The organism is Streptomyces lydicamycinicus (assembly GCF_000829715.2).
Taxonomy (GTDB): Bacteria; Actinomycetota; Actinomycetes; order Streptomycetales; family Streptomycetaceae; genus Streptomyces; species Streptomyces lydicamycinicus.
Genome location: NZ_BBNO01000010.1, coordinates 399,334 through 455,981, shown reverse-complemented (window position 1 = coordinate 455,981; position 56,648 = coordinate 399,334). Strand labels below are relative to the sequence as shown.

Below are 56,648 nucleotides of genomic sequence, written 5' to 3'. Positions count from 1 at the left end.
ATTCCCCCGTCAACTGTGGTGCTCACGGTGATCAGAGGCGGCGCCTTCCTGGCCGGAGGATGCAATGTCTACCCAGTGGCCCCGGCCAGCCGTCTGCAACGCGGCTTGCACAATCCGGTCGCGAACCGAAGGAATCGGCAACGGCCTCTGCTCTGCAGTGCCGGGTTTCGGGTTGGGTGGGCCGCTGGCGAGGTGCCCATGGGCGGGTCCCTTCCAACGGCCTCCCACCGAACCGGACGTGATCGATTTCCGATCATCCAGCTCCCCAGTGATTAGCCTTTGAGTTTGCGACAGGTCGTCCCGCGTGGATGCCGCCATGACAGCTACGGCATGTGATGAGCGACTTGCGCTTCCGCTTCGCCATGATTTGAATCCACCGGGTTTTTCCCTACGTCCCGACTGTTTGAGGTCAGCGAGCCTACGGATGTGGTGAACCTCCAGACTCTCGGTTCTTCCTCCCGTATGTCGCCCTGCAGCAACTCGCCGAGAGTGCCGCGGCGCTGGACCTGCTTCCGCGCCGCCTGCGGGTGCTGATCGCCTCCGGCGAGTAGCTCCGGGTGACCGAGGAGATACGCCGGCTCTGTGCCGCGCTGCCCGGATGTCTGCTGGAGAACCAGTACGGCCCCACGGAGACCCACGTGGTGACCAGCTTCCCGATGACCGGGGACCCGGCCGGATAGGCCCGCATCAGTCACTACACACGACGCGGACACAGCCCATAGAACTGCTCACCCATCAGCACAAACACCGTTGCAGTATTAGCGCAAAACCAGTGACTCATGGGTCGTGCCTCTGTGGGGTCTTGGCCGGTGGCTTGATGGGGGTGGTTCGCCAGTGCGGTGCGACGGACACGGCGTTGGCCGGTCTCGGGTCTGCTGGCGCGTCTCGGCCAGGCGGACGGGCACAGGACCGGTGGCTGTGCGAAGCCTGCCTATGGACCCGCCGCCATAGCCGAACTGTCTGCCCTGCTATGACCGCACCTCATCTTCGCCGCCGGACCGAACCTGCGCCTCCGGTTCGGCGATGAAGGTCCGGATTGCAGTGACCTGTACAGGTGTTCCTGATGGCAAATATGCGTCAGTTGACGGATCTATTCCGATTGCCTCCGGCCTACCCTATGCCTACACGGAGGAGTTGAGCCGCCACAGATGCACTGCGGAGTGCAGTGAGGACAAGGAACGGATGAGCACGTCAGAGAGGCCATGCCGCGGGAGGGTCTCCGTGGTTGCGGCATTGCCGATTGCACTGTCGGCACGAGGTTCTCGTGGCTGACGCCTACGCCTGGTCCAAAGCCCTAACGTCTGCCGAACGCAGTGTCAGGTGCGCTACAAAAGTTGGGCCAGGATATCGCAAACGGCCACACCAGCACTCCTATGAGGACACTTTGATGGACCGATCGATCCTGGTTATCTACCGGCCGAGGGAAGGCCGCCTTGCCGCGCAACTCCGCGGCGTGGTCGAGGCCGCGACCGACCTTGGCGTAAGCCCCGTGGTGCTCTTGCCCAAGGGGTGGGAGGCGCCCGAGGTCGCAGAACTTGCCCAGTACTGTGCCGATCTGGGGGACACGGCATCCGTGCGCGCTGCAGTGGCTCGCATCTGCGCGGAGCATCGAATAGAGCGGATCTTCCCACTTTTCGAGTCCGATGTACTGCCGGCCAGTCGCTGCCGCCGGGACCAGGGGATCCCGGGTTTGATGCCGGAGGAAGCGCTCAACTTCCGCGACAAGAACGTCATGCACCGCAGGGCCGAGGAACTCGGGATCCGGGTGGCCCGCTCGGAGCGCCCCGACACGATCGGCACGGTGGCCCGGTTCGCCGAGCTGGTCGGCTATCCCGTCGTGATCAAGCCGTACGCGGGCTCGGCTTGCATAGACACGTACAGAGTTGACAGCCGAGAGGACCTGGAGCGGGTCTGGCTGGAGATGGGCGACGACCGGAGCGAGTACCGGGTCGAGGAGTTCATCCGCGGCACCGAGTTCCATGTGGACTCACTTCTGCAGAACGGCGAAGTGGTCTTCGAGCAGCTCTCCCAGTACAGCTTCTCGGTCCTTGAGTACCTAGACGAGCCGGGTGGGACGATCTCCCGCAAGTACGGCCTCTCGGACGGCGAGCAGCGGGTCTTGGACCTGAACGCTGAGGTGCTGCGCGGCTTCGGATTGTGTACTGGTGTCTCGCACGCGGAGTTCTTCCTCCTTGACGACGGGGAGGTGGTCTTCGGCGAGGCCGGGGCTCGGGTCGGCGGCGGTCCGATCGCCCCGGCGATCGAGGCGGGCCGCGGCATCAATCTGGCGGGCGAGTGGTGCCGCCTGGAACTCGACCCGACCCATCGCCCCGCCGCACGGCTCGGCCCTGAGGTGGGCGGTCAATACCTGAGCTCCACCGCGTACGGCCGGATCACCGCCATCAGCACGCCCGAGGAACTCATGGCGCTCGACTCGGTGGTGGACGCCGAGGTGTGGAAGAGCGTCGGCGAGGTACTGGCCCCGCCCACTGGATCCCACGACGCGTTGGGCTGGTACGTCTGTGAGGGAGCCGGCTTCGAGGACCTCAGGAACCAATTCAAGGCCGTGCGGGACGCCTTCCGTGTCAAGACCGCGCAGGACTGATGGGCGGCCGAAGAGGGGGACCGCGGCCGTGTGGCTGACCCGGTTCAAGGAACTGCCGTTGGCCCTGCGGGTGTTGTTTCTCGCCTCCTTCGTCAACCGGGCCGGGATGTTCGTTTTCCCGTTGCTCACCGTCTACCTGGTGCGGGACAAGGGCCTCAGCCTCGGCGAGGCGGGGCTGCTGATTTCCGTCGGCAGCACCGGCCTGCTGGTGGGCAGTCTGCTCAGCGGACCCTTCTGCGATCTGCGCGGCCGTCGCCCGGCGCTGCTCTTCGCGCTGCTGCTCAACGCAGCTGGCTATCTGGGCCTGTCGACTCTGGACGGGCCACCGTGGACGTTCGCGGCCCTGCTCTTCGCGGCTCTGGTCGGGATGGGCATGTTTGGCCCCGCATGCAACACCCTGATTGCCGATCTGACCACCGCCGAGCAACGGTCCTTCGCGTACGCCGTCAGCTACATGGGTACTAACCTGGGAATGAGCATCGGCCCACTGCTCGGCGGTGTGGCGGCCGGGTACTCGTACCACGTCATGTTCGTGGGGAACATCCTGGCCGGGCTATTGTGCGCGACCTTGATCGCGGTGTGGATACCGGTCGACAGCCGACGCGCTGCGGAGGACGAGGGCGGCAAGGGACTTAGGGGGAGGGCGCGGCACGGCGCGCTTGGCCACGGCCATGTGCTGGCGCTCGTGTTGGTCTCCTTCTTCTATGTCGTCCCGTTGATCGGCGTCGAGTACGCGCTGCCCCTTGCCGTCACGACCGTGCTCGATGAGCCGACGGGTCTGATCGGCATCGTCTACACGATCAACAGTGTCGCCGTGGTCACCTATGGCCTGGTGTTCGAGAAGCGCCTCCCTGCGTACGGCACAAAGATGCTGCTGATGGTGGCCGGTCTGCTCTGGGCGCTCGGTCTGGCGGTGCTCGCCTTCGCCCTCTCCTTGCCCGTCGTGCTTCTGTCCATCGTCGTGTGGACGCTCGGCGAGGTCATCGCGTCCGTCGTCGTGCCCACCTACATCGCCGACCATGTCGACGAGCGCCGGGTCGGCAGCTTCATGGCGCTCAACGGCTTCGTGCTGGCCCTAGCCCGGCTGGTTGTGCCGGCCAGCCTCGGCTTCATCTGGCAGTCCCACGGCGTCGGCCCGGTCTTCTTCGCCCTGCTGATCACTTCGATGGTGGGCATGGCCGTCTTTGCTCTGCTGCGCATCAGGACCGCGGGCCCCGCCGCTCCCCACCATCAGCACGACGTATCACCGCCTACCTCACTTGAAGAAAGGCATTCATGACGCACACGAAGTTGGTGCTCCCTGAGGACCGCATCCCCACCCAGATGCACACCCTCGACCATGACTCCGTGCCTCCCCGAGGCTGCTATGTCGTGTCAAGCAACTTGAGCAAGTTCCTCGATGCTCCCGATCTTGGTTCGGTCGGTGGGGTCGAGTCGCATGCGGATCAGGGTGATGGTGTGCATAGCCCGGTTGAGCTGCCGGTCTCCGCTGCGGTTGAGCCGATGCCGGTTGGTAAGCCCGGAAGAAGCGGGGATCGGTGAGACGCCGGCGAAGGACGCAAATGCTGCTTCCGACTGGAACCGGCCCTGATGGGACCAGCTGACCGGGATCTGAGCAGCAGTGATCGGCCCGACTCCGAGCAGTTCGAGGAGCTCGGGCGTCAACTCCCTGATCAGAGCGAGGATTTCACTCTCACGGTCTTCGCAGACGCAAGACCGACATGCTCGATGCCATCCAGGCCGTCAAGGAGGCCCTGGCCACCGAGCACCTGATCCAGCCTCGGCTCCGAGGTGAGCGCGAGGCACTGCGTGTCCTGCTCGCCCCCGTCAGGGTGCGGTCCTCGCCTCCGCTGTCGCGAACAACCTACTCAAGGCCCTGACTGTGTCCGCGCCCGATGACCTCCGCGCCGAGCTGCGGAAACTCAAGCGCTCGGCCCAAGTCACGTACTGCGCTCAGCTCCGGGACCGCCCGGCCCAGAGCCTTGAGCACAGGATGACGGTACGGGCTCTTCCGTCCACCGCCCAGCCCATCTAGGCCCTGCAAGGTGAGGTGGTGAGACGGAGGAGTCGCTTGTAGCAGTACAGGGCGGCTGCAAGACCGAGAAAAGCCAGGTAGTTGCGTCAATGGCGTTCCTAGCGCGGGCTGAGCCTGCGGTATCCGGACAGCCATGAGATGGTCCGCTGGGTGTTGGCGGCGGAGACGCCGACGACGAGCGGCAGTCCGTTCGCGTCCGACAGGATGTGCATCTTGGCACCCGGCTTGCCTCGGTCCACGGTGCTGGGGCCTGTGAGTTCGCCCCCTATTTGCCCGTACCTGGGCGGAGTCGAGGACGACGCGGGAGACCATCGATCAGACCGTGGTTGTCGAGTTGATGCAGCACGACTTCGTGCAGTCGGCCCCATACGCCGGCCCGCGACCAGATCATGAACCGGCGATGCGCGGTCGACTTCGATATCCCGAAACACGGCGGCAGGGCCCGCCAGGCACAGCCGCTGCCCAGCACGTAGATGATTGCCGCGAACAGCGTCTCATCCAGGCGTGTTCGCGTTCCACCGCCCTGCGGCCGCATCCGGTCCTCCGGAATCAACGGCTTGGCAAGCTCCCATAAGCCGTCCGGCCTCCGCACGCACCAGGGCGGCGGCCAGCTCCGTGACGTACAGCGGGTTTCCCGACGCGCCCGCGGCCATCGCCCCGAGCCGGGGGCCCGGCTCACCGCCGCAGACACCGGCCAGCAGGGCGGATACCGTGGGCGGATTCAGCGGTGCCAGTTCCAGTATGGAGCAACTACCTGGGGCCATGCCGCGGGTGAGCCGGTCGCCACCCCGCCGGGGCCCGGCCGGCAGGCCCAGAACAGCAGCAGCGGGAGCTGGTGCACCGATCGCAGCGGCCTGTGCACCACGTGCAGGCTCGCGGTGTCGGCCCACTGGAGCTCGTCGAGCAGCAGCGTCGGGGGGCCGTGCGCACACAAGTCGTCGACCAAGCCCAACAGCGCTTCGGCGCTGGCGAATCCGTCGCCCCGCACCGCCGATGGCACCTGGCGTCCCGGGCCGTCCGTCGCCCCGAAGAATCTCGGCTTCCCGGGAACGGCGGCTGTCGGCCCACGTCCCGTCCACTCCCAGGCAGCAGACGATCGCGGCGAAGGGCCACTGATGTTCCGGCTCCTGAGCCGTCCCACGGAGTGTCCGGATGCCCAGCCGCTCCGCGGCGGCAGCGGCAGAGCTCAGCAAGGCGGTCTTGCCCAGCCCGGCCTCCCCGACAATGAAGGCCGTCTTCCCCTCACCCGCGGCCGCGGCGGCCGCCAGCTGTGCCAGTTCGACCGACCGTCTCTGCGACGCGGCCGAGAAGCCGCCTTGTGCTCTGTTCCATGTCTGTGCCCTCTGCGCGACGGTTCTTCAGGAGAGCGAAGAAGGGTGCGCCCACGGCGGGGCTTCCGCCCTGGGCACCTCGGTGGCCGGCTGCTGACGCAGTCGCGCGTCGTGCGGGCAGGGGTTGACGCGTTGTCCTGCCGGACGGCTTCGGTCAGCAGGCCGGTGACCGACGGCTCCGAAGTATCGCCGCACTCGGAAGCCGGCTTACTGCCCTACTCGGTCTGGAGGGAATCAAGAACGTCCAGCCTGGCCGCCCGACGAGCGGGCCACGCCGCCGCCATGACGCCGACCAAGGCTGCCAGGGCCACGAAGACTGCCGTCCGACTCCACGGCATGACCACGAGGTAATCCCGGAGCCCCGGGCCGATGGCCTCCCCCACGGCCCAGGCGATGATTGGCCAGCCACTTCTGGTCCGGCCTGTGGCCCGCAATGTCTGTCGGAAGCGTGATGTTCTCGGCGGCGGTCAGCGTGGGCAGCAGGTTGAAGACCTGAAAGATGAAGCCGACCTCGTCCCGACGCAGCTGGGTGAGCTGCGTGTCCTTCAACGTTGACAGCTCGGTGTCCCCGATTCGAGCGGACCCCGAGGAGACCGTGTCGAGCCCTGCCATGCAGTGCATAGGCGTCGACTTGCTTGAGCGGGAGGGAGCACTGATGGCGGTGGACGCGCCCTTACGGAGCTCGGCCGAGACGCTGCCGAGCGCGACCACGCGCGTCTCGCCCTGTCCGTAGACCTTTGTCAGGTCCGTCGCGCGGGCGGTCACCGCGGCGCCATGGTCGTCGGTGCGGGTGCTGGAGTGTGTGCTGGCCACAGCAGGACTCCTGTCGTACATATGCGGCCCGGGTGCTCACACCATCCTTCCGACGCCCGGAAGCGGCCGGATCAGCCCTTGTCGTGGTTCTGCAGGCAGACTTGGGAGGTATGGGCTGTCGGCGGGTCATGCTCAGGTCTGATCCTGACTTCCGGAAAAATAGGGATGTACGAGGTGCTTGCGATGGTGGTCGCGTTGGTCGGCCGTACTGGGGGAATGCTGGGCCAGCCCGACAGCACTCACCGAGCGGGTGCACCTCGTATCGGCTCGCCTACCGACCGAGGCGGTCGGCTGTGCATGCCGGCTGAGACCGTCTCCATCGTGGTGAGCAGGACGAGTCCCTTGTCGCAGCAGGGTCCCCGTCCTCACAGTGATTATGTGGATTTGTGTTGCGGTTGGTGCCGACCTTGGCGAGCTGGGCGTTGATCTGTGCCTGGCTGCCGGTGGTGATGCCGAGGATGGCGACCGTGGTGGCGATGCCCAGGGCGGACAGGCAGGCGCGCAGCGGCCGGCCGCGTACGCCTACCAGGCTGCCGTAGCTGGCACCTCCCAGTCGTCGTCAGGATCGTCCAGGCCGTCACGGCCCACGGTTTGGAAGACGATGTGCGCCATGAGCAGCGCACCGTGGTCGATGGCGCCGCGGAGAACTTCAACGCCTCACACTGGCCCACATCGTCGCCGGGCCGGCTGCGCTGCTCGGCGCGCCGGTGGGTCGGCAGATGCCGTTGGTGGCGACCGCAGAGCATGGCTCGGCGAGTGCCGGCTCATGCTGGGGGACCGGTATGGCGGACCGGCCGGCCGGGGACGGGCCGGCTGTCGAAGGGGTTCGTCGTCGACCTGGCCCACGGCCGGCCTGGCGGGCTGGGGCGCGGACGCGATGCGGCGCACCGGAACGGTTGGCCGGGGGTTCGAACCGGCTCCTCGCCGGTGACGGGGAGGGACCTCGGGGCGGTCTGCCATGGCGGTCGGCGTCTCGCAGCGCCGGGCCGTGCACGTATACGTAGTACTACGCGTTTTTGGAATCTCTTTCCCGCAAATGTCGAATGCGGTCGGCCGGGGTCCTCGACACAACTTCCGTGCGCGGCACCGCAGGTCAGCACTAGGCAGTGTTTCTCGGATCTCCGGACGTGGGTGGGGTGTTGGGGTCAGGCTGGTTCCATGGGTCGTGGGGATTTAACGAATGCAGAGTGGCATCGACTGGAGTCGTTCTTGCCTCGTGGTGGTGCGCGTGGGGGTCGGTGGAGTGATCATCGGCGGGTGATTAACGGGGTGTTGTACCGGGTGCGGACGGGTGTGCAGTGGCGGGATCTTCCCGAGCGGTTCGGGCCGTGGGAGACGGTTTACAAACGTCATCGCCGCTGGTCAGCGGACGGAACGTGGGAGAGGCTGCTGTCCCGTGTCCAGGCCGCCGAGGATGCTGAGGGCCGAATCGACTGGGACGTGTCAGTGGACTCCACCGCGGTGCGGGCTCACCAGCACGCCGCCGGTGCGAGGAAGGTGCCCCCAGCCGCGGTTCCTCAAAAGGGGGCCGGGCAGGGGACGAACCGGGTCGATCCGGTGCTGCGGAAACTGGTCGTCCGATTGGAGGAGGTGATCAGATCGGCGAATGCCTGGGACGCTCCCGCGGCGGCTTCACCACCAAAATCCACCTTGCCGCCGAGGGACGATGCCGGCCCCTCGCGCTCGTTGTGACACCCGGGCACTACGGTGACGGCCCCCAGCTCGAGCGGGTGCTGGAGCAGGTTTCCGTGCCCCGCACCGGAGTCGGACGGCCACGCAGCCGACCCGACCACGTCCTGGCGGACAAGGCCTACACCTCCCGCAAGAACCGCCGTTACCTGCGACGACGCGGAATCGGGCACACCATCCCCGAACGCCTCGACCAGCAACGGCACCGGCACAACCGCGGCGCCGACGGCGGCCGGCCCACCGGATTCGACAGCGAACGCTACAAGAAACGCAACGCTGTCGAGCGAGCCATCAACCGCCTCAAGGGCTTCCGGGCCGTCGCCACCCGCTACGAGAAACGTGCCTACGTCTACCTCGGAACCGTCACGGTCGCGACCCTCATGATCTGGCTCCGAACATGATCCGAGAAACAGTGCCTAGCTCTCCCCGCCATCCGTCTGGGCGCCTATCTCGATCCCGCCGGGCACCCCAGGACACTATGGACGAGCACTGCGATCATCGAGTACCTGAGTGCCCACCGGGCGACCCCGCCGCAATCGCTGACTGCGGCAGTCAGCCCGGACGAAGCCCAGTCAACGCTGAGACTGCTTCACCGCTTCGGGCTGCTCGTCGACGATCCTGAAGGCGGACATCGGTCAGTGCGGCTGCACGCCCTGACCGCGCGCGGCCCGGGAAACCGTACGCCCAGGGGAGCTACCTCCCATCGTGACAGCCGCCGCGTACGCGCTGCTGGAGGTATGGCCGGAAGAGGACCACATGGCCCCCGACCTGGGAACTGCCCTACGAGCCAACGTCGACACCCTCGCGAATTGCGTCGGGGCCCCACGGTGGTCAGCCATCGTCCACCCTCTGCTATACCGCCACGGCACTAGCCTTCTTGAGGCTGGCCTGTATCCCGCCGCACTCGATTACTGGCGTCGCCTCACCTGCCAGTACGAGCAATTGCTTGGGAAGAACGACCTCGCGACACTGTCAGTGCGCGACAAGCTAGCTACCGCCTGTTGGCGAGCAGGTCTTCTCGAAGAGGCTGTAGATATCCATCGGCAAGTCGCCAAGAAACGTAAACGGCGATTGGGGCGCAATCACCCAGATACTCTCACGGCGATCGGAAATCTTGCAGTTTCCTGCCGGAGTGCCGGAAATGGCGACAAGGCGATCGTGCTACTGGAGCGCAATGCAATAAAGCTGGAGAAGGTACATGGGGGCGACTCGCCAGAACTCCTCAACTGCCTTAATAATCTCGCTACTGCCTATGGCCACGTGGGGCAACTGGGTCCTGCAATCGAAATTTTGGAAATAGTTGCCGCGAAATATGCACTAGCTCTGGGGTCGCGCGACCCTGCGGCCCTGATTACTTGCAGCAACCTTGGCGCGCACTATCATTTGGCAGGTCGCAATCATGATGCCATCGAAATGCTGGAACAATCTGTCGCCGGATTTGATGAGGTGTTTGGTGTCAACCACCCTGAAACACTCACTGCGTCCCTGAATCTGGCTTCCGCCTACCAGGCTGCAGGGCGTTTGGGAGAGTCGATTGCATTCGAAGAGCGAGTCGCCGATGCCCGCGAGCGGCAACTCGGTCCCGATCACGCTGAAACTCTCAATAGTCGGGCCGCCCTGGCCCGATCCTATTGTGCCGCTGGCCGTATTGATGACGGTATTGCCCTGATGGACTATGTCGCCCGTGGGTTCGGGAACGCGCTCGGGCAAGATCACCCTGAGTGTCTCATCGCCTACGCGAACCTCGCTGTCGTCTACCGTCAGATCGGACGTGTCGGTGAGGCGATCGAAATTCAGGAACGGGTCGCTGTCGCATTTGAGGAGATATTTGGAAATGGGCACCCGCACGCGCTCCTGGCGCGCGGCAACCTGGCCACCAGCTATTGGAAGGCCGGGCGGCTTGCTGAGGCGATTTCGATCGAAGAGCAGGTTGCGGATGCCTATGAACGCCTGCTAGGGATCGATCATCCTCTTACGGTAAATGCCTATGGGAACTTGGCGGTCTCGTACCGGAGTGTCGGCCGTCTTGCCGAATGTGCTGCAATAGAAGAACGATTTGAAATAGTTATTGAATGATCGGTGAACTTCTTCAGCGTTGCCGCTCCAGGATGGGGACGGCTTTGGCGATTATGCTGGCCTCCGGCGTGTGACTCCTGAAGTCTGTCGAGCATCTCGTAGAGCAGCTCCGTTGCCCGCCCGCGCTTCATGGGCGCTCCTCTGCCGTACACGGCCGCTGGTTCGACCCTACGGGCCAGACGCTTGGGCGAGGGTGCACCGAAGAGTGAAGGTCCTTTCCCTGCACGGGAGGCGCTGAGCGTGGTCACTTCGGTCATCCGAAGCGCGGCCCAGCATCATGGCGGAGGGAATGATGGATACCGCGACGATGCCACAGTGATAGTCCTACTGCGGCGCACCATCTGAGGGGAGTTCAACGCCTGGTCTGCCGAGAGGCCGGGCGCTGAGCTGTGCCGGGCGGGTCGCCGATGATGGCACGGCATTTCGCGACGCCGAATTCATCACGAGCGTGCCGTACAAGATGGGATAGGGCAATTGGTTGCCCCATTCATTGAGGTAGCCGGTTGCGCCAGGGCGCCGATCCTATGGCGTCCGGACTGGTGAGCCGCCAACGCAGGTTCTGCGGCCTTGGGCGAAGGCTCAGCGGAGTCGGCGGGCTGGGAGCCCGGGGCCGGTGGGGGCAGCGGCGGGTAGCTTCGCATTCGCCGGGGGCGGCTGCCGGGGCGCACTGGAACGGGGCCCGTGATGGCGGGTTCCAGTGCCGTGTGCGAGTTCTGTAGCCAGGTCGGCGAGCGTTGAAGCCGGCGTGTGGGGTGAGGCGTGCAGTGCCCAGGTGGGCTGGTCGACGCTTGGGCCCGCCCAGATGGTCCAGGTGGCGAGGGCACTGCTCGGCTTCTGGGCTGCGAAGACGTCGAACTGCACGCCCGCGTCCTGGGACGGGTTCGTCCAACGGATGAAGCGCCCGTCGACCGTGTGCTTCCAGCCGGCTTCAACGAGCGGCTTGGTGGCGGCGGTGACCGACTTCCCGTCCACGGCGAGGCCGACAGCGGTGTCCCATCCGTCACCGTCGGCGAGGTGGTTCAGCAGCTCCTGCAGCACGGGGGCGGGTGTCGCCCCAGTCGCGGTGAGGTGCCACATGCGGTCCGAGACGGGCGTCTCGTACGCGGCGATGGTCCAGGCGGTCTCGTGGGCGGGGGCTTCGTGGAGGCGCTCGATGCGCAGGGTCTGGGATTCGTGGATGGCGTGGGTGGTCTCGTCTGACCCGGTGCGCCACTTCTACCAGTCGCCGTGCGTGTCGAGGAATTCGTCGAGGAGGGCGTCGTGGTCGCCGGGATCGGCGGCGTAGGCCGGTACGGTCTCCGGCTCCGGGCGGGGATGCTCGGGCTCGGCAGGCGGTGTGCCGATGGAGGTCCGGGCTTCGGCAGCGGCGCGCTCGGTGTCGGTCAAAGGTGCGGGGCCCGGGTGCATGGTGTCGCCGTGGAGCCGCTCGAAGGCGACCAGAGCCTTGGCGGGTGAGTCGAAGGTGTCGGCGAGTTCTCGCCGTGGAGGTAGACGCTCTTGCCGGTGTTGAGGTAGGTCCCGACCGCGACGGTGGCGTGGCCATCGTGGGCGTGGGCGTGGATGAGGAGGAGACCGTGACGGATGTCGTCAAAGATCTTTTGGGCCTCGGCGGAGACCTCCCGGATCTCGGTGCGGGTGCACCAGTGCATGGGGTAGTCAGCCCATGTCCATTCCTCGTTGATGGCTTCCCGGAGCCTGGGCGTGATCTCGACGGCGATCCCCGAGGCGATCAGTTCCCGGGCGGCGTCCTCGGCCCAGTAGGGCTCCTCGTGGTCGATGTGCGCCAGGACCAAGGTGTTCTTGGCGACAACGTGCCAGTCGGCGGCTTCCAGGCTCATGTGGGGGATGTGGGCCTGGGCGCCGGTCGGAGTGGCAACTACAGCGCTGGGGTGCGTGGGGTGGGTATCGAGGCGGACGTGCGCGTCGATGGATGACGGTGTCACCAAGAGGTGCTCTTTCTGCCGGTGGCCGGACCAAGGGGCCCGGCCACCGGCGGGTTTGCGGTCAGCCGGGTGAGGCGTGCGGTGGGTGGCGGTGGAGCCGTGGTCCGCGGCGGACCAGCTCGGGGCGCCGCCGACGACTTGGTGCGCGAGGGCTGGCTCTCCGGTGTGGGTGAGGTGGCGTGCTGCCACCGGCTACGTACGGCGGACAGGCCGGCGAGTGCGCGGCGGCTTCCGGTGATGAGCTGATGGATGGTGTTGGCCTGGTCGTCGGTCAGTACGCCCAGTCGCAGTCCAACGGCGTGTGCCTGGCCGAGCAAGGCCCGTCGCAAGATCCTCTCGCCCCAGTAGTCGGGCAGGCCGACGGGATCGGAGACCAGGGCCATCAGGTCGGCTGGTGTGACTTGTGCGGTGAGCAGCTGTTGGTGCTGGGCCTCCCACAGGACCGTTACCGGATCAACGGCGTCACCGCGGCGGGCGAGGGCGGTCAGGCACCGGTAGAGCTGTCCGTGCAGGGGGAGCGCGAAGTCCTCTGGCTGCAGCCACCGCATGAGGTGGAGGTCATCCGGGTGGGCGGTCGCGGTGGCGAGCAGCAGATGTTCCTCGTCGAGGGCTTCTTCGCCGGTCTGCCGCGGTGGCGGCGGTGAGGCAGGGGTGCGGGGCAGGGAGCCGGGGTGCGCGGCGAAGTGCGTGGTGAGTTCGTCGAGGTAGCGGCTCAGGGCATCGGCTTGTGCGAGGACAGTGGTCGCCGGGCTCGGCAGGGTGGTGTCGGTGGCGGTCTGGCACAGCCGGTCGGCGTGCTCGCGCAGCGTCCGGCGGGCGTGATCGGCGCGGATCATGCCCGCGTAGGCCGTGGCGTGCTGGGGCCGGGGGCAGCTTTGGATGAGCGTGTGCAGGTAGGAGGCGGTCAGCCCCGGCGCTTCGTGCCGCGCCTTGGCCAGTACGGCGCCAAGCCATGCCGTGTCCTTGACGTGCTGCTTCGGGTCGGGGGACGAGACCGTGCGTATGGCGGTGAACAGGGCGTTGTGGGCGTGATTGCCGAAGTGGTGTGGCTCCAGGTGGCCGATGGTGTCGAGCCGGTGTGGTTCGAGCAGGAGGGCGCCGAGCAGGGCTTGTTCGGCGTAGTGCACGGGTTGTGGCGGTGGCAGGTCGTCCAGGTCGTCGCCCTCGTACGAAGCGGTGGGGTCGGGCATTAGGCGGCCAGGGTGAAGTCGTCGGGGGTGAGGGTCTTGCCGAGGTGCGGGGCGAGGAGGTGGGCAGCGAGGCGGGGTGGTACGGCGTTGCCGATCTGGCTGAAGACTTGGCCCTTGTTGCCGGCCCAGGGGTAGTCGGCGGGAAAGGTCTGCAGAACTCCCGCCTCCTGGGCGGTGATCCGGATCGGCGCCGGGACGACGGGCGACTCCGCGTCCCCGGCCAGCGGGGCAGCGGGTTCGGCGACCCAGGTGCATTCGTTCGAGCGGTGCCCGAAGAACAGGGTTCCCGCCGGCTCGGACAGGGGCCGGACGGTGGCGTGGGCCTGGTTGTTGCTCCGCAAGGACCACGACCAGTCAGGCTCCGGCACGGGACGGCCCGCTGCCTGTTCGTCCTGGGCAACGGGGCGGGCGGCAGGCCCGGCTCCTGCCCTGCCGGAGCGCTGGAGGGGGGCGTCCGGGTGAGGTGTCCAGGTGCCACGGTCGCGGGTGTCGGAGAGCGCCTTACGGGAGCCGGACGGGAAGGGCTCCGCGCCACCGCCCGGCCCGCCGCCGGCACAGATCGTGGGGACGGGCCGGTCGGTGGCGCCCCAGCCCAGTGCCTCGGCCATGCTGACCCAGCGGTCCCGGCCCGGCCCGAACAGTGTCTCGGGCTCGGCGACCTGAGCGTGGGTCGGTGGGGGCGGCTGGGCGGTGCGGACGCGGGAGGCAAGCAGGATCGCCCGCCTCCTCGTCTGGGGTACGCCGTAGTCCGCGGCGTTGAGGATGCCGGTCCACACGGAGAACCCCCAGCTGCGCAGGATCACTGCGTACTGCTTCCACAGCGGGAGGACGTCGGGTACTTCCTCCATGGTGACCCATTCCGGCTCTCCGACCGAATTCAGGTCGTGGAGGTAGCGCATGGGCTCGGCGGCCAACAAGGAGCGCACGTCCTGGCAGGCGCCGAGGAGCGCTTCGCGGGTGTCGCGACCAGCGGCGAGGTCTGATACCGCTTGGTGGACCAGGGGCTGGTCGATCAGCCCGAGGCGTTTGCCGGCCATCGACCATGCCTGGCACGGCGGGGACGCGATCAGTCCGCGGGTCCGGCCGAGGAAGGGCCACGTCGGATACATCGCCACGTCGGTCTGAATCGTCAATTGCCCAGCGGCAGTGCGAGTTTTGCAGGCCCACTGGTCCCATTCCAGGCCGATGTCCTGGGCGCCGAGGACGCTCAGTGCCCTGCTCCAGCCGCCTGGCCCCGCGAAGAGATCAAGTATCAAGCGGCCAGCCCGAAGTCGTCCTGCACCGCGGCGTCGACGTCACCGCGGCAGGACCAGGGCGAGCAGCCGTCCGTGACGCCGTTCTCCAGCTCGTCGGCCTCGTCTTCGCCGAGGCGCAGGGCTGCCCGTTCGGCGGCGGTGACGTGGTCGATCGGCGCCTGGCTCAGCGGGACGCGGGAGCGGTGGAGGAACGCCTCGCCGAGCAGCCGGTTACCGGACGCGTTGGCGCGGGCATTGCCCTGCCGGATGGCCGCGTCGAATTCGACGACGTCCGCCCACTCGGACGGTGACGTATCCCTGATGTGCCGCCACTGCGCATTTCCGTGGAACGGGCATCCCAGGCAGCTGGACTTCGGCGTTTCGGCCAGTCCGAGCGAGGTGAGATAGCGGACGCAGTCCGCCCTGCTCCAGTCAAGGTCCAGAAGCGGATGCCGATTGCGCATGTACTTCACATCGGCGTCCTTGGCCCGGTGGAACTCGTCGGTGGAGATCCCCACCCACTGCTCGACGAACACCCCCTTGGGAATGCGCGAAGGGTAGGGGTGCCCGAGTAGCTCACGGACCTTCTTTTTAATCGGCTTTATCTTGTATTCGCCGGTGCACTGCCTTCGGGTCATTCCCGGACGCCCGTCCTTGTTCAGGATGTGGAGGGGCATGGAGGCGAACCGGTGATCCGGGTTCAGTGCGTCGCTGCGAATGTTCCCGGACGACACACGTAGAAGGGGTATTCCGGCGGGCTTGGCTATCTCCCGTTCCAGGCGGTCTAGATGGGCGTAGACGGCTTCGGGTTCCCATCCGGTGTCGGCGAAAATCGCGTAATCGACCTTCGGGAGGGTGCCCTCGGCGGAGAGGGCGAGGAGGGTGCTGGACTGAACTCCCGCGCCCAGGGAAAGGGCGCGAAATCGGGGCTGATCTGAAATGGTCTGTCCTGGGGTGGGGAATGGGGGAACGCGCTCTCAATGCGGCAAGTGCGTCGGCGGGTTGGGCGGGACCAGCCGGTCGCGGTGTATGGCGTGGTAGAGGGCGGGGATGCGGTCGAGGAGGTCGGTGGCCGACTCGATGAACTGCTGCGGTGAGGGCCCGATGAGGACCACCCGCTGTGACACGGCGTCGGCTCGGCGGCGCCGGTTCTCCACGGCCCGGGCGAGGGCGGCGGCCAGTTCGGCGCCCGCGTCCTGGGCGGCCTTGGCGATGTGCGCGACCCGTTCGAGGAGCAGCAGGTCCGCGGAGGTGGTGTGCGGCGTGTGCTGTGCGAGGGCGCGGAACAGATACAGGGCGGTGTCGGCGAGGTCTTGGGTCTCGGTGATCCACGCGGCCAGCGCATGCGCGTCGTCGGTGATGCTGGTGCGCAGGGCCCGGTGCAGGGCCAGGGCGTCGGTGGTGATCCGGTCGAGGGTCTGAGCCGGTGCGGGGCGATCAGGCACGGGTCTCCCTCAGGGCCTGGGCGAACGCGGCAGTCAGGGCGGGGGCTTGTCCCGGGTCGGTGGTCAGGGCGCGGACGACCGGGGTGCCGATGACGACGCCGTTCACGACCGGGGCGACGCGCGCGGCGAGGGCCGGGGTGGAGATCCCTACTCCCGAGACCACGGGCAGCGGGCTCACGGCGCGCAGGCGCCGGGTGAAGTCGGCGAGCGCCGGGAGGTCGAGCGGGCCGCGGTAGCCGGTCGGGGCTGTGCTGGCGGGTGCGTAGAGCCATCCGGAGGCGTCGGCGACCGCGGCGGGGAGGCTGGTGTCGGGGGTGGTGCGCGGGATGAGGCCTGGGGTGCGAAGGCCCGCTTCCCGCGCGGTGTCGTGCCAGCGGGCCGCATGGTGGGCGGGCAGGTCGACGACCATCACGCCGGCGGCACCGGCGTCGGCGAACAGGCGGGCCAGGTGCTCGGGGCCGTGGCGGCGGACGGGCTCCCAGTAGGTCATGACGACGGTCGGCCGGAGGCCGGCGGCATCCTCGACGGCGCGGACGGCGGCATCGAGGACGTTTCCGCGTCGCAGCGCGCGGTGGTAGGCGGACTGGATGACGGGTCCGTCGAGGAAGGCGTCCTCGGTGGCCAGGCCGACCTCGAACAGGTCGGCACCTGCCTGCGCGAGCTGGTCGAGGTGACGGCGCTCGGCGGATACCGGATGGAGGCCGGCCGGGACGAACACGCCAAGCGAGCAGCGGGGTTGGGTGAGGAGGGCGTGGAGGGGATCGGCAGTGGTCAGGGTGGGGCCTTTCCCGGCGGGGCTGTCGCCGGAGGTCAGCGGCGGCGCCCGGCCGGTGGAGTCGGGCGTGCGGGCGGGGCGGCGGTGTGCCGCGATTGCGGGCCGGGCAGCTCGGGCGCGGCGGGAGGGCTGCTGAAGGCGGGGGCGACGAGGTCGAGGGTCTGGGCGACCTGCTGGGCCTGGTCGTGGGCGTCACGGAGCTGCTCGGCGACGTCGTCAGGGAGCCGGTCCCACTGGGCCCGGTACTGGTAGCGCTGGATGATCTCGGCACCGTTGCGCAGCTGCTCGGCGACCTGTCGCAGGATCGCGGTCTGCTGCTCGGGCGCGGTGGCGGTGTGCGTGGCCTGCAGGAGCGTGTCCAGGGCGGTGGGCAGCGGCTCGTCGTCCGCGGGGAGGCCGAAGAGGTCGGCATGCAGTGCTTGGGCGAAGACCGTCACGGGTCCGCCTCGGCCGCGGTGGCGGTACTCGGCTGGGGCCTGTCGGCGGGCGCTGAAGTGCACGGTCACGTCACGGGGTGCGGCGCCGGGGCAGAGCTGGTCGGCGAGGGCCCGGGCCAGATCGTGTGCTGTCGGAGTGTCGGAAGACGTCGTGGAGACTCCGGGTGTTGAGGTCAGCGGACCGCGGCTCGTGCTGCGGTCGCGGCTGGTCGGGCGGGTGGGCGTGTTGCAGTGGGTGCGGTGGAGCGGGGCCGGGCGAAGGAGGCGGCGAGGCCGCGGCGCCCGGCTGCGGTGAGGTGGACGCGCTCGTCGCGGAACCAGTCCGGGCAGTCCTCGCGCATCACCAGGCCGCGGCTCTCCAAGGAGCGGATGGTGCTGATGCTGACGCGGAGGTCCTCGCGGCGCAGATAGGGCTTGCCGCTGGTGATCGCCACGTCGCCGCGCGCCACCGCGCGCAGCGTGGACTCCTGGGTGGGGGACAGGGCGGGCGGCTGGTACTTGGGCGCGAAGCCCCGGAGGCGGCGTTCGACAGCGAAGAGTTCAGCGGTCGCCAGGGCGTCTGAGGAGCCCAGGGCGGTGAGGCTCGCAACAAGGGTGAAGCACCGGCCGGCTCCCCGGCGGGCCTCCTGCTCGGTCACGACCGCCAGGAAGCCGTCGCCGAGCTCCACGGGCAGCCCCGCGCGGGTGTGGTCGAGGAGGTCGACGGCGTCGATGAGATGGTCGGCTGCGTCGGATGCGAGATGGGCGAGTTGGCGCACGCGTGCGTATACCGCGTGGATGGCGGTGCTGTGGTACATCGGCTGGGCGTTGAGGGTGTCCACGATGGCGAGCGCGGACCGGGCCAGGTGTTGTGCAGATTCCGTCTGGGCGTTCAGCAGGGTGGCGGGGGTGGGCCCGTTGAGTGCGTGCCGCTGGTGAGCGTCGTTGAATCGGGTGAAGTCGGCCGCCAGATGGAGGAGTTGTTCGGCGGGCTCAAGGGAGGCGGTCTTCTCGGTCAGGATGGCTCCGGGGCGATCGGGGAGTCAGCGGCGGCGGCCGGGGCGGTCGGGACGGTCGAGCTGTGCAAGGGCGTGATGGATCTGGGGATTCACTCCGGACCCGCGGACCGGTGTGATCAAGGCGCTGTTTCCATGCCGCGTGCTGAGGGGGATGTCGGAGAAGACCCGCTCCACCGCCATTAGCGCGGTCAGGTGGGCGAAGAAGTTGCGGACGAGGCACTCAGGGGTGTCTTGCGTGAACGTGGCCAGCGGCGTGCCCTCGTAGTAGACGTGCTCGACCTGCCAGGCGATCTCCTGGTCGGGCGTGTGCTGCAGTCGGCAGTACAGGTCGGGTGAGGTGAGGGTGCCGTCCTTGGCGGACCAGTTGTTCAGCTCGGCGAGCTGGTCCAGGGGCATGTCTGTGATCGGGATGCGGTCGGCGTGACGGGCATCGCCGAGTAGCTGGGGCAGTGCCTGGGTGACCGCGGCGACCGCCTCCAGGGGCGTCTGCCTGCTGAACGTCGCTTCCCAGTACGGCTCATGGTGGGCCACGGTGAGCCACTGACCGCGCGGGTGCAGTGGGGCGAAGTCGACGAACAGGCTGGCGTCGGGGCTGTCGACTGCGACGTGCCCGGTGGCGGCATCGTGCTCGTGCTTCCACCCGAAAAGGTGGATCAGGGGGCCGATCACGTCGGCGACCCGGTCCCCGGCGCCTGCCATGTACCGAGGCGAAACCATGACCCGGTCGTCGTGTGCGTACGGGCTCATCGGCGCCCCTCCCGCTTGGCCGCAACGGTGGGCATGGCAGCGGCTGTGGCTGTCGGCACCGTGGTGGCACCGGTGCGGGACCGGTGCTGGCCCAGCGCGCGATGGCCCTCGGCGGTCACGGTGATGCCCCGCCCTTGGTGGAGCGGTACGGAGGTGTCGAGGCAGACCAGGCCGTGCGTGTCCAGGGACTGAATCGTGGCGATGGTGATGAGTGTGTGGTCGGGGGTGAGGACGATGGTCGAGCCGCGGCCCTGCGTCTGCATCGTGGCACCGCCCTTCGCCAGCGCGCGCAGCGCTTCGTACTGAGCGGGACTGATCTTGAGCGGCGCCTTTTGCCTGCTGGTGGTAGAGGCGCGTTCGAGGTCGCGGGCGATGCCGGTGGCCAGGTCGTGGCAGGCGGTTTCGCACATGTCCAGCCGGTGAGCGGCGTCGGCGAGGTGGCCGGCCATTTCCGGCACGGCACGGGCGTGCCGGGAGCTGCGGATGCTGTCCTCGTCCTGGCGCGGCCCGCCGAAGCCGATGCCGTCCAGGGGATTGACGGCCAGTGCTTGCGCGAGGTCCCAACTGGCCTGGGAGGCAGCGAAGACGACGCCACCGAGACCGTGGAGTGTTTGCCGGCTGCCGCTCACGGCTGCGTACGGGCTTCTGTCGAGGGCGGACAGTGGCAAGAGCGCCTCGCGGACCAGCTCCTGGCTCTTGAGCACGAGGGGCGCGAGCTGCCGAAGGGCTTCGGTGCCTGGTGCGACGGCGAGGTCGCGGACCCGGTCGCGGAGGGCTTTGAAGTCGTGGGCGAGGTGGCGCAGATGGTTGATCTGCTCGTTGAGATCGACGGCGGTGGTCAACAGGGCTCCGGGGCATGCCCTTGAGAAGGGCGGCGGGTGGGAATCAGCGCGGGCGGCGACGGGCCGCCGGTGCGGACGGCGGCCTGGGGGCCACAGCGGATGCACGGCCGGGTGCGGCTGGGATGTCCATCGGAGTAGGGATGCCGAGGCCGACGCGGACCGTGAGGCCGAGGGTGTAGGCGTGCGTTTCGGCGGCCGTGACGGCGCCGAGCAGGCTGCGTTGCTCCAGCCCGGGCAGTGGCTGATAGGAGGAGCCGTCCGCCGCGCGGGCGAAGCCGTGCTGCTCCAGGAGTGAGCGGGCGGCGGAGGTCTGGGCTGTCGCCGTCACAGTGGCGTTGGTGAACTGGAAGCGGAGGTCCGGATCGGCTTCGGGAGTGCCGGGCCTCCAGCGCGTTGTCCAGGAGAGGTCGACAAAGTCGTGGGTATGGGCCAGGAGCCCGTACATCGCGTCCCCGGCGCGCTCGTGGGCGTCCTGGGCCGTGCCCGGTGGGAGCAGGTAGAGCGTGCGGCCGAGGTGTTCACGGGCGAAGAATCCGGCATCGGTCAGCAGCCGGTCGGCGGCGGGGATGCGGCGGTTGATGACGACGAAGCTGTGCCCGTCGTCGGTGGACCCGATGAACACATCGGGGATGTCCAGAAGAGGCAAGGCGGTCCAGGGTGGTTTCTTGGGGGTGGGGTCTGGTGGTTGCTCAGTGGGCCCGGCGCGAAGCGGTCTCTTCCGATGTCGGCACCGGGGGCGGGGCGGCGGGGGACGGAAGCCGCGTCGGGGTGGGCGTGCGCAGGGTGCTGCGGGCCTCGTCGAGAGAGTGTGCGGCGGCGTGGAGATGCATGCGCAGCGCGCAGTGATGCTCGATGTCGTGAAGCCGCGCGGCCGTGGACGTGTCAGGGTTCGGTTTGCTGAGCGTGGCGAGCGGAACCATGGCCTGCGCGTAGTGGTACTGCGCTCTGCTGAGCGGGACGGCCGCGTTGGTGAGTTCCTCGACCGGGTGCCAGGCGCAGCCCGTTTCGTGGGCAGAGTCGAGGTGGTAGTGGGCGTCGCCGGCGAAGCGCAGGGCGAGATGGCTGAGCAGGTCGATGTGGCGCAGGGCGGTGAAGAAGCCGCCGGGGCCGACGTCGACGGGGTGGGAACGAACGTCGGCGATGACGGCATCCAGCGCTGCATCTGGCGTCATGTCGTCGAGTTCATGGGATTCGTAGGTGTCGATGGGGTGTCCTGTCAGGGGGCTTGCCAGAGCGTGCGGGCGATCTGCTCGCTCCCGCGGTCCGTCCGCGACCGGGACGGCGTCGTCCCGGCCGCGGCGGTCCAGTGGCGTCTGTGGGAGAAGCGGATGGCGGTCGTGGCGGGGTGCTTACGCGGCCGTTGTGAAGTCGCTCTGCTTCGGCGTGGTCTTGGCGACGGCGCGTTCGGTGATGGCCTTCGAGGCACGCTCCGAGGCGGCGGAGATCTCGTCCGCTTCGGGCTGCTGGTACCAGGGCTTCATGTCGAGTGCGGCGACGCGCATTCCGGTGGCGAAGCACAGGGCGCTGCCCTTGGGCAGGGCGCGGATGGCGTCGGCCGCCAGGATGCGTTCCTGTCGCATGGACACGCTGGTGGACTTGCCGGACTCGGAGTGCGAGATGGACGTGCTCTCCACGTCGTGGTCGCCGATCATCCGGCTGAGCTTGTCGGCGAAGTCGGGGTCGTCGATGCCGGGGCCGACGACCTTGATGGTAGACGCCGACCACATCGCGTCCATGCCCGCGTCCCCCCACACCTTCTGGCCCTGCCGGTAGGACTGCAGGATGGTGATCGGGATGATGCCGCGACTACCGAGGTGGGAGTACAGGTCAGGCAGGTCGCTGATCTTGCACACGTTGGCGGCCTCGTCGAGGATCGCCAGCATCGGGGGGTCGAGCCGCCCGCCGGCACGTTCGGCCCGGGCGGTCGCGGCCCGCATGACCGAGTCTGCGCACGCCGCGATCAGCGCCGAGGCTCCCCCGCCGCCGTCCTTGGAGAGCAGGTAGAGCGTGTCGGTGCTGTCCACGAATTCCGACGGTTTGAACTCAGGGGTGTCCTCCTGCGGGGTGACCCACGCGGCGATCTCCGTGTTCAGCAGGGCGGCGGCGTACTGGCGGGCGGTTTCATAGATCCCGTCGCGGGTCTCCGGCGGGCCTTCGACGGTGCCCTTGAGCTGTGCGGCGACCGCGGCGTGGCCGTGGTCGCGCAGGATGTCCAGCGGGGTGCGGTCGGCGGGGAAGGCCAGCCAGGCCATCACGTCGGTGATCGGGCGGTCGTCGAGCGCGGCGGCGAGGAAGAGCTGGGAGAGGATGTTGGATCCGGCCTTGGACCAGAAGTCGCCCTGCTGGCTTGCGTCCACGCTTGCGGCGAGGAAGTGACCGGCGAGTCGGCCGGCACCGTCGAGGGTCTTGGCATCCGCCAAGGGATTCCACCACATGGTGCGCTCGGCATGGGCGATCTGCTGCGGGTCCATCGACCAGACCCGGCCGACCGTCGCCCGCGCATCGATAGTGGCCGTGTAGGCGTCGCCTCCTGCCTTGTTCGAGGTCAGCAGGACGGGGCCGGGGGCGCTGAGGATCGAGGGGATAGCCAGGCTCGTGGTCTTGCCGGAGCGGGGAGCCATGATCGCCACGGCGACGTCCTCCCAGCCCATCCGGACCTCATGCCGGGTGCCTTGGAGATCACCGAGGAGGACTCCGGTGTCGCGGGGAGCGACGTGCTTTGCGTCCGCCAGGCTCGGACGCAGGGAGCGGGCCTTGGCCGTCATCGCCTTGGCGAGCAGGGGCTCGATGTCCCTCCTGCGCGCCAGCCCGCGGAAGGACGTCTTCTTTCCGCCGGAGGTGTTCTTGTGCCGCGACCACCACAGGGCACCGAGGGCGGCGAGGGCGAGCAGCACAGCGGTGGGGGCGATGCGGGTGCCGACGAGCAGCGCGGTGTGGTTAAGGCCGGGCCACAGCTGGTCGGGATGGAGGAGCGCACCGATCGGCTGGTAGGGCGCTGCGCTGCCGGAGCCTGTCATCCACGCGGTGGCGTTTCCGCCGAGCCAGACGAGGTTGGACAACGGGACGGCGACGGCGAGAACGCCGAGGAGGGCCTTGAAGGCTATGTCGTAGCCGTCGTTCGAGTTCGGTGAGGGGGAGGAGGGGTTGGGCAAGAGGGGTGTTTCCAGGGGGTGGTGTCGGGGATGGGCGGCGTCAGCGGGTACGCCGGGGCTGTGGCGCCCTCGGCGGCATGGGGGCGGGCACTGGTTGCTTGGACCGATCGGCGAGGTCGGTGACGCGGCGTTCCAGGGCGAAGTCGGCTTCGGTGGCCAGGCGTTGGGTAGTGGTCACGCGAGCCTGACGGCGGGCGTTGAGCGGGACGCGGAGCGGATTGGGGTCGCGGGGGAGCGGGGCTTGGTCGGCGAGCGCGCGGGTGAAGCCGGTGATCAGGTGCGCAGGTGTGTCGCCACTGAGGTACGCGCGCCAGATCAGGCCCTCGGGGTCCTCGCTGACTGCGGTCTTGGCAAACCAGCAGTCAGTGGTGCCGTGGGTGAAATGCTCGACGTGGGCGAGGCCGTCGGGGGAGGTGAGGCCCTCGTCGTCGCGTCCTTCGAGCCAACCGGCCTGTCGCAGGGGCTCATAGGGGTCGGGTGCGGACGCCTGGGCGGTTGCCGGGCCGGTGAGGGCGTCGGTGAATCCGGCGATGATCTCGACGGGGGTGCGGGCGCCGAAGCTCGCTGACCAGGCCCGCTGCTCGCCCACGGGTGCGTGCTGGAGGCCCCACCACGGACCGTCGGGGTCCGGTCCCAGACGCAGCACGGCATTTCTGTCGGGACTGGTGAGCACCACGTGCGGCACCAGGGGGTTGGGTTGGGCACTCCAGTCGCAGGATCGGTGCAACGGGGCGGTGACCCACGCGGGATCGCCCCCGCCGGCCAGATAGCGGGGGGCGACCAGTGCCACATCGACGATGTCGGACCTGCTCACCGGCGGGCCTTGGTTATGCGGTCGGTCGATGCTGGTGGCGCGGGGGCTCGCACTGGAGCTGTGGCGGTCAGCGCTGGCGGAGCCCACAGAGCGGCGCGGTGGATTTCGAGGAGGGCTTCGCCGGCTGACGCCCACTCGTCGAGGTAGTGCATAGCCTCGGTGTTCCGCACGGCTCGTTCGCCGTCGTAGAGCATGGTGCCGGGCCGGGCTGACGGGGGCAGGCTGTCACGGGTGGCGAGCCACTCCTCCTGAAGAGCGGCCAGGTGGTCGAGTGCGCTGTGGAGGACACCGAGCTGCCAGACCCACCGGGGCTGGATGGATTTGGCCGGGAGGCGCTGCAACTGCATCCCAGCAGTAGCGAGAAGCTCCCTGGCGCTGGGACGGACCCGGTTGAACGCCTTCCACATGGCGGCATCTCGGTGGCCGGCGCGCTCGATGTAGGAGGGTGGATCGTAAGGCCAGTCGTCGAGGTCGGTGTGCTGCTCGTGGTAGGCGTCCCAGTCGGAGAGGATCTGGTCGCGTTCGCGGAGGAAGACGGCCAGCTGCTCCAGCCGCTGGGGGTGGATCTCATGGGGGGATGGGGGCAAAGGGCATCCTTTGGGGGTCTTTCCCACGCCACATGCAGTGAGGGGGTATCCCTGCGGCGTCGGTGGTCAGCGCCGCAGGGCTGAGGATGTGCTCGTGGGTGGGGCTGGAGCTGTGGTGGTGGCGGGTTGTTGCCGGCGGCGGGCGGCGCGTGCCTGTGTGCGAAGCGCGTCGAGGCGGGTGGTGTGGGCGTCGAGGGCTTGCTGCCTGGTGGGTGGGTGGCTCGGTTTCTGCACGGCGCTGTGGTGCGCGGTGCGTTGGTACATGCCGCGCTGGAGCGGGGCGGGGCTGGCGAGCGCGGTGACGAAGGCTTCCACGAGGTGGGCGGGTGTGTGCTCGTCGAACGAGGCGTGCCAGATCTGGGCCCCCAGGCGGCCGGCGAGGGGCTCGGCCGTTTCGATGTGCCAGTGCGGCGCGCTGCCGTTGACGCGATTGGTCCGCAGTTCTACGTGGCACATGCCGTCAAGCGAGACGGCGGAGTTCTGCGCTTCGATCACCCAGCCTGCCCATCCCAACGATCGGAACGGATTGGGCTGTTCGGAGGGCGGCGGGCCTATGAGCGCGTCGGTGAGGCCAGCGAGGATCTCGGCGGGGACGAGTTCGCCGAATTCGGCGTACCACGACGTGCCGTCGGTGGGCTCGGCCCACAGCCGCCACCAGGCGGAGGTGGCGGACTGCGGGTCGAACTGCAGGCGGTACCGCCTGTCCGGGCTCGTCAGGACGATTTCGGGGCTGAGCGGGTCCGACGTGCGGATCCATCCGGCCGCGGCGAGTCCGTGGGTGACGTGGCGGCCGTCGCCGGGGCCGGCGAGGTAGCGGGGGCTGGTGTCGAACGGGATTCGCCAGGCGTGCGTGTCGGCGAACGCTTCGAGTTGTCGTTCGCTCACCGGCACGGCTAGGAGCCCGCCGCGGTGGAAGGCGCACTCCGGGCAAGGGTGCGCAGGTTGTCGAGGGTGTAGTGGAGGGTGTGCTGGTCGGTCTGCTCCCACGCAGCAGTCCGCAGGTCGTCGACCAGGGCGTACACGGCCGTACGGTTCGGGATATCCGGGTGCGCGAGTGCCGCACGGGCAAGGGCGCGCAGGGTGTCGCCGAGCTGCATGGGCAGGCCGGTGTACTCGTCGAGCAGGGGCTCCATCAGGGTGATGGCCTCGTCGAGGTCTGGGTCCTCGCGCAGGTGTTCGGTGAGCTGGGCCAGGGTTTCGGCTGCGGAGCGGACGTCGTTCGGAGTGGGTGCAGGCATGGATCTCCTCGTTGATGCGGGTTGGTTCAGCGGCGGGCGCGGGCGCTTCCGGTCGCTGCGTGGGGCCGGGCGGTGCGGTTGCGGGGGTGGGTGGCGGCCCAGGAGTTGCGGGCCCAGGTGGCGGCGCGGGCGGCGGTGATGCGGGTCTGCTGCCAGGCGCTGAGCTGGGAGGGCAGGTGAGATTTGAGAGCGTGCAAGGCGTGAGTGAGCTGTCCGCGCCCACCTCGCAACGCCGCTCCTCCAGGCCAGAAGACCCCGGCCCTGATCACGAGCAAGGCACCGCATCCGTACCAGCAGATCACGGTGAGCTACGGCAAGCCGGGGCACGCGATCTTCCGCGTCGTCTCCACGCTGAGGCTCGGACCTGCGCAAATCCCGCTTCGGGTACGGTCGGCGGTCACGATCCGACGGCTCTTCCTGACCCGGGTGTAAGGATCTTGTCAGAGAGTCGGTAGCGTGGCCGGGTGAGTGAGAAGACCCTGCAGCACCGGATCGACGGCCCCGACGATGCCCCCGTACTCGTCCTGGGTGCCGCTCTGGGTACCACATGGCATATGTGGGACCGGCAGATCCCGGAGCTGACCCGCCACTGGCGGGTCATCCGCTTCGACCTGCCCGGCCACGGCGGTTCGCCCGCGCACGCGGCGCCCTCCGTCGCCGAGCTGGCCGACCGGCTGATCGCCACCCTCGACGCGCTGGGGGTGGACCGCTTCGGCTACGCCGGCTGCAACATCGGCGGAGCCATCGGGACCCAGCTGGCGCTCACCCGCCCGCACCAGGTCACCTCGCTGGCGCTGGTGTCCACCTCGCCGCGCTACGGCACCGCCGACGCCTGGCGCCAGCGCGGTGTGGTCATCCGCACGAACGGACTCGACCCGATCGCCCGCACCGCGCCCGAGCACTGGTTCACCCAGGGCTTCGCCGGTGCTCAGCCCGCGATCGTCGAATGGGCCGTGCAGATGGTGCGGACCACCGACCCCGGCTGCTACATCGCCGCCTGCGAGGCGCTGGCCTCCTACGACGTACGGTCCTCGCTCGGCCGGGTCGGGGTGCCCACGCTCGTCGTCGTCGGCTCCGAGGACCAGGTCACGCCGACCACCGACGCCCGCAGCCTGGTCGCCGGGATTCCCGACGCGAGCCTGGCGCTGGTGCCCGGCACCTCCCACCTGGTGCCCGTGGAGCAGCCCGCGGCCGTCACCGAACTCCTCATCCGGCACTTCAGCACCGCCTGGCACGACAAGCCGGGCCCCGGCGGCCAGACCGCCCTCGGTGCCGCCGCCCCCAAGCCGCAGCTCGCGCCCCCGCCGCCCCCGCAGGCGCCGCCCGCCGCCATAGAGTCCGGCCTCGCTCAGCCGGAGCAGGCCCGCGGGGCCACCTACGAGGCGGGCATCAAGGTCCGCCGCGAGGTGCTCGGCGACGCCCATGTCGACCGGGTCGAGGCCGCCACCGACGACTTCACCGGCGACTTCCACGACTTCATCACCCGCTACGCCTGGGGCGAGACCTGGACCCGGCCGGGCCTGGACCGCCGCACCCGCAGCATCATCACGCTCACCGCGCTGGTCGCCCGAGGCCACCACGACGAACTGGTCCTGCACGTCCGGGCGGCCCTGCGCAACGGCCTCACTCCCACGGAGATCAAGGAAGTGCTGCTGCACACCGCCATCTACTGCGGTGTCCCGGCCGCCAACTCAGCGTTCGCCGTCGCCCAGCGGGTGATCCGCGAGGAGACCACACCGGAGGCGTGAGGGGCGGGGCAAGATGGCCCTATGGAACTCACGAAGAAGACGCACGCCTGTGTCCGGCTGGAGAAGGACGGGCGGGCCCTCGTCATCGACCCCGGTGTCTTCAGCGAAGCGGACGCGGCCGTCGGCGCGGACGCGATCCTCGTCACCCATGAGCACATGGACCACTTCAACGAGGAGCGGCTGCGGGCGGGCATGGAGGCCAATCCGGCGGCCGAGATCTGGACGCTGGCCAGCGTCGCCGAGCAGCTGTCGGCCGCGTTCCCCGGCCGGGTGCACACGGTCGGCGAGGGGGACACCTTCACCGCCGCCGGGTTCGAGGTGGAGGTGCACGGCCAGTTGCACGCCGTCATCCACCCCGACATCCCGCGCGTCACCAACGTCGGCTACCTCATCGACGGCGGCGCGGTCTTCCACCCGGGTGACGCCCTCACCGTCCCGGCGGGCCGTACGGTCGACACCCTTCTGCTGCCCGTGCACGCCCCCTGGAACAAGGTCGCCGAGGTCATCGATTACGTCCGGGAGGTCGCGCCCCGGAGGGCCATCGACATCCACGACAGCCTGCTCCAGGACCACGCCCGGCCGATCTACGATTCCATGATCGACAAGCTGGGCGGCACCGATCACGGCCGGCTCGCCCCCGGTACCGGCACCGCACTCGGCTGACGGCCGGACTGTCAGACCCTCGCTGTAGGTTTGCAGACATGCGCATCGCGACCTGGAACGTCAATTCGATCACCGCCCGCCTCCCGAGGCTGCTGGCCTGGCTGGAGAGCACCGGCACGGACGTGCTGTGCCTCCAGGAGACCAAGTGCACCGCCGAGCAGTTCCCGCACGACGAGCTGCGCGAGCTCGGCTATGAGGCGGCGGTCAACGCCAACGGCCGGTGGAACGGTGTCGCCCTGCTGTCCAAGGTGGGCCTCGAAGACGTCGTCATGGGCCTTCCCGGCGGCCCGGACTACGAGGGGGTGCAGGAGCCGCGGGCCGTCTCGGCAACCTGTGGCCCGGCCCGGGTGTGGTCGGTGTACGTCCCCAATGGGCGCGAGGTCGGCCATGCGCATTACGCCTACAAGCTCGGCTGGTTCGAGGCGCTGAAGACCGCGGTCGCCGAGGACGCGGCGGGCCCCCGCCCGTTCGCCGTCCTCGGCGACTACAACGTCGCACCGACGGACGAGGACGTCTGGGACCCGGCCGTGTTCGTGGACTCCACCCATGTCACACCCGCCGAGCGCGCCGCCCTGTCGGCCCTGCGCGAGGCGGGTCTGTCGGACGTCGTCCCGCGGCCGCTCAAGTACGACCGTCCGTACACCTACTGGGACTACCGCCAGCTTTGCTTCCCCAAGAACCGCGGGATGCGCATCGACCTGGTCTACGGCAACGCGCCGTTCGCCGAGGCCGTCTCGGACGCCTATGTGGACCGTGAGGAGCGCAAGGGCAAGGGTGCCTCGGACCATGCCCCGGTCGTGGTGGATCTCGACGTCCAGGGCTGAGGTGGAGGGCAGGCCCCGGGGAGCGCCCCCGGGGCCTGCCGCCCGCCGTCCGTGCGGACGGGCACCGCTGCGTCAGCGCCGCCCCGGCAGCAGCTTCCGGAGGTCCACGGATTCACCCAGCGCCTTCAGTCCCGCGTCGCCGGGGTGGAGATGGTCGCCGCTGTCGTAGGCGGGCAGCATCCGCTGGGGCCGCTGCGGATCGCGGACCACGGCGTCGAAGTCCAGGGTCGCGTCGAAGACGGCGCCGGCGTCGGCACGGAGGAAGGCGTTGACGGCCTGGCGGCGGGCCTCCACGGCCGGGGTGCAGTCGGGGTAGCCCTCACAGGGCGCGATGGTCGCCGCCACGACCCGCAGTCCCCGCTCGTGCACCCGCCGCGCGATGGCCCGCAGACCGGCGATGACCTCGTCGGACGAGGTCCCCCAGCGCACATCGTTGATGCCCTCGAAGACCACCACGGTCCGCACCGAGGGCTGCGCCAGCACATCCCGCTCCAGCCGGTGCTGGGCACTGACCCCGCCGGTGTCGGTGCTGACCCCGTCGCCCGGATAGCGGTCGGTGACGATGCGGTTCGCCGAGATGCCGTGGTTGAGCACGCCGTAGCGGGGCAGTGTGTGCTGCGCCTGGAAGCGGCGGGCGAGCACGTCGGGCCAGCGCCGGTTGGTGCCGCTCGTCGACTTCACCCCGTCGGTGATCGAATCACCCAGCGCCACGATCGAGCCGGGACCGCCCTCGACATCGACCCCCGTCAGGAACGGCCAGACGGTCATGGTCTCCGGGAAGGCCGTGCCCCCGGCGTCCGCGGTGCGGTCGCCGCTGCCCGCTGTGCTCAGATACGACAACTGGGCCGCTTCCTGGTGCACGGGCGCCGCGGTCACCGTCCCCGGCAGATGGATGCTCACCAGCAGATCGGCGCCGGCCGGGACGGTGAAGTCCACGGGATCGCTGAACGCCTCGGCGCCGGCCGCGATACGGGTCCCGGTCTGTCCCCGCCCGAAGGTCAGCGGTGTCGGCCCGCGGTCCGCCGCCGCCCCCGCGCCGCGCAGCGCGATGCTGGCCGCCCCGATGTCCACCGGGGTGCCCGCGAAGGTGTTGGCGAGCCGTATGCGTGCCCGGGGCCCGCCCGCGCCGCTGTGCACGACCAGCCGCAGCGTACGGTCCGTCCAGGGCCCGACCGCCCGGTAGCCCGCGGTGCTCGCCGCCCAATTCCCGGTCCTGCGCCCGGTGTCGCGGACCGCCATCGCGAACACATGGAGCGCGCCGGCCGACTCGTCCGCCATGGGCAGCACCACCGAGGCCACCTCTCGCCCGGCCCGCAGCGGTACGGTCACCGCGTACAGCCGGGCCGGTCCGGCCGACTGCCCGTCCGGAGCGTTGAGGTGCGGCAGCGCCACCGCCTTGGTGCTCAGCGGCCCCGACCGCCAGTCGGGCGCGGTGAGTTCATAGCCGCTGCGGGAGCCGTCCCGGTAGTGCACGGTCCCGGTGCCGGCGGCCGTGCCGCCCGTCCCGGCGACCAGGAAGGTGAGCGCCTCGCCCCGGCCGCGGACCGCCACCGCCTGGCCGTCGGCCACCACGTTGTCCGGCGCCCCGGGTGCCGTCCGCGGCAGGCCGAGCCGCGTTCCGTCGAGGGTCAGTGCGTTCCCCGGCGACCAGCCGGCCGCCGCCAGGTCCTGGGCGGACAGGGACCGGCCCGCACCGTCGAAGTCGGCCGCGCCGGGGGCGGAGTTGTCACTGACCGCCCGGTTGTCGAAGTGCCTGGCCAAGGGCAGCGGGCGGGGCGAGGTCCGGGCCGGTGCGGCGATGGCCGTGCCGAGGCCGGTGGCCGGTAGTGCGGTCGCGGTGAGCAGCAGTGTCAGGGCGGTGCCCCATCGTCGTACACGCATCGGTCCGTATCCCTCCGGGTGGCGCCAACGGGCGGGTGGTGCACTGCGATCCAGGCCGGTCCCGCGAAGAGCAGGGGGCTCCTGTGGATCCAGCAGATCCGATCCGAGCGCCATGAAGTTAGGGAGACGGAGGGGGAGCGTCAAGGTGACGAACGGGGCACGATGGCGCCGCGCGCCTGTGGCCCCGTCCGCGGGTCGGGTGGGACCCTGCACACCATGAACATGTCTTTTCTGGACAAGTGGCGCAAGCGTCATCAGACGCACCGGTCCGTGCCGCTCGCGGAGTCGGTGCGCGCCGATCCCGGGAGCGTCGTCGAGCTGCTGTCCGAGTGCGAGCTGTTGCGGGCCCAGGCCGCCACGGCGGGGGTGGAACTGGATGACTCCGTACGCTCGTTGGAGCTGCTGGACCAGCTCCAGCCCGTATGGCGGGACGATCCGGAGGTGCTGCCCTGGCTCGGCAACGACGCCGGCCTCTACCTGGGCACGGTGCTGGTCCGCACGGTGCGCGGCGCGGTGTGGCACGTCTGGCCGGACGGGCAGCCGGTGGTCCGGCTGGCGTCCGGGCGGGAGATCGATGTGGTGACGGCGGGCCATGAATGGGCCGACACCGGCGCGCCCGAACTGTCCCAGGTCTACGCCGAGGTCTCGGAGATCTGAGGCCGATGTCAGGAGGCCGGATGGCGCCCGTACCAGGTCCGCGGGACGTTCATCGGTAACCCTGATTTATCCGCCCATCTCCGCGCATACGTGCGTGTCAGTGGAGAAGTGCCTCATTCGCCCCGGTAGGTTGCGGGCTCTCCGCTGTACGGATGAGAGTGGGCAGGTCTGCATATGGCCGGTGATGCGCTGATTGAACTGCGCGGGGTCAACAAGCACTACGGAAAACTCCATGTCCTGCGGGACATCGACCTCACCGTCGGCCGCGGGGAGGTGGTCGTGGTCATCGGGCCCTCCGGGTCCGGGAAGTCCACTCTGTGCCGGGCCATCAACCGCCTGGAGACCGTCGAGTCGGGCAGCATCAAGCTGGACGGCAGACCACTGCCCGAAGAGGGCCGGGCGCTGGCCCAGTTGCGTGCCGAAGTGGGCATGGTCTTCCAGTCCTTCAATCTCTTCGCCCACAAGACCGTGCTGGCCAATGTGATGCTGGCGCCGATCAAGGTCCGGAAGAAAAAGAAGGACGAGGCCGCCCGGCAGGCCCGCGAACTCCTCGACCGGGTCGGGCTCGCCTCCCAGGCCGACAAGTATCCGGCGCAGCTCTCCGGCGGCCAGCAGCAGCGCGTCGCCATCGCCCGCGCCCTCGCCATGGACCCCAAGGCGCTGCTCTTCGACGAGCCGACCTCTGCCCTCGACCCGGAGATGATCAATGAGGTGCTGGAAGTCATGCGGCAGCTCGCGCGGGACGGCATGACGATGGTCGTGGTCACCCATGAGATGGGCTTCGCCCGCTCCGCCGCCAACCGGGTGGTGTTCATGGACGACGGCTGCATCGTCGAGGACCGCACCCCCGAGGACTTCTTCACCGCGCCGCGCAGCGAACGGGCGAAGGACTTCCTCTCCAAGATCCTCAAGCACTGAACGGGGGCGTCGCGATGCCGCACAGTCACTCCTCGCCCCTGCGCCGCGCCCTCGTGGCGCTCGCGCTCGCCGTGCTCACGCTGGCCCTCGCCGGCTGCGGCCGGGCCGGCAGTCCGCCGGTCAAGGGCCCCACGGGCAGCGAACTGCCCCAGTATCCGGTCGACCGGAACTTCTCCCTGCCCGAGTCCCCGACCTGGACGAAGGCCAAGCGCCGTGGCCATCTCGTCATCGGCGTCAAGGAGGACCAGCCCTACCTGGGCGAGCGGGACCCGGCCTCCGGCCGCTATGCCGGCTTCGACATCGAGATCGCCAAGATGATGTCCGCGGCGCTCGGCTTCCCGCCTGACTCCATCGAGTTCAAGACGATCGCCTCCGCCAACCGCGAGACCGCCCTGCAGAACGGCCAGATCGACCTCTACGTCGGCACGTACACCATCAACGACAAGCGCAAGAAGCTGGTGGGTTTCGCCGGCCCCTACTACATGGCCGGCCAGGCGCTGCTGGTGCGCGCCGACGAGAAGGACATCAAGGGACCGCAGGACCTGGCCGGCAAGCGGGTCTGCTCGGCGGCCGGTTCGACCCCGTACCAGCGCATCCAGGCCGAGTACCCCAAGGCGGTCCTGGTCGCCTACGACACCTACTCGGTGTGCGTCGACAACCTGCTCACCTACCAGGTCGACGCGGTCACCACCGACGACGCGATCCTGCTGGGCTACGCCGCCAAGGTGCCCGACGAGCTGAAGGTGGTCGGCAAGCCGTTCTCCGAGGAGCCGTACGGCATCGGCCTGCCACGCGGCGACAACGCGCTGCGGTTCGCGCTGGACGACGCCCTCGCCGCGGACGAGAAGAACGGCCTCTGGCGCAAGGCGTACGACGCGACCCTCGGCCTGTCCGGAGTGCCCGCCCCCAAGCCGCCCCCGATCGACCGCTACCCGGCGACCTGAGCCGGCAAGGAACTGACCGATGAAAGTTCTCCTGGACAACCTCTCCCTCTACGGGGAGGGCCTGCTGGGCACCGTCGAACTCACCGTCTACGCCTCCCTGCTGGCCCTCGCCCTCGGCTTCCTGATGGCCGCGTTCCGGGTCGCACCGGTCGGTTCGCTGCGGGCCTTCGGCACGGCATGGGTGACGGTGCTGCGCAATACGCCGCTGACGCTGCTGTTCTTCGCCGTGGTGCTGGGGCTGCCGCGGTTCGGCCTGGTGCTGCCCTTCAAGCTGTTCGCCATCCTCGCGCTGGGCTGCTACACCTCGGCCTTCATCTGCGAGGCGGTGCGCTCCGGCATCAACACCGTGCCGGTCGGGCAGGGCGAGGCGGCCCGCAGCCTGGGCATGACGTTTCCGCAGACCCTCGGTGACATCGTCCTGCCGCAGGCCTTCCGGTCCGTCATCCCGCCCATCGGATCCACGCTGATCGCGCTCGCCAAGAACTCCGCGATCGCCGGCGCCTTCAGCGTCGTCGAGCTGCTCGGGGTCTACAAGCCGCTCAACGAGATGGGCTACAGCATCATCTGGACCTTCGTCTGGATCGCCGTCGGCTATCTGCTCGTGACCCTGACCATCAGCGCGATCTTCAACGTGCTGGAGAAGCGCTTCGGAGTCGCCCGATGACCACCGCTCTCTACGACGTCCCCGGCCCGCGGACCCGGCAGCGGCACCGGCTCTACGGCCTCGGCGGGTCGCTCGTGATCCTCGCGCTGATCGCCTGGATCATCTACCTCCTCTTCGCCACCGGCCAGTTCGTCGCGGCGAAGTGGACTCCCTTCACCTATACGGGAATTCAGGAGCTGCTGCTCCGGGGCCTGGGCAACACCCTCAAGGCCTTCGGTTTCGCGGCGGTGCTGTCGCTGGCGCTCGGCGCGGTGCTCGCCACCGGGCGGCTCTCCGCGCACCGGATCGCCCGCTGGGTGTGCACCCTGCTGGTGGAGTTCTTCCGGGCGATGCCCGTGCTGGTCATGATCTTCTTCATCTATGTCGCCCTGAAGGTGGAGCCGCTGCCCGCCCTGGTCGCCGGGCTGACCCTCTACAACGGCTCGGTGCTCGCCGAGGTCTTCCGTACCGGCGTCAACTCCGTCGACCGCGGCCAGCGGGAGGCCGCCTACGCCCTGGGCATGCGCAAGACGCAGGTCATGACGCATGTCCTGGTGCCGCAGGCGGTCCGGGCGATGCTTCCGGCGATCATCAGCCAGCTGGTGGTCGCCCTGAAGGACACCTCGCTCGGCTTCCTCATCACCTACGAGGAGTTCCTGCACGGTGGCAAGCTCATCGCGTCCAACCTCGACTACGACCTGCCGTTCATCCCCGTCGTCATGATCATCTCGCCGATCTACATCGGGATGTGCATGCTGCTCTCCTGGCTGGCCAACTGGGTCTCCAAGCGGCAAAAGCGCAACCCCAAGGTCGAGGCGGTCGAGGTGGCCCCGCCGGAGCCGGGCACCTTGCTGCCGGGGAGTCATCGGCCGCCGGCCTGAGGGCCGGGCCGGCCGGCGGTACCGGCGGCCCGTGGGAGCCGCACACCGCCGCCGGCCCTGCCGGAGGGGCACCTTCAGTCGCGCACCGGCACCGACACATAGGACGGGTCGTCCGCCGGGGAGGAGAACGTCAGGCGGGCGCCGGACGGGTTGTGCTCGTTGTACAGCGGGTCGACGGTGTCGACGACCACGGCGAGACGGTGGCCGGCCGGTACGTCGTAGGCCGTGGAGAACAGCTCCAGGTCCACGCCGAAGGGCTGGTTGGGCGTCTTGCCGTGGAAGGTGTACGGCGCGTGGGTGACCAGCTTGCCGAGGCCGAGCGGGCCCACGTCGTAGAGGTAGGCGATGGCGGTGCCGCTCTCGGCGGTGCTGGTCAGGGTGGTGTGCAGCCGGGTGGTGCCCCGGACCCGCTGTCCGGTCCCGTAGCGCTCGGACTGCCAGACGGCGGCGAGGGGGCGGGGCAGCAGCGGGATCGAGGCCATCGGCGGCAGCCGGAAGAACTGGTCCATCATGCTGGAGAGGAAGACCAGCCCGCCGTCGGCGCCGGAGTTCCAGTTGGTGTTGATCTGCTTGCTGTCGCCGAGCTCGATCCGACGCTGCGCGGACGGGACGTCCTTCCAGCTCTTGTAGCCTTCGTACGCGCCGGTGGAACGGGACTTGAGCAGCACCGGCGACTCCCGGTCGATGCCGTTGTCCGCGCCCTTGAGGTAGTGGTCGAACCACCGTTGGGTGTCGGTCCAGGTGTCGTTGGGCAGCCCGAACAGCCCGAGCCCTTCGGCCGTGGCGTGATCACCGGGGCGGAACTCCAGTCGCTTGGGGCCGGTCAGCTTCTCGTAGAAGTCGGCGGTCTGGTTGGGCGGGAAGATGGAGTCGCCCCAGGCGTTGCCCAGCATGATGGCGGCGCCATTGGCGTTGATCCTGTCGAGATAGGTGGCGGGGGAGCGCTTGCGCCCCCACGCGATCAGATCCTTTTCCCTGTCCAGGTTCGAGGCCAGGAAGTCCTTCATGATGGTGCGGAATTCGGGGCTGGGGCGTCCGGTCAGCGCGCCCGTGCCGCCCAGGAACGCCGCGGCCTGCCGGTGCTCGGTGCGGCCGCTGTAGATCGAGCCGACGAGGTCGCCCCAGCCGCTGAGCGCCGCAACCGCCTTGATCCGCTTGTCGAACGCGGAGGCCAGCAGGCTGATCCCGGCACCGTAGGAGACCCCGCCCATCCCGACCTTCCGCGGATCGGCCGGGGTGTGGGCCAGCGTCCAGTCGATGACCTTCGACGCATCGGCGATGTCCTTCGGACCGGCCGTGTCGATCTCTCCGCCGGACTGCCAGAATCCGCGGGAGTTGTAGCCGACGACCACATAGCCCGCTTCGGCCAGCTTCCGGGCCTGCGCCAGATACTCGACCTGCGGCATCGACCAGCTCGTCGGCAGCACGATGACGGGGTAGCGCCGGGTGCCGTCGGCGCCGGCCGGGGTGAAGACATTGGCCTTGAGGGTGATCCCGCCGTCGCCCTCGATGTCGACGAACCGGAGGGAGGCCGAGCCGCCCGAAGTCGCCGTCGTGGGGGCGGATTCCGGGGTGGCTGCCTCGGCGGTGGCCGGGGCGCCGGTGAGAACCGTCGCGGCGAGGACGGCCGCGGAGACGGTGCCGATCGCGACGCGCGGCGTCATACGGGAGGGCGTCATCTTCTGCTCCAGATCTCGATGCGGGCGGCCGCACGCTGTCCGGGGACAGGTGGGGCGTACGGTGCGCCCGAATGTGACTGGAGAGTAAGGTCCGCTGCTTACCTCTGGTAACCCGTCGGTAGGTTACGGCTGGGTAACGCCCTTGAGTCCAGGGGGAGTCGGGGTGGGCGGTAGGGGGTGCGCCCTGGAGTCGCCGCCGGGTGGCTTGCGGTCCCGGCGGCGGGAACTCCGTTACGCGGCAGCCGACTTCGGCAGGGAGTTGAGGAATTCCGCCAGTACGGCGTTGAAGGCGTCCGGCCGCTCCAGATTCGGCAGGTGGGCCGTCCGCTCGATGACCGCCAGGGTGGCGTCCGGGATCCGTGCGTGGAGGTCGCGGGCGTCGCTCACGGGCGTATAGGTGTCCTCGGTGCCGACCACCACGAGGGCCGGTACCGACACCCGCGTCAGGAGTTCCCGGTAGTCGGGGCGTTCGGCGCGGCCGCGCAGGGCGGCGGCCGCGCCCTCGGGTGCCGTGGCCTTCATCATCGCCAGGACATGGGCGGCGGCCTCCGGCCGGTGCGTGAGGGTGCGCGAAGACACCATCTTGGCCAGCACCTCCTGTGCGTAGCCGGCCATCCCCTCGCGGAGCAGCCGTTCCGCCATGGCGTGGCGCGCGGCCCTGCCCTCCTCGGTCTCCGCCGCGGCGAAGGTGTCGGCGAGCACCAGGCCCCGTATCCGCTCCGGGAAGAGCCGGTAGCACTCCATGACGATCTGGCCGCCCATGGACAGTCCGCCCAGGACGAAGCGCCCGATCCCGAGCCGGTCGAGCAGGGTGAGGAGGTCGCGGGCGAAGCTCTCCAGCGGGGTCTTGCCGGGGACGACGGTGCTCTCCCCGTAGCCGCGGAGATCCGGCGCGATCACCCGCCATCCGGCCCGGCTGAAGTGCTCGGTCTGCGGGCGCCACATCGAACGGTCGAAGGGGTGGCCGTGTACGAGCACCAGCGGTGCACCGCTGCCCTCGTCCTCGTACTCCACGGTGATCTCTTCGCACATGACCGAACCCATTGGACCGTCCATCCCCTCTGCCGTGGCTTGACGTCTCGATGCTAGAGAGGGCAATCTCTCGGTGCAATATAAAAAATGTACTCGGTGCAATGTTTTCCAGTGTCTCGTGGGAGTGACCGATGGACGACTATCGCGCGATCGCCGATGACCTCGCGGCCGATATCGCCGCCGGCCGCCTCCGTCCGGGAGACCGGCTGCCGCCGCTGCGCCGGTTCGCCCGGGACCGGCGTATCGCGAGCTCGACCGCGGCCCGGGTCTACGGGGAATTGAGCCGACGCGGACTGACGGTCGGAGAGGTCGGCCGCGGGACCTTCGTCCGCAGCGCCGCCCCCGCGGCCGAGCCCGCACTGGCCGAGCCGGGGGAGGCCCGGGTCGACCTGGAGCTGAACTTTCCGGTGCTGCCCGGCCATCCCGCGCTGCTCGCCAAGAGCCTGGGCCCGCTGCTGCGCCCCGAAGCGATGGCCGCCGCGCTCCGTCCGGTGGGGGCCGTCGGCACGGCCGCGGCCCGGCAGGCCGCGGCCGCGCACCTCGCCCGCGGTGACTGGTCCCCCGACCCCCGTCAGCTGCTCTTCGCGGGCAACGGCCGGCAGGCGATCGCCGCGGCGATCGCCGCACTGGTCCCGGCCGGTGAGCGGCTCGGCGTCGAAGCGCTCACCTACCCCGTGGTGAAGGGCATCGCGGCCCGCCTCGGCGTCACCCTCGTCCCCCTCGCCATGGACGAGCACGGCCTGACCCCCGAGGCGCTGCGCGCCGCCCCTCCGCTGCGCGCCGTCTACCTCCAGCCCGCCCTCCACAACCCGCTGGGCCTCACCATGCCCGCCCACCGGCGCGAGGAACTCGCCGTGGTGCTGCGGGAGTTGGGCCTGCACGCCATCGAGGACGCGATCTACGGATTCCTCCGCAACGACCTGTCCCCGCTCGCCGCCCTCGCGCCGGAGCGCACCGTGGTCATCGACAGCCTGTCCAAACGCCTCGCGCCCGGACTCTCGCTGGGCTTCCTCACCGTGCCCGAAGGCACCGCACAGGACTTCGCCACCGCCCTCCGAACGGGGACCTGGACCGCCTCCCGCTTCGCGCTCGACGCGGCCACCCGCTGGATGGCCGACGGCACCGCGGCCGCCGCCGAGGAGGAGAAGCGCGGCGACGCCGCGGCACGTCAGCGGATCGCCGCCGAACGGCTCGCCGGTTTCCGGGTCCGGGCCGATCCGCAGGCGTATCACTGCTGGTGGGAACTGCCGGACCCGTGGCGGGCCGACACCTTCGTCGCCGCCGCCGCGCGCCGCGGGATCGCCGTCACCCCGTCCGGAGCCTTCGCCATCGGCTCGGGCCACGTACCCAACGCCGTACGTCTGGCGCTCGCCTCGCCGCCGGTCGACGTCCTGGCCGAGGCGCTCGGCGTCCTGGCCGGGCTGGCGCAGGGGGCACCGGAGGACAGCGGGCCGGAGTGACGGCGCCGGGCCGTCGGGCGGCTCAGGTGGCGCTCATCAGGTGCCGCTCATCAGCTGTCCGAGGCCGGTGCGCAGCTCCGCCGTGTTCATCACCGGCTGGAGCGAGACCTTCGCGTGCAGATCCATGAAGAATGATTCCAGGAGCGTCGGCATCTGCGACGACTCCCTCATGTCGAAGTAGAAGTAGGCGGTGCGCTCACCGCCGTCGAGGGTGAAGTAGGCCGCCTCCGGCTGGAGGGCGGCGATGGCGGTCTCCATGATCTTCGGCAGACTGCCGTTCTGGATGACTTCGTTGCCGGTCTCGGTCGGTATCCGGGCCGTCAGGACCATCCTCATCGGGCTCACTCCTCACATGGAGGGCGTGGGGCGGGTGGCGCGCGGCGGCGAACCGGAGCCCGGGTGCTCGGCGCGTCCGCGGGAGGCTCCGGTGCACCGCTGGTGTGTGTCTGTCCCTGTGTTCTCAGGATCTCACGGCCCGGGTGCCGGGGCCGGATTCCGGCGGCCCGGGGTGCGGGTCAGGAGCCGGTCAGCAGATGCTCGGGGCGTCCGCTGGGCGGCACCTCCTCGGCCGGCGGCACCGGGCCCGGCGGGGTGCCGTCGCCGAACGGCCGGCCGCCCAACTCCTCGCGGTGGTGCGGCGTCAGCCAGCCGGAGAGGTCCGGCCCGGCCGGGACGACACCGGTCGGATTGATGCCGGTGTGTACCCGGTAGTAGTGGTGCTTGATGTGATGGAAGTCGACGGTGTCGCCGAAGCCGGGCGTCTGGAAGAGGTCCCTGGCGTAGGCCCACAGCACCCGGTCCTCGGCCAGCTTGAAGCGGTTGCACTTGAAGTGCCCGTGGTAGACGGCGTCGAAGCGGACCAGCGTGGTGAACAGCCGGATGTCGGCCTCGGTGAGGGTGTCGCCGACGAGGTAGCGGCGGTCGAGGAGGCGCTCGGACAGCAGGTCCAGGCGCCGGAACAGATCGCGGAACGCGGCGTCGTACTCGCTCTGTTCGGTGGCGAAACCCGCCCGGTACACCCCGTTGTTGACGTCCCGGTAGACGCCCGCCATGACGATGTCGATCTCCTCGCGCAGCGGCTCCGGATACAGATCGGGGGCGCCGGGCCGGTGCAGCGCCGTCCACTCCGTCGCGAAGTCCAGGGTGATCTGCTGGAAGTCGTTGGTGACGAGCTGCCCGCTGGGCACATCCACGATGGCGGGGACGCTGACCCCGCCGGGGTAGTCCGTCTCGCGGGCGTCATAGGCCTCGCTGAGGAAGCGGATGCCGAGGACCGGGTCGCGGCCGCCCGGGTCCAGGGTGAAGCGCCAGCTGCGGTCGTCCTGGATGGGGTCGGTGATGGCGAGCGAGATGGCGTCCTCCAGGCCGAGCAGCCTCCGGGAGATGACGGCGCGGCTCGCCCAGGGGCAGGCGCGGCTGGCCACCAGCCGGTAGCGGCCGGCCTCGGCCGGCCAGCCGTCGCGGCCGTCCGCGGTGATGCGGTCGGCGAAGTGGCTCTTGGAGCGCTTGAAGGGCTTCCTGCCGTACGCGACGTTGCCGTCGGTGGTGGCGTCCGTGGGGCCGCCGTTGTTGCCGGCGTCGGGGTGGGGCATCACCGACTCCTTCCGTCTGCGGTTTGCTCCGGTGCTCAGGGCGAGCCTTCCCGGACGGGGGCGGGTATTCCCCTGCGTCAGCCGCCCGGCGCACCCGGTGCCTCCTCGCGGCGCGGCCACCGGGCGGCCCGGCTCAGCCGAGGTGGGTGAGATCGGGCCGCAGCCGGTGCCAGATCGGGTGCCGCAGCCGGCCGGCCGAGGTCCAGCCGGTGTGCGTGATCTCGGCGACGAGCCGGGGCTCGGCCCAGTGCGCCCCCTGCACGTCCACCGCGTTGAGGAACGGGGACCGGTCCAGCGGGATCACCCCCAGATACCGCGCCAGCTCATGGCGCTCCCGTTCGGACAGCCCCGAGCCCACCGAGCCGACATAGCGCAGCCCGGCGGGTTCCGCCACGCCCGCCAGCACGGAACCGGGCAGTCCGGCCAGCCCGCCATGGCCTTCCGTCCAGCCCCCGATGATCACGTCGAGGGTCAGCAGATGTTTCGTCTTGCGCCACTCGGGTGACCGCACGCCCGGCAGATAGGCCGAGCTCAGCCGCTTCGCCACCACCCCTTCCAGACCGGCCTGCAGCGAGGCCTCCCACGCCTGCTGCCCATGGCCCTCCACATAGCCGGGCGCCGACCAGTTCGGGCCGCGGAGCCCCAGCCCGGCCAGCAGGGACCGGCGCTCGTAGTACGGCGATCCGAGCAGTGAGCCGCCCAGATACATCAGATCGAAGAGGACGAGGTGGACGGGGTGCTCCATGGCCAGCCGGGCCGTGCGGCGCGGGTTCACCACACCCATCCGGCGCTGGAGCAGCCCGAAGTCCGGCCGGCCGCGGGCGTCCAGCACCACCACCTCACCGTCGAGCACCGCGGGCCGGCCCCGCAGCTGCTCACCCAGCGGCGCGAGCTCCGGGTAGGTGCCGGTGGCCTCGTTGCCGGCCCGGGTGACCAGCCGGACGGTGCCGTCGCCGGAGGTGTTGATGATGCAGCGCGCACCGTCCCATTTGGCCTCGAACGCCCAGGCCGCCTCCTCGTGCTCGGCAGGCAGCGGGCCGACCGTGGCCAGCATCGGCCGGATCACGGGGTACGAGGCCGAGCCACGCTCGGCGGACGGGGCCATGGTTCGATGATCGGGCGAGACGAGAGCGCTCGCAGATCGGCGGGCCGCCGGGCCGGGCGGCCCCGCCCCGGTGCTCAGGCGCCGCCGCCCGGCCGGGCCCCGCTCCGCGGGGCGTCCCCGCGCGGTGTTCCCTGCGCGGGAAGCTGCTCCTCGCCCTCCGTACGGATATGCGGCAGGATCCGGTCCAGCCACCGGGGCGTCCACCAGGCCGCCGGTCCCAGCAGCGTCATCACCGCGGGGACCAGCAGCAGTCGGACCACGGTGGCGTCGATCAGGACGCTCACGGCCAGCCCGAGGCCCAGCATCTTCACCACGATGTTGTCGCTGATGATGAACGCGGCGAACACGCTCACCATGATCAGCGCGGCGCAGGTGATCACCCGGGCGGTGATCTCCAGCGCGTGCGCCACGCTCGCCTTCGCGTCTCCGGTGCGCAGCCATGCCTCATGCACCCGCGACAGCAGGAAGATCTCGTAGTCCATGCTCAGCCCGAAGACGATCGCGAACATCATCATCGGCACATAGCTCTCGATCGGCACCGTGCCCGAGACCCCGAGCGCCGGCCCGCCCCAGCCCCACTGGAAGACCGCCACCACCACCCCGTACGAGGCGGCGATCGACAGGACGTTGAGCACCGCCGCCTTCACCGCGACCAGCACGCCACGGAAGACGGCCAGGATGATGAGGAAGGCGAGCGCGACGACCACGGCGATGATCAGCGGAAGCCGGCTGGCGACGATGTCCAGGAAGTCCACCTGGCCGGCGGTCGTGCCCGTCACATAGCCGTGCGCGTCGGTCCCCTTCACGGCCGCGGGCAGCAGGTCGTGCTTGAGGCGGTTGACCAGATCCGTGGTGTCCGCGTTCTGCGGGGCCTGGGTGGAGTACGCGGTCCCGGTCAGCACCGCGCCGTCCGGGGTGGCCTTCAGCGGCGTGATGAAGGCCGCGCCCGGGACGTCCGTGAGCACCTTCCCGGCCTGTGCCGCCAGCATCGGGCGGTCCGCCTGCGGGACCGCGGACTCATCGATGACGAGGGTCAGCGGGCCGTTGGAGCCGGGGCCGAACGCCGAGGACATCAGGTCGAAGGCGCGCCGGTCGGTGAACGACTTCGGGTCCGCGCCGTCGCCGATGTGCCCCAGCTGGATCGAGAAGACCGGAATGGCCAGCACGACCACGATGAGCACCCCGCCCGCCAGATACCACCACGGGCGGCGCTCCACCCGCTGCGCGTACCGGTGCCAGGTGCCGTGTGCCTCCTCGCCCGGTTCGGCGTCCGTCTCGGCGATCGGGCGGCGCACCCGCAGCCGGTCGATCCGGCGGCCGATCAGCCCGAGCAGCGCCGGGACGAGGGTGAGCGCGCCGAGCACCGCCGAGACCACGGTGATGGCCGCCGCCACGCCCAGTTTCCCGATGAAGGAGACGCCCGAGACCCACAGCCCCATCAGCGCGATGATGACCGTGCAGCCGGACACCAGCACCGCCCGGCCGCTGGTGGCCACGGCCCGGCCCGCGCCGGTGACCGGGTCCGCACCGTCCATCAGGTTCTGCCGGTGCCGGGTGAGCAGAAAGAGCGCGTAGTCGATACCGACGCCGAGACCGATCATCGTGGCCAGGGTGGGGGAGACCGTGGCGAAGATGAAGACGGCGGCGATCAGCCCCAGACAGGCCAGCCCGCACAGGGCGCCGATCAGCGCGGTCAGCAGCGGCACCCCGGCCGCCAGGACACTCCCGAAGCCGACCAGCAGCACCAGGATCGCCACCCCGAAGCCGATCACCTCGCTGGTCCGGTCGTCGGGCTCCGGCCGGGCCAGCTCACCCAGCAGCCCGCCGTACTCCACCTCCACGCCCGCGGACCGCAGCGGCCGCACGGCCGCGTCGACCCCGTCCAGATAGTCCGGCTTCAGGGTGGACGGCTGCACGCTGAACCGCATCGTGATGTACGCGGTCCGGCCGTCGGTGGACAGCGGGCCGACGTTCGGCGTCCCGGGCGGCGGCTTGGCGGGCGGTGCGCCGGGCGGCGGCAGCGGGTTCTGCGCGGACAGCACGTCCGGCAGCTTGCCGAGCGCGGTGACGGCGCTGTCGATGTCGCCCCGGAAGTCCGTCAGCGGCCTGGCCGCGTCGTGCAGCACCACCTGGCTGCTGTAGCCCCCGGCCTTCGGCTCGTGCTTCTGGAGCACCTCGCGGCCCTGCGTCGACTGGACGCCGGGCAGCGCGAAGTCGTCGGAGTACTCCCCGCCGTACGACCGCTGGAGCAATTGCAGCCCGGCCAGCGCGACCAGCCACAGTACGAGGACGACGACGCAGTGCCGGGCACACCACTCGCCGATCCGGCGCAGCGCCCCTGTGCCGCCGGACGCGCCGGGCGCTGAGGCCCCGCTCGGTTTCCTCGGCAACGACATAGGTGCTCCCGATGCGGGCCGGCGCTCCTGGCACATACGGACATGCAGCAGTCAACGCCGGTTCCGCCGCCGCGGCATGCCCACCGGGGAATACGGGTGTCGGCCGAACGGGTGCGCCCCGGCGTCAAGCGCCCGCGGGGGAGGCGTCGTTGCGGAACACCAGCAGATAACGCCAGAAGAGCAGCCGCCGGATCCGGCACCCGGGAAGCAGCACGGCGGCCTCCCGGCGGATGCGCGGCAGCGGCATGTCCGGCGGAGCGACGGGCGGCTTCAGCGGAGTGGCAGCGGCCGGCCGGAGTCGTTCCGAGGCGGCGACGCCGAGCCGGACCACCGCGTTCACCGGCGATGCGGCCAGGCCCCAGCACCAGTCGGCCGGCGACCTCTCGGCATAGCAGCCCAGGATGACCAGCACGCCGCCCGGAGCGAGGGCCCGGCGCAGTGCGGTGACCGTGTCGAAGGGCATGTGATGCAGGCTCGCCAGGCAGGAGATGAACCCGTAGTGCCCGTCGGGCAGTTCCAGCCGGGTGATGTCCGCGTGCTCATAGCGGGGCGGCCCGCCACCGTCCGTGGTGTCCCCGACTGCGGCCCGGGCCCGCGCGAGGACCTCGGCCGACGGGTCGACCGCATGGACATCGAGCCCCAGCCCCGCCAGCCGCCGCGCGAACCGGCCGGTCCCGCACCCGACGTCGAGCGCGGTGCGGCAGTCCCGCGGCAGCTGCCGTAACAGCAGCCGGTGGTAGTGGTCGTTGTGGTCGAAGGGCATCCGCCGACCCTAGCCCCGGCCCCTTGCGGCCTCCTCCGAACCACCGCTCACCCTGCCCACCTCCAGCTCCTTACGATTCCCTTTGACCGTTTGTGGCCGGCACGAGGTGAGGACCGAGCTGTTGATGAACCATTTCTGGGCGCTTGTGGAGCCCGGCATGTCCCTTGGGCGTTCCGGCAGTTGCAGTCGTACGGGAGCCCGGGCGGAGGGCGTCCGATGAGCCGTGCGGTGCTGGTGACCGGGGCGTCGCGGGGGATCGGGCGGGCGGTGGCCGAGGTCTTCGCCGCGCACGGGGACCGGGTCGCGCTGCATTACGCGTCGCGGCGGGCGGCCGCGGAGGAGGCGTACGCGGGGCTGGCCGGGAGCGGGCATGTGCTGGTGCAGGGGGATGTGAGTACGCCCGAGGGGGCGGCGGCGCTGGTGGACGCGGCGGTGGACGGGCTGGGCGGTGTCGATGTGCTCGTCAACAACGCCGCCGCGAATGTGGCCCACCCCCTGGACCGCACCTCGTTCGAGGACTGGCAGAGCGCCTGGCGGCAGGTCGTGGACGTGAATCTGCTGGGCGCGGCGCATGTCAGCTACTGCGCGGCGCGGAACATGATCGAGCGGGAGGTGGCGGGGCGGATCATCAATATCGGCTCGCGCGGGGCGTTCCGCGGCGAGCCGGATCACCCGGCGTACGGCGCGGCCAAGGCGGCGCTGCACGCGATGGGGCAGTCGTTGGCGGTTCACCTGGCGCCGTACGGCATCGGCGTGGCCTCCGTCGCCCCGGGGTTCGTGGAGACCGAGCGGGTCGCGGACCGTCTCACGGAGGACGTGCGGCAACAGAGCCCGTTCGGACGGGTCGCCGTGCCCGGGGACGTGGCGTCCGCCGTCCACTATCTCGCCTCGCCCGAGGCGCTCTGGTCCTCCGGCGCGGTACTGGACGTCAACGGGGCGTCGCATCTGCGCTGAGAAGTCAGCGCCGAGAGGTCTGCGCTGAGAAGTCTGCGCCGGGAAAGGGGAAGCCCCGGCCGAACGGGGGAATTCGGCCGGGGCGGTTTCGGGGGGGCGCGGGCGGCGACGGCGGTGGCCTTCGGGCCTGCTGCCGTGCGGCGGTGGCCGGCTTTGCCGGCGGCGGGCCCTGCGGCGCCGTCGGGACGGCACGCGCTTCCAATTGAACGATAAACCATTGAGTCGGTTTCCGGCGCACAGGGTGACCGCTCTCACCCGTGGCCGAACCCACCGGCCCGCGCGGGCCCCGTCAGGGCTCGATACGGACCGGACGATAGCCGTCGTCCAGCAGACGCGGCAGATACCAGTCCAGCGCCTCGACGGTCTGGCCGCGCTCGCCGCCCCCGTCGTGCGACAGCACGATCGCCCCGGGGTGCAGCTGGTCCAGGACGGTGTAAGCGATGTTCTCGGCCCCGGGCATGGTCCAGTCCTGCGAGTCGACCGCCCAGCCGACGGGGGACATGCCCAGCGCGTTGCAGATGTCCAGCGAGGGCTCGTCCCAGTCGCCGTACGGGGCGCGCGCCAGGTCGGGAGCGGTGCCCAGGACATCCTCGATCAGATCGCTGGTGTGGCCGAGCTCGCCGCGGACGGCGCCCGGCGGCAGTGTGGTCAGCTGCGGATGGGACCAGGTGTGGTTGGCGACGGCGTGGCCGTCGTCGGCGATGGCGCGCAGCAGGCCCGGGAACTCGACGGCGTTCTCGCCGATCACGAAGAACGTGGCGCGGGCGCCGTGGCGGCGCAGGATCCGCAGCACGTCGGGGGTGTACGCGGGGTGCGGCCCGTCGTCGAAGGTGAGGAAGATTTCCCGGCTGTCGGTGGACAGATGGAAGGCGACCTCCGGGTGCGGGGGTGAGGCGCCCGGCCCGGAGCGGGAGGTCTCGCCGGCCATCGGGCGGAGCCGGTACGGCCCCGGGCCGCTCGCCGGGCCGGCCCGCTCGGCGGACAGCGGCGGTCCGGCCGCGGGCGCGGAGGGCTCCGGCGCGGGCGACGGGGACGGCTGCCGCGGGCCGGCCTCCGGGGTGCCGCCGCCGGAGGAGAACAGGGCCCGGACGACGGAGAGCGCACCGACCACGACCGCGGCCTGGAGGAACGTCCGCCGGGTGTGCGTGCGCTGATCGGCATCCACCCTTCACGTGCTCTCACGCGGCCCCCGGCGGGCGCGGCAGCGACACCGCGGCGGGCGGGTTCCGTACCCGATCGGCTCGCACCCGCCGGGTGAGCCCATTCCTCAGGCCGAATGGTGATGGTGGGCCGTCCGCTGGACCGTGCGCGGTGGCGCGCCGCCCGCGCCCGGACCGTCGCCCCCCTGGGGCTCAGGCCGCCGCCCGGTGCCCCTTCGGCTCCGCGGCCGTGAGCGCGGCCTTGGTGACATCCGCGACCAGCTCGACGACATCGGGTCCGTACGCCTGCGAGTTGACCACCTTCAGCAACAGACAGAACTGGCCGTCGGTGCCGTGCTTACGGGTCAGCTTGGCCCGGTTGCGAACGAGATGGCGGACCGCGGCCCGGTGGGTGACCGGGCGCTGGCCGGCCGCCAGGAACACCGGGCGGTCGCCCTCACCGGCGGTCAGCCGGGCCAGCAGCACATACTCGACGGCACCGGGCTCCATCCGGTACGTGGAACCGCCGATCGTGAACGTGCCGCGGTCCATCCCGGCCTCGTCACCGGGGTGCACCGCGACACCCGGCAGCAGATTGGCCAGATGGGCTGCCAGCCGGCGGTGCGCGGTCGGGTCGCCGACACAGAACTCGGTACGCGCCCCGAAGCCCTGGAGGCCGGTGTCGTGCGGGGCGACCTCGGGGTGCGCACCGCAGTTCTCGATCACCGCGGCCAGCCCCAGCAGCGCCAGCGCGTCATGGCGCGGGATGCTCCAGTGGGCCGAGGAGCTGTCCCGGTGGGTGACCAGCACGCACTCCGAACCGTCCGGCAGCCCGAAGAAGCCTTGCTCGCGGGTGAGCTTCCGGCGGGTCACCGCGGATTGCACGGCCCAGCCCGCCGCCAGGCCCACGATCAGGGCCGCGGCCGCCACGGTCAGGAGCAGCAGGGTGTCGTCCATGGCCGGGGAGCGTAGCGGCATTCCGGGTGTGCGTTCGAGGGCGGGGCGGGCACCTGGGACGGCTTGTCCCGGTCCGTACGGGCATACCTGATCCGTACGGAAAGGGGCGCCTGATCCCTGCCCCCGCGGGGGCCTTGGTGCCCGAAATGCCCTCTGTCGGCGGGCTGTTGCCACGAGTAGGCTCCGGGCCCCTGCCGCCCCCCGCCACCCTCTGGGAGGAAACCCCGGTATGACCAGAGCCCGACGCCTCACCGTCCTGGGAGCGGCCGCCGCGCTGGCCGGCTCCCTGGTGGCGGTCCCGGCCGCCGCCGGAACCGCCGCGCCCGCGCCGCCCGCCGCCGACCGGGACGGCGCCACCACCGCCACACCGGGGAAGACCCCGGTCGCCGTCGGCCACGGCGGGGCCGTCTCCAGCGTCGACCCGGATGCCTCGGCCGCCGGTATCGAGGTCCTCAGGAAGGGTGGCAACGCCGTCGACGCGGCAGTCGCCACCGCCGCCGCCCTCGGTGTCACCGAGCCCTACTCCGCGGGCATCGGAGGCGGCGGCTACTTCGTCTCCTACGACGCCCGGACCCGGACCGTACGCACGCTCGACGGCCGGGAGACCGCCCCGCGCTCCGCCGGCAAGGATCTCTTCCTGGAGAACGGCAAGCCCCTCCCGTTCGACGACGTCGTCACCAGCGGGCTGAGCGTCGGCACCCCGGGCACCGCCGCCACCTGGGACACCGCCCTGCGCAAGTGGGGCAGCCGGTCCCTGCGCCAGGTACTGCGGCCCGCGCAGCGGCTGGCCGCGGGCGGCTTCACGGTCGACGAGACCTTCCGCCAGCAGACCGCGGACAACGAGGCCCGCTTCCGCGACTTCCCGGCGACCGCCCGCCTCTACCTCCCCGGCGGCAAGCTCCCGGTGGTCGGCTCGACACTGAAGAACCCCGATCTGGCCCGTACGTACCGGGAGTTGGCGCACCAGGGCGTCGGTGCGCTCTACGACGGCGCGCTGGCCCGGGACATCGTCCGCACGGTCCGCAAACCACCGGTGCGCGCCGGCTCCCCGCGCACGGTACGGCCCGGCGATCTGACCGCGGGCGATCTGCGCGCCTACCGGGTGCTGAGCCAGGCGCCGACCCGCACCGGCTACCGCGGTCTGGACGTCTATGGCATGGCGCCGTCCTCCTCCGGCGGCACCAGCGTCGCCGAGGCGCTCAACATCCTGGAGCGGAGCGATCTCTCCCGGCTGAGCGAGAAGCAGTTCCTGCACCGCTACATCGAGGCGGCCCGGATCGCCTTCGCCGACCGCGGCCGCTGGGTCGGCGACCCGGCACGGGAGGACGTCCCGACCAAGGCCCTGACCTCCCAGCGGTTCGCTGACGCCCGCGCCTGCCTCATCCACGACGACAAGGCGCTGACCAGCCCGCTCGCGCCCGGCGACCCGCGTCACCCCGCGCGCTGCGCCGGTGCCGGCCGGGCCGCGCCGACGACGTACGAGGGCGAGAACACCACCCATCTGACCGTCGCCGACAAGTGGGGCAATGTCGTCGCCTACACCCTGACCATCGAGCAGACCGGCGGCAGCGGCATCGTCGTCCCGCACCGCGGCTTCCTGCTCAACAACGAGCTGACCGACTTCTCCTTCGCGCCGGCCGCCCCGTCGGTCCATGACCCGAATCTGCCCGGCCCCGGCAAGCGGCCGCGCTCGTCGATGTCGCCGACGATCGTGCTGCGGCACGGCCGGCCGGTGGTGGCCCTCGGCTCGCCCGGCGGCGCGACCATCATCACCACCGTGCTCCAGACCCTGGTCAACCACCTCGACCGCGGAATGCCGCTGGTCGAGGCCATCGCCGCGCCGCGGGCCAGCCAGCGCAACGCGGCCCGGACCGACCTCGAACCCGGTCTGTGGAACAGCCCGGTCCGCCGGCAACTCGAAGCGCTCGGCCATGCCTTCAAGGAGAACCCGGAGATCGGCGCGGCGACCGGCGTCCAGCGGCTGCCGGACGGCCGCTGGCTGGCCGCGGCCGAAAAGGTACGGCGTGGCGGCGGCTCGGCGAGGGTCGTGCACCGGTCGTAACGCCCGCGGTACGGGAGCCGGATGTCACACCGCCGACACGGACGGACCGCTGTGTGCCGTCCGTGTGTCGTCGATGTACCGCCCCGCGCGGCGTCGTTGATGGTCACGGCGGTGACGATTAGCCTCCTGGGACCGTTCGTTCGAATGAGCGGTCCCAGGGAGGGCACGCAGCGTGAGCGTTGACGAGAGCCAGGACAGCGAGACCGGGCAGGTCCCGGTCCGGCACATCGGTGCCACGGCGGGCGAGTTGGAAGGCCTCGCCGAGCAGGCGCGCGCGCTCGCAGAGGGCCGGGTGACCTCGACCGCGCTGGTACGGCGGTCGCTGGAGCGCATCGAGGCCACCCAGGGCACCGTCAACGCCTTCCGGCGGGTACGGGCCGAGGCGGCGCTGGCGGAGGCCGCGGAGGCCGACCGCAGGCTGGCGGCCGGGGAGCGGCTGCCGCTGCTCGGGGTCCCGGTCGCGGTCAAGGACGACACCGACGTGGCGGGCGAGCCGACCGCGTTCGGCTGCGCCGGGGAATTCCCGCCCAAGGAGCGCGACGCCGAGGTCGTCCGGCGGCTGCGGGCGGCCGGCGCCATCATCGTCGGCAAGACCAACGCCTGCGAACTGGGCCAGTGGCCGTTCACCGAGGGCCCGGCCTTCGGCAACACCTGCAACCCGTGGAACCTCGCCCACACCCCGGGCGGCTCGTCCGGCGGCTCGGCCGCCGCGGTCGCGGCCGGGCTGGTCCCCGCCGCCCTCGGCACCGACGGCGCCGGCTCGGTCCGTATCCCCGCCGCCTGGTCCCATCTCGTCGGTATCAAACCCCAGCGCGGCCGCATCTCCACCTGGCCGGACCCCGAGTCCTTCCAGGGGATCACCGGCATCGGACCGCTGGCCCGTACGGTCGAGGACGCGGCCCTGCTGCTGGACGTGGCCAGCGGCAATCACGACGGCGATCTGCACCGGCCGCCCGCCATCGCGGCCCGCGAGGCCGCCGGCCGCGACCCCGGACGGCTGCGGATCGCGCTGTCCTGGAAGGCGGCCTTCACCTTCACGCCCAAGCCGCTGCACCCCGACGTGCGGGCCGCGGTGACCGGTGTGGCCCGCACACTGGCCCGTCTCGGGCACTTCGTCGAGGAGGCGGAGCCGGACTACGGGCTGGTCGGGCTGGCCTTCGTCCCGCGCGCCACGGCCGGGGTGGGGGAGTGGGCGGACCGGGTCCCCGACCGTTCGCTGCTGGACCGCCGTACGCGGGAGGCGGCGCGGATGGGCCGGCTGCTCGGCGGGCCCGTACTGCGCCGGGCGCGCGCCGTCGAGCGGCGCCAACAGCGGCGGATCGGCGCACTGTTCGGCCCCTACGACGTCCTGCTGACACCGACCACGGCCACCCCGCCGCCGCGCATCGGCACCCTCGCCAAGCTCAGCGGCTGGCGTACGGATCAGGCCATGATCGCCGCCTGCCCGTACGCCTGGCCCTGGAACGTCCTCGGCTGGCCGGGCGTGAGCGTGCCCGCCGGCTTCAGCACCGACGGCCTGCCGCTGGGCGCCCAGCTGCTCGGCCCGGCCCACGGCGAGCCGCAGCTGATCTCGCTGGCCGCCCAGCTCCAGGACGATCTGCGCTGGCACGAGCGGCGGCCGGCCGGCCATCCGGTGCCGTACGACGGCGTCCGCCCCTGAGCCGGGGGGCGGACGGTGCCGCGCCGGCGGCGGTCCCGCTCATTCCGGCATCAGCCGCCGTATCAGCCCGGCCGCCGTCTCCAGGGTCTGCCGCGAGGGTGGCCGGGCCGCCGTTCGTCCGTTGATTCTGCGCTGCGCCGCCGGACGCGCCACGGTGGAGATGGTCTTGCCACGGTCCGTGACGGGGCTTACGGTCACCTCCACACGCGTAGATCGCGGCGTAGATCATGCGCGGGCGCAGGCTGACGCATCGACAAAGGAGCAGCTCATGGCCGATGTTGTGCGTGCCGCACTGGTTCAGGCGACCTGGACCGGCGACACCGAATCGATGATCGCGAAGCATGAGGAGTACGCCAGAGCGGCCGCCGCGCAGGGCGCGAAGGTGATCGGCTTCCAGGAAGTCTTCAACGCCCCGTACTTCTGCCAGGTCCAGGAACCCGAGCACTACCGCTGGGCCGAGCCGGTGCCCGACGGGCCGACCGTCCGGCGGATGCAGGACCTGGCCCGCGAGACCGGCATGGTCATCGTCGTCCCCGTCTTCGAGGTCGAACAGTCCGGCTTCTACTACAACACCGCCGCCGTCATCGACGCCGACGGCACGGTCCTGGGCGCCTACCGCAAGCACCACATCCCGCAGGTCAAGGGCTTCTGGGAGAAGTACTACTTCAAGCCGGGGAACGCCGGCTGGCCGGTCTTCGACACCGCCGTCGGCAAGGTCGGCGTCTATATCTGCTACGACCGCCACTTCCCCGAGGGCTGGCGGCAGTTGGGCCTCAACGGCGCCCAGCTGGTCTACAACCCCTCCGCCACCTCCCGCGGTCTGTCCGCCTACCTCTGGCAGCTGGAGCAGCCCGCGGCCGCGGTCGCCAACGAGTACTTCATCGCGGCGATCAACCGGGTCGGCGTCGAGGAGTACGGCGACAACGACTTCTACGGCACCAGCTACTTCGTCGACCCCCGGGGCCAGTTCGTCGGCGAGGTCGCCAGCGACTCCAAGGAGGAACTGGTCATCCGCGACCTCGACTTCGGCATGATCGACGAGGTCCGGCAGCAGTGGGCCTTCTACCGCGATCGCCGCCCCGACGCCTACGACGGGCTGGTGCAGCCATGACCCCCGACCCCGCGGGCCTGTACGCCCGCCATCAAGCCGTCCTCCCCTCCTGGCTGAGCCTCTACTACGAGCGGCCGCTCGAACTCACCCATGGCGAGGGCCGCCACGTCTGGGACGCCGAGGGCAACCGCTATCTCGACTTCTTCGGCGGCATCCTCACGACCATGACGGCGCACGCCCTGCCCGAGGTCACCAAGGCCGTCGCCGAACAGGCCGGCCGGATCATCCACACCTCGACGCTCTACCTCTCGCGCCCCATGGTCGAGCTGGCGGAGCGGATCGCGGCGCTCTCCGGCATCCCCGACGCCCGGGTCTTCTTCACCACCTCCGGTACGGAAGCCAACGACGCCGCCCTCCTCCTGGCCACCTCGTACCGCCGCTCCAACCAGATCCTGGCGATGCGCAACAGCTACCACGGCCGGTCCTTCTCCACCGTCGGCATCACCGGCAACCAGAGCTGGTCACCCACCAGCCTCTCGCCGCTCCAGACGCTCTACGTCCACGGCGGGGTGCGCAGCCGCGGCCCGTACGCCGAGCTGAGCGACGATGCGTACACCGAGGCCTGCGTCGCCGACCTGGAGGACATGCTCCAGCAGACCGCGGGCGGCGTCGCCGCGCTGATCGCCGAACCGGTCCAGGGCGTCGGCGGATTCACCATGCCGCCGGACGGCCTGTACGCCGCGTTCCGCGAGGTGCTCGCCCGGCACGGCATCCTCTGGATCAGCGACGAGGTGCAGACCGGCTGGGGCCGTACCGGCGACCACTTCTGGGGCTGGCAGGCGCACGCCGACAACGGCCCGCCCGACATGCTGACCTTCGCCAAGGGCATCGGCAACGGGATGTCCATCGGCGGGGTGGTGGCCCGCGCCGAGGTGATGGACTCGCTCTCCGCGAACTCCATCTCCACCTTCGGCGGCAGCCCGGTCACCATGGCCGCGGGCCTGGCCAACCTCGGCTACCTCCTGGAACACGATCTCCAGGGCAACGCCCGGCGGGTCGGCGGCCTGCTCATCGAGCGGCTGCGGGCGGTCGCGGCCAGCCTCGATCTCGTCCGGGAAGTGCGCGGCCGCGGCCTGATGATCGGCATCGAACTGGTCCGCCCCGGCACCGACGAGCGCTCGCCGGAGGCCGCCTCCCTGGTCCTGGAAGCCGCCCGCGAACGCGGCCTGCTGATCGGCAAGGGCGGCCAGGGCGGCGCCTCACTGCGCATCGCACCCCCGATGACGCTGACCATCGCCGAGGCGGAAGAAGGCGCGGATCTGCTGGCGGACGCGCTGCGGGCGGCGCAGGGGCAGCTGGCTCCGGCGTAGGGGCACGGCCACGGCCGGGCGTTTCGTCGGGCGCGAGGCCCCGGCCCCCGGCTGAGGCCCGCGGGGGAGTGCGGACCGGACGACGCGGGACCGGGCCGTGGCGCCTGATACGCCTTAGGCGGCCCCGGCGGTCTCCCGCACCGTGTCGGCCACCAGGGTGAAGAAACGGGTGTGGGCGCGCCGGCTGCACGGGGCCTCCGGATTCCATGGCAGCAGCCGGGACCGGGCCTCGATCGCGCGCCAGTGGGCGTCGGACCGGAGCTGTTCGGGCCGGGCGGCATTGGCCCGTACGTCCATCAGCACGATGTCCGGCGCCATCGCCGCGGCGTCCGCCCAGCCGACGGTGGACCAGTTCACCCCGGCGCCCGCGGCCGGCTCCAGCAACCCCACACCGTGCTCGGTCAGTGCCCGCAGATCCGGCCAGGAGCTGGGCCGGGCCAGATGCACCCGCTCCGGGCCCGCGGGCGACAGCGCCAGCACCCGCGGCCGTACGGCGCCGCCGGTCGCCTGCCGCAGGGCGTCCTCCGAGGCGTCCAACTCCCGTGCCCGGACCAGCGGTTCGCCGCGGCCGAGCGATCCGGCGAGCGCCGCGAACCGCTCGCGCACCCCGGCCAGGCTCCGGCCGGGTCCCACCGCGACCGTGGCGACCGGGACATGTGCCTCCAGCTCCAGGGCGGTCTTCTGCCCCAGCCCGTAGACCTGCTCGCCGTCATAGGTCACGGCCACCACGAGGTCCGGCGCCGCCTCCAGCAGGGTGTCAGGGTGCAGCGCGCCACCCGAGCCGAGATAGCCGATCTCCGCGAGCGGCAGCTCACCGGCCTTGGCGGGGTCGGGGGCGGCGCCGTCGTGCTGGGACCCGAAGAGCCCCACGGGGCGTATGCCGTGGTCCCACAGCGTCGCCCCCGCCTGTATGTACGCCACGATCCGCAACGGCCGGTCGCCGGCCACCGCCAGGCGCCCCCGGTCGTCGGAGAACTCCCACGGTGTGCTCTGCTCCATGAGCCCGCCGCCTTTCCGATTCGTCCGTCAGAATGCCGGGCCGCCCGCCAGGTTCGCCCGCCGGTTCGGCGCATACCTGCCCATCGCGTCACTCCCGCACCCCTCCTGCGGGTAGTACGCCCCCTCGTCCGTGCCCCGCGTTGAACCGTCCAGCTGATCGTCGGCGCAACACGAACGTCTCCGCTGATTAACGGTCACGGTATTGCCACCGTGGGTGACATGCTTCTACGGTCTCCTTCTCGACCGTGATCTACGGGTGTAGACCGGTTGTGGCGTGGCGTCAGCGGAGCAGACCTGCCGGGGGGAATGGTGCGCGTCGAGCTCCGCCTTCCCGTGCCGCCGATGTCGCTGGTGTGGAAGGGAGCAGGATTGTGAGCCGTACGGTCGTGCAGAACGGACTGGTGATCACCGCCGCCGATGAGGTCCACGCCGATGTCCTGGTGGAGGACGGCCGGGTCGCCGCCCTCGCGGCACACGGCAGCCACACCGCGGACGGCTGGGCCGGGGCGGCGGACCGCGTTCTCGACGCCACCGGGAAATACGTCATCCCAGGGGGCGTCGACGCGCACACCCATCTGGACTTCCCCTTCGGCGGGACCTTCTCCTCCGACAACTTCGAGACCGGGACCCGCGCCGCGGCCTGGGGCGGCACCACCACCCTCATCGACTTCGCGGTGCAGTCCCGCGGCAAGTCGCTCCGGGCCGGCCTGGACGCCTGGCACGCCAAGTCCGACGCCCAGTGCGCCATCGACTACGCGTTCCACATGATCCTCTCGGACGTCAACGAGCACACCCTCAAGGAGATGGACCTCCTGGTGGCGGAGGGCGTCACCTCGTTCAAGCTCTTCACCGCCTACCCCGGCGTCTTCTACAGCGACGACGGGCAGATCCTGCGCGCGATGCAGCAGTCCGCCGGCAACGGCGGGCTGATCATGATGCACGCCGAGAACGGCATCGCCATCGACGTCCTCGTCGAACAGGCGCTGGCCGAGGGCCGCACCGACCCGCGCTACCACGGCGAGGTCCGCCGGGTCCTCCTGGAGGCCGAGGCCACCCACCGCACCATCCAGCTGGCGCGGGTGGCCGGCGCCCCGCTCTATGTCGTCCATGTCTCCGCCGAGGAAGCCCTCGCCGAGATCGCCCAGGCCCGCGACAAGGGGCTGAACGTCTTCGGTGAGACCTGCCCGCAGTATCTGTTCCTGTCCACCGACAACCTCGCCGAGCCGGACTTCGAGGGCGCCAAGTACGTGTGCTCCACGCCCCTGCGGCCGCGGGAGCACCAGGCGGCGCTGTGGCGCGGGCTGCGCACCAACGACCT

Annotated in this window: 52 protein-coding genes and 6 pseudogenes (1 of these 58 running past the window's edge); 20 read left to right on the top strand and 38 right to left on the bottom strand. The window is 70.3% G+C overall.

The features are described from left to right. Positions 1-253 precede the first annotated feature (253 nt). Positions 254-379: pseudogene (locus TU31_RS40705) on the bottom strand (hypothetical protein); the annotation flags it as partial. Between the two features lie 67 nt (positions 380-446). Between TU31_RS40705 and TU31_RS40700 the strand changes: the two are divergent. The 3 genes and pseudogenes from TU31_RS40700 to TU31_RS32820 form a co-directional block, all read left to right on the top strand. Beyond that, positions 447-674, top strand: a pseudogene (locus TU31_RS40700) (hypothetical protein); the annotation flags it as partial. Between the two features lie 713 nt (positions 675-1,387). Beyond that, complete coding sequence (locus TU31_RS32825) at positions 1,388-2,605, top strand: ATP-grasp domain-containing protein (protein ID WP_042161382.1); 1,218 nt, start codon at positions 1,388-1,390, stop codon at positions 2,603-2,605. A gap of 28 nt (positions 2,606-2,633) precedes the next feature. After that, on the top strand, positions 2,634-3,884 hold the full coding sequence (locus tag TU31_RS32820; protein ID WP_042161380.1) for an MFS transporter: 1,251 nt from the start codon (positions 2,634-2,636) through the stop codon (positions 3,882-3,884). Positions 3,885-4,012: 128 nt separating this feature from the next. Here TU31_RS32820 and TU31_RS32815 read toward each other — a convergent pair. The 4 genes and pseudogenes from TU31_RS32815 to TU31_RS37455 all read right to left on the bottom strand — a co-directional run. Further along, a pseudogene (locus TU31_RS32815) lies at positions 4,013-4,261 on the bottom strand (IS110 family transposase); the annotation flags it as partial. 375 nt (positions 4,262-4,636) lie between these two features. After that, a pseudogene (locus TU31_RS37460) lies at positions 4,637-5,232 on the bottom strand (IS5 family transposase). A gap of 129 nt (positions 5,233-5,361) precedes the next feature. After that, positions 5,362-5,628 carry an ATP-binding protein gene (locus TU31_RS32800; RefSeq protein WP_042161378.1) on the bottom strand — a complete coding sequence of 89 codons (267 nt, stop codon included), beginning with the start codon at positions 5,626-5,628 and terminating at the stop codon, positions 5,362-5,364. Between the two features lie 706 nt (positions 5,629-6,334). Beyond that, positions 6,335-6,805: pseudogene (locus TU31_RS37455) on the bottom strand (ATP-binding cassette domain-containing protein); the annotation flags it as partial. Positions 6,806-7,942: 1,137 nt separating this feature from the next. Here TU31_RS37455 and TU31_RS37450 point away from each other — a divergent pair. Then, positions 7,943-8,874 (top strand): IS5 family transposase gene (locus TU31_RS37450; RefSeq protein WP_442267809.1). Its coding sequence is split into 2 segments (ribosomal slippage): positions 7,943-8,348 and positions 8,348-8,874, totalling 933 coding nucleotides; the frame shifts between segments, so codons are not numbered across the junction. 355 nt (positions 8,875-9,229) lie between these two features. After that, complete coding sequence (locus TU31_RS37445) at positions 9,230-10,549, top strand: tetratricopeptide repeat protein (protein WP_158894823.1); 1,320 nt, start codon at positions 9,230-9,232, stop codon at positions 10,547-10,549. A 579-nt stretch (positions 10,550-11,128) separates the two neighbouring features. Here the strand turns inward: TU31_RS37445 and TU31_RS40495 are convergent. From TU31_RS40495 to TU31_RS38865, 21 genes and pseudogenes are all read right to left on the bottom strand, one after another. Then, the gene (locus TU31_RS40495; RefSeq protein WP_306304281.1) at positions 11,129-11,587 is read right to left on the bottom strand and encodes an SPDY domain-containing protein; all 459 of its coding nucleotides are present in this window, start codon (positions 11,585-11,587) and stop codon (positions 11,129-11,131) included. 15 nt (positions 11,588-11,602) lie between these two features. Continuing rightward, positions 11,603-11,659, bottom strand: a pseudogene (locus tag TU31_RS40490) (hypothetical protein); the annotation flags it as partial. Positions 11,660-11,764: 105 nt separating this feature from the next. Beyond that, entirely contained in the window at positions 11,765-11,935 is a 171-nt protein-coding gene (locus TU31_RS40485; protein ID WP_306304280.1) for a hypothetical protein, read from the bottom strand. Next, on the bottom strand, positions 11,932-12,492 hold the full coding sequence (locus TU31_RS40480) for a hypothetical protein (RefSeq protein ID WP_306304279.1): 561 nt from the start codon (positions 12,490-12,492) through the stop codon (positions 11,932-11,934). Before TU31_RS40480 ends, TU31_RS40485 begins: the two co-directional genes overlap by 4 nt. After that, positions 12,489-13,682, bottom strand: a complete 1,194-nt coding sequence (locus tag TU31_RS32770; protein ID WP_063770847.1) for a DnaB-like helicase N-terminal domain-containing protein — start codon at positions 13,680-13,682, stop codon at positions 12,489-12,491. The genes TU31_RS40480 and TU31_RS32770 overlap by 4 nt, the downstream gene beginning before the upstream one ends. Further along, entirely contained in the window at positions 13,682-14,938 is a 1,257-nt protein-coding gene (locus tag TU31_RS32765) for a DNA cytosine methyltransferase (RefSeq protein WP_042161372.1), read from the bottom strand. The genes TU31_RS32770 and TU31_RS32765 overlap by 1 nt, the downstream gene beginning before the upstream one ends. Continuing rightward, on the bottom strand, positions 14,935-15,825 hold the full coding sequence (locus tag TU31_RS32760; protein ID WP_245698952.1) for an adenine nucleotide alpha hydrolase family protein: 891 nt from the start codon (positions 15,823-15,825) through the stop codon (positions 14,935-14,937). Before TU31_RS32760 ends, TU31_RS32765 begins: the two co-directional genes overlap by 4 nt. A 69-nt stretch (positions 15,826-15,894) precedes the next feature. After that, on the bottom strand, positions 15,895-16,362 hold the full coding sequence (locus tag TU31_RS32755; RefSeq protein WP_042161370.1) for a hypothetical protein: 468 nt from the start codon (positions 16,360-16,362) through the stop codon (positions 15,895-15,897). Further along, on the bottom strand, positions 16,355-17,137 hold the full coding sequence (gene trpA, locus TU31_RS32750) for a tryptophan synthase subunit alpha (RefSeq protein WP_042161368.1): 783 nt from the start codon (positions 17,135-17,137) through the stop codon (positions 16,355-16,357). Before trpA ends, TU31_RS32755 begins: the two co-directional genes overlap by 8 nt. Before the next feature lie 35 nt (positions 17,138-17,172). Further along, positions 17,173-17,574 carry a hypothetical protein gene (locus TU31_RS32745; protein WP_042161366.1) on the bottom strand — a complete coding sequence of 134 codons (402 nt, stop codon included), beginning with the start codon at positions 17,572-17,574 and terminating at the stop codon, positions 17,173-17,175. Between the two features lie 173 nt (positions 17,575-17,747). Next, complete coding sequence (locus tag TU31_RS32740) at positions 17,748-18,395, bottom strand: hypothetical protein (RefSeq protein WP_078886082.1); 648 nt, start codon at positions 18,393-18,395, stop codon at positions 17,748-17,750. 201 nt (positions 18,396-18,596) lie between these two features. Beyond that, positions 18,597-19,319, bottom strand: coding sequence for an SPDY domain-containing protein (locus TU31_RS32735; RefSeq protein WP_042161361.1), 723 nt, complete (start codon positions 19,317-19,319; stop codon positions 18,597-18,599). After that, positions 19,316-20,161 carry a hypothetical protein gene (locus TU31_RS32730; RefSeq protein ID WP_052719134.1) on the bottom strand — a complete coding sequence of 282 codons (846 nt, stop codon included), beginning with the start codon at positions 20,159-20,161 and terminating at the stop codon, positions 19,316-19,318. Before TU31_RS32730 ends, TU31_RS32735 begins: the two co-directional genes overlap by 4 nt. A gap of 43 nt (positions 20,162-20,204) precedes the next feature. Beyond that, a complete protein-coding gene (locus tag TU31_RS32725; protein WP_042161359.1) occupies positions 20,205-20,807 on the bottom strand; it encodes a hypothetical protein in 603 nt (200 codons plus the stop codon). Positions 20,808-20,850: 43 nt separating this feature from the next. After that, a complete protein-coding gene (locus TU31_RS32720; protein ID WP_042161357.1) occupies positions 20,851-21,333 on the bottom strand; it encodes a hypothetical protein in 483 nt (160 codons plus the stop codon). Positions 21,334-21,510: 177 nt separating this feature from the next. Next, positions 21,511-23,313 (bottom strand): type IV secretory system conjugative DNA transfer family protein, encoded by a 1,803-nt coding sequence (locus TU31_RS32715; protein ID WP_042161355.1) that lies wholly within the window; start codon positions 23,311-23,313, stop codon positions 21,511-21,513. Between the two features lie 40 nt (positions 23,314-23,353). Beyond that, entirely contained in the window at positions 23,354-24,127 is a 774-nt protein-coding gene (locus TU31_RS32710; RefSeq protein WP_042161353.1) for an SPDY domain-containing protein, read from the bottom strand. Then, positions 24,124-24,714 carry a hypothetical protein gene (locus TU31_RS32705; RefSeq protein WP_042161352.1) on the bottom strand — a complete coding sequence of 197 codons (591 nt, stop codon included), beginning with the start codon at positions 24,712-24,714 and terminating at the stop codon, positions 24,124-24,126. The genes TU31_RS32710 and TU31_RS32705 overlap by 4 nt, the downstream gene beginning before the upstream one ends. 66 nt (positions 24,715-24,780) lie before the next feature. Further along, a complete protein-coding gene (locus TU31_RS32700) occupies positions 24,781-25,605 on the bottom strand; it encodes an SPDY domain-containing protein (RefSeq protein WP_042161351.1) in 825 nt (274 codons plus the stop codon). A 2-nt stretch (positions 25,606-25,607) separates the two neighbouring features. Continuing rightward, positions 25,608-25,952, bottom strand: a complete 345-nt coding sequence (locus tag TU31_RS32695) for a hypothetical protein (RefSeq protein ID WP_042161350.1) — start codon at positions 25,950-25,952, stop codon at positions 25,608-25,610. A gap of 26 nt (positions 25,953-25,978) precedes the next feature. After that, complete coding sequence (locus TU31_RS38865) at positions 25,979-26,149, bottom strand: hypothetical protein (protein WP_158894820.1); 171 nt, start codon at positions 26,147-26,149, stop codon at positions 25,979-25,981. A gap of 267 nt (positions 26,150-26,416) precedes the next feature. Between TU31_RS38865 and pcaDC the strand changes: the two genes are divergently transcribed. The 3 genes from pcaDC to TU31_RS32680 are packed head-to-tail and all read left to right on the top strand — an operon-like array spanning position 26,417 to position 29,187. Then, positions 26,417-27,700 (top strand): bifunctional 3-oxoadipate enol-lactonase/4-carboxymuconolactone decarboxylase PcaDC, encoded by a 1,284-nt coding sequence (gene pcaDC / locus TU31_RS32690; RefSeq protein ID WP_042161349.1) that lies wholly within the window; start codon positions 26,417-26,419, stop codon positions 27,698-27,700. 21 nt (positions 27,701-27,721) lie between these two features. Then, positions 27,722-28,363 (top strand): MBL fold metallo-hydrolase, encoded by a 642-nt coding sequence (locus tag TU31_RS32685; RefSeq protein WP_042161348.1) that lies wholly within the window; start codon positions 27,722-27,724, stop codon positions 28,361-28,363. Positions 28,364-28,401: 38 nt separating this feature from the next. Next, positions 28,402-29,187: an exodeoxyribonuclease III gene (locus TU31_RS32680; RefSeq protein ID WP_042161347.1), complete on the top strand. Its 786-nt coding sequence runs from the start codon at positions 28,402-28,404 to the stop codon at positions 29,185-29,187. A gap of 72 nt (positions 29,188-29,259) precedes the next feature. Here TU31_RS32680 and TU31_RS32675 read toward each other — a convergent pair whose 3' ends face one another. Then, the gene (locus TU31_RS32675; protein ID WP_042161346.1) at positions 29,260-31,068 is read right to left on the bottom strand and encodes an SGNH/GDSL hydrolase family protein; all 1,809 of its coding nucleotides are present in this window, start codon (positions 31,066-31,068) and stop codon (positions 29,260-29,262) included. A gap of 216 nt (positions 31,069-31,284) precedes the next feature. Here TU31_RS32675 and TU31_RS32670 point away from each other — a divergent pair, with 216 nt between their 5' ends. The 5 genes from TU31_RS32670 to TU31_RS32650 all read left to right on the top strand — a co-directional run bounded on the left by TU31_RS32670 (position 31,285) and on the right by TU31_RS32650 (position 35,111). Continuing rightward, positions 31,285-31,725, top strand: a complete 441-nt coding sequence (locus tag TU31_RS32670; RefSeq protein WP_042161478.1) for a DUF6278 family protein — start codon at positions 31,285-31,287, stop codon at positions 31,723-31,725. A 174-nt stretch (positions 31,726-31,899) separates the two neighbouring features. Then, positions 31,900-32,643 carry an amino acid ABC transporter ATP-binding protein gene (locus tag TU31_RS32665; RefSeq protein ID WP_042161345.1) on the top strand — a complete coding sequence of 248 codons (744 nt, stop codon included), beginning with the start codon at positions 31,900-31,902 and terminating at the stop codon, positions 32,641-32,643. 14 nt (positions 32,644-32,657) lie between these two features. After that, positions 32,658-33,587, top strand: a complete 930-nt coding sequence (locus tag TU31_RS32660; RefSeq protein WP_042161344.1) for a glutamate ABC transporter substrate-binding protein — start codon at positions 32,658-32,660, stop codon at positions 33,585-33,587. A 19-nt stretch (positions 33,588-33,606) separates the two neighbouring features. After that, positions 33,607-34,251: an amino acid ABC transporter permease gene (locus TU31_RS32655; protein WP_042161341.1), complete on the top strand. Its 645-nt coding sequence runs from the start codon at positions 33,607-33,609 to the stop codon at positions 34,249-34,251. Then, positions 34,248-35,111, top strand: coding sequence for an amino acid ABC transporter permease (locus TU31_RS32650; protein WP_042161339.1), 864 nt, complete (start codon positions 34,248-34,250; stop codon positions 35,109-35,111). Before TU31_RS32655 ends, TU31_RS32650 begins: the two co-directional genes overlap by 4 nt. A 74-nt stretch (positions 35,112-35,185) precedes the next feature. On the opposite strand, the gene TU31_RS32645 is transcribed toward TU31_RS32650, so the two are convergent. After that, positions 35,186-36,790 (bottom strand): alpha/beta fold hydrolase, encoded by a 1,605-nt coding sequence (locus TU31_RS32645; RefSeq protein WP_042161338.1) that lies wholly within the window; start codon positions 36,788-36,790, stop codon positions 35,186-35,188. 231 nt (positions 36,791-37,021) lie between these two features. After that, positions 37,022-37,834, bottom strand: a complete 813-nt coding sequence (locus TU31_RS32640; protein ID WP_042161336.1) for an alpha/beta fold hydrolase — start codon at positions 37,832-37,834, stop codon at positions 37,022-37,024. A 119-nt stretch (positions 37,835-37,953) separates the two neighbouring features. Here TU31_RS32640 and TU31_RS32635 point away from each other — a divergent pair, with 119 nt between their 5' ends. Beyond that, positions 37,954-39,282 carry an aminotransferase-like domain-containing protein gene (locus TU31_RS32635; RefSeq protein ID WP_042161334.1) on the top strand — a complete coding sequence of 443 codons (1,329 nt, stop codon included), beginning with the start codon at positions 37,954-37,956 and terminating at the stop codon, positions 39,280-39,282. 36 nt (positions 39,283-39,318) lie between these two features. Here TU31_RS32635 and TU31_RS32630 read toward each other — a convergent pair whose 3' ends face one another. The 5 genes from TU31_RS32630 to TU31_RS32610 form a co-directional block, all read right to left on the bottom strand. After that, complete coding sequence (locus TU31_RS32630) at positions 39,319-39,618, bottom strand: hypothetical protein (protein ID WP_042161332.1); 300 nt, start codon at positions 39,616-39,618, stop codon at positions 39,319-39,321. 179 nt (positions 39,619-39,797) lie between these two features. After that, the gene (locus TU31_RS32625) at positions 39,798-40,874 is read right to left on the bottom strand and encodes a glutathione S-transferase family protein (RefSeq protein WP_042161330.1); all 1,077 of its coding nucleotides are present in this window, start codon (positions 40,872-40,874) and stop codon (positions 39,798-39,800) included. A gap of 133 nt (positions 40,875-41,007) precedes the next feature. Then, positions 41,008-41,979 carry a non-homologous end-joining DNA ligase gene (ligD, locus tag TU31_RS32620; protein ID WP_042161327.1) on the bottom strand — a complete coding sequence of 324 codons (972 nt, stop codon included), beginning with the start codon at positions 41,977-41,979 and terminating at the stop codon, positions 41,008-41,010. A gap of 74 nt (positions 41,980-42,053) precedes the next feature. Next, positions 42,054-44,375 carry an MMPL family transporter gene (locus tag TU31_RS32615; protein ID WP_042161326.1) on the bottom strand — a complete coding sequence of 774 codons (2,322 nt, stop codon included), beginning with the start codon at positions 44,373-44,375 and terminating at the stop codon, positions 42,054-42,056. A 124-nt stretch (positions 44,376-44,499) separates the two neighbouring features. Further along, a complete protein-coding gene (locus TU31_RS32610; protein WP_042161324.1) occupies positions 44,500-45,138 on the bottom strand; it encodes a class I SAM-dependent methyltransferase in 639 nt (212 codons plus the stop codon). A 216-nt stretch (positions 45,139-45,354) separates the two neighbouring features. Here TU31_RS32610 and TU31_RS32605 point away from each other — a divergent pair, with 216 nt between their 5' ends. Beyond that, the gene (locus tag TU31_RS32605) at positions 45,355-46,092 is read left to right on the top strand and encodes an SDR family NAD(P)-dependent oxidoreductase (RefSeq protein ID WP_042161322.1); all 738 of its coding nucleotides are present in this window, start codon (positions 45,355-45,357) and stop codon (positions 46,090-46,092) included. A gap of 289 nt (positions 46,093-46,381) precedes the next feature. On the opposite strand, the gene TU31_RS32600 is transcribed toward TU31_RS32605, so the two are convergent. Together TU31_RS32600 and TU31_RS32595 are read right to left on the bottom strand one after the other, a co-directional pair. Then, entirely contained in the window at positions 46,382-47,257 is an 876-nt protein-coding gene (locus TU31_RS32600) for a polysaccharide deacetylase family protein (RefSeq protein WP_042161321.1), read from the bottom strand. A gap of 187 nt (positions 47,258-47,444) precedes the next feature. Beyond that, positions 47,445-48,188: a hypothetical protein gene (locus TU31_RS32595; protein WP_042161319.1), complete on the bottom strand. Its 744-nt coding sequence runs from the start codon at positions 48,186-48,188 to the stop codon at positions 47,445-47,447. Between the two features lie 229 nt (positions 48,189-48,417). Here TU31_RS32595 and ggt point away from each other — a divergent pair, with 229 nt between their 5' ends. Continuing rightward, a complete protein-coding gene (ggt, locus tag TU31_RS32590) occupies positions 48,418-50,250 on the top strand; it encodes a gamma-glutamyltransferase (protein ID WP_042161317.1) in 1,833 nt (610 codons plus the stop codon). Positions 50,251-50,422: 172 nt separating this feature from the next. Beyond that, a complete protein-coding gene (locus TU31_RS32585) occupies positions 50,423-51,910 on the top strand; it encodes an amidase (protein WP_042161315.1) in 1,488 nt (495 codons plus the stop codon). Positions 51,911-51,949: 39 nt separating this feature from the next. Here the strand turns inward: TU31_RS32585 and TU31_RS38860 are convergent, their stop codons facing one another. Then, entirely contained in the window at positions 51,950-52,108 is a 159-nt protein-coding gene (locus TU31_RS38860) for a hypothetical protein (RefSeq protein ID WP_158894817.1), read from the bottom strand. Between the two features lie 70 nt (positions 52,109-52,178). Here TU31_RS38860 and TU31_RS32580 point away from each other — a divergent pair, with 70 nt between their 5' ends. Continuing rightward, positions 52,179-53,021, top strand: coding sequence for a nitrilase-related carbon-nitrogen hydrolase (locus tag TU31_RS32580; protein ID WP_042161313.1), 843 nt, complete (start codon positions 52,179-52,181; stop codon positions 53,019-53,021). Then, the gene (locus tag TU31_RS32575; RefSeq protein WP_042161312.1) at positions 53,018-54,331 is read left to right on the top strand and encodes an aspartate aminotransferase family protein; all 1,314 of its coding nucleotides are present in this window, start codon (positions 53,018-53,020) and stop codon (positions 54,329-54,331) included. The genes TU31_RS32580 and TU31_RS32575 overlap by 4 nt, the downstream gene beginning before the upstream one ends. A 114-nt stretch (positions 54,332-54,445) precedes the next feature. Here the strand turns inward: TU31_RS32575 and TU31_RS32570 are convergent, their stop codons facing one another. Beyond that, the gene (locus tag TU31_RS32570; RefSeq protein WP_042161310.1) at positions 54,446-55,330 is read right to left on the bottom strand and encodes an ABC transporter substrate-binding protein; all 885 of its coding nucleotides are present in this window, start codon (positions 55,328-55,330) and stop codon (positions 54,446-54,448) included. Positions 55,331-55,701: 371 nt separating this feature from the next. On the opposite strand from TU31_RS32570, the gene hydA reads away from it, so the two are divergent. Next, a protein-coding gene (gene hydA, locus TU31_RS32565; protein ID WP_042161308.1) for a dihydropyrimidinase crosses the window boundary here: on the top strand, positions 55,702-56,648 show its 5' portion. Its footprint extends 460 nt past the window's final position; the window shows 947 of its 1,407 coding nt (coding positions 1-947); the start codon lies at positions 55,702-55,704; its stop codon lies beyond the right edge, outside the window.

Bases quoted from the DNA above. Each gene is read 5' to 3' on its own strand.
- TU31_RS32825 (WP_042161382.1), top strand. From the start codon at position 1,388: ATGGACCGATCGATCCTGGTTATCTACCGGCCGAGGGAAGGCCGCCTT.
- TU31_RS37445 (WP_158894823.1), top strand. From the start codon at position 9,230: ATGGCCCCCGACCTGGGAACTGCCCTACGAGCCAACGTCGACACCCTC.
- TU31_RS32770 (WP_063770847.1), bottom strand. From the start codon at position 13,682: ATGCCCGACCCCACCGCTTCGTACGAGGGCGACGACCTGGACGACCTG.
- TU31_RS32735 (WP_042161361.1), bottom strand. From the start codon at position 19,319: ATGAGCCCGTACGCACACGACGACCGGGTCATGGTTTCGCCTCGGTAC.
- TU31_RS32720 (WP_042161357.1), bottom strand. From the start codon at position 21,333: ATGACGCCAGATGCAGCGCTGGATGCCGTCATCGCCGACGTTCGTTCC.
- TU31_RS32695 (WP_042161350.1), bottom strand. From the start codon at position 25,952: ATGCCTGCACCCACTCCGAACGACGTCCGCTCCGCAGCCGAAACCCTG.
- TU31_RS32685 (WP_042161348.1), top strand. From the start codon at position 27,722: ATGGAACTCACGAAGAAGACGCACGCCTGTGTCCGGCTGGAGAAGGAC.
- TU31_RS32680 (WP_042161347.1), top strand. From the start codon at position 28,402: ATGCGCATCGCGACCTGGAACGTCAATTCGATCACCGCCCGCCTCCCG.
- TU31_RS32675 (WP_042161346.1), bottom strand. From the start codon at position 31,068: ATGCGTGTACGACGATGGGGCACCGCCCTGACACTGCTGCTCACCGCG.
- TU31_RS32670 (WP_042161478.1), top strand. From the start codon at position 31,285: ATGAACATGTCTTTTCTGGACAAGTGGCGCAAGCGTCATCAGACGCAC.
- TU31_RS32665 (WP_042161345.1), top strand. From the start codon at position 31,900: ATGGCCGGTGATGCGCTGATTGAACTGCGCGGGGTCAACAAGCACTAC.
- TU31_RS32660 (WP_042161344.1), top strand. From the start codon at position 32,658: ATGCCGCACAGTCACTCCTCGCCCCTGCGCCGCGCCCTCGTGGCGCTC.
- TU31_RS32655 (WP_042161341.1), top strand. From the start codon at position 33,607: ATGAAAGTTCTCCTGGACAACCTCTCCCTCTACGGGGAGGGCCTGCTG.
- TU31_RS32650 (WP_042161339.1), top strand. From the start codon at position 34,248: ATGACCACCGCTCTCTACGACGTCCCCGGCCCGCGGACCCGGCAGCGG.
- TU31_RS32645 (WP_042161338.1), bottom strand. From the start codon at position 36,790: ATGACGCCCTCCCGTATGACGCCGCGCGTCGCGATCGGCACCGTCTCC.
- TU31_RS32640 (WP_042161336.1), bottom strand. From the start codon at position 37,834: ATGGGTTCGGTCATGTGCGAAGAGATCACCGTGGAGTACGAGGACGAG.
- TU31_RS32635 (WP_042161334.1), top strand. From the start codon at position 37,954: ATGGACGACTATCGCGCGATCGCCGATGACCTCGCGGCCGATATCGCC.
- TU31_RS32630 (WP_042161332.1), bottom strand. From the start codon at position 39,618: ATGAGGATGGTCCTGACGGCCCGGATACCGACCGAGACCGGCAACGAA.
- TU31_RS32625 (WP_042161330.1), bottom strand. From the start codon at position 40,874: ATGCCCCACCCCGACGCCGGCAACAACGGCGGCCCCACGGACGCCACC.
- ligD (WP_042161327.1), bottom strand. From the start codon at position 41,979: ATGGCCCCGTCCGCCGAGCGTGGCTCGGCCTCGTACCCCGTGATCCGG.
- TU31_RS32615 (WP_042161326.1), bottom strand. From the start codon at position 44,375: ATGTCGTTGCCGAGGAAACCGAGCGGGGCCTCAGCGCCCGGCGCGTCC.
- TU31_RS32610 (WP_042161324.1), bottom strand. From the start codon at position 45,138: ATGCCCTTCGACCACAACGACCACTACCACCGGCTGCTGTTACGGCAG.
- TU31_RS32605 (WP_042161322.1), top strand. From the start codon at position 45,355: ATGAGCCGTGCGGTGCTGGTGACCGGGGCGTCGCGGGGGATCGGGCGG.
- TU31_RS32595 (WP_042161319.1), bottom strand. From the start codon at position 48,188: ATGGACGACACCCTGCTGCTCCTGACCGTGGCGGCCGCGGCCCTGATC.
- ggt (WP_042161317.1), top strand. From the start codon at position 48,418: ATGACCAGAGCCCGACGCCTCACCGTCCTGGGAGCGGCCGCCGCGCTG.
- TU31_RS32580 (WP_042161313.1), top strand. From the start codon at position 52,179: ATGGCCGATGTTGTGCGTGCCGCACTGGTTCAGGCGACCTGGACCGGC.
- TU31_RS32575 (WP_042161312.1), top strand. From the start codon at position 53,018: ATGACCCCCGACCCCGCGGGCCTGTACGCCCGCCATCAAGCCGTCCTC.
- TU31_RS32570 (WP_042161310.1), bottom strand. From the start codon at position 55,330: ATGGAGCAGAGCACACCGTGGGAGTTCTCCGACGACCGGGGGCGCCTG.